The sequence below is a fragment of the Mycobacterium sp. NGS57 genome (assembly GCF_059812405.1).
In genome coordinates this window covers 1-55233 of record NZ_JCALCP010000018.1, presented here as the reverse complement: position 1 = coordinate 55233, position 55233 = coordinate 1, and the positions used below count along the sequence as shown (strand labels likewise).

Here is a 55233-nt window from a genome sequence, read left to right as displayed (position 1 = left end):
GCGGATGCGCGTCTTGAGGTCCTCGCGGTCGTAGTCGACGGTGGCGTCGGCGCCGCGCTGCCGGCACAGCTCGAGCTTCTCGGGGCTGGACGCCGCGGCCAGCACCCGGGCCCTCATGGTCACCGCCAGATCGACTGCGGCCAACCCCACGCCGCCGGCGGCACCGAGCACGACCACCCAATCGCCCTGCGCCACTTCGGCAATCGACCGAAGCGCGTGATACGCGGTGCGGTACGTGACGCCGAAGGCCGCGGCCGACGCGAAGTCCGCGCCGTCGGGGATGGGCGCCACCGCTCCCGCGTCGAGCAGCGCCTGCTCGGCGAACGCCCCGGTCGGAGTGGTCGCGACCACCCGCCGGCCGGGGGTGAGGTCAACGCCGTCGCCGACGGCCATCACCTCGCCGGCCAGCTCGCTGCCCGGGGTGAACGGCACCGGAATCTTGACCTGGTACTTGCCGGCGATCAGCAGCACATCGGGGAAGTTGACGGCCGCGGCGCGCACCCGGACCACCAGCTGGCCGGGGCCGGGCACGGGATCGGGGACGTCCTCGACGACGAGGTCGTCGGGGGTTCCGTAGGCGCGGCAGACGACGGCGCGCATCACCCGATCCCCAACCCGCGCAGGCAGAAACCCACCAGGTGCGCGATGTCGTCGGGCCCCGGCCGGTCGGCGGATCCCACGTAGCGCCGCATGGCCGCGGCCGTGCAGCAGAACACGGCCTCGACGTCGCGGTCGACGTCGGCACTGCCCAGCTCCGCGACGGGCGCGATCAGCAGATCCCGCAGCGGTCGCATCATCTCCTGGTCGGCCGCACGCCAATCGGTGGCCGCCGACATCTGCCCGGCCGCAGCGCGGCTCATGCTGATCAGGTGCGGGTCGGCGACCTGCGCCAGCGTGCCCTCGATCCATCGTGCGACCTTGTCCTGCGCCCGGGATTCCTTGGCCATCTGGTGCTGCAGGTAGGACACGACGATGCCGACGCCGCGCTCCATGACCGCCAGGATGAGGTCGTCCTTGCCGGCGAAATACCGGTAGAACGCCTTGTTCGACGAGCCGGCCTCCGCGACGATGTCGCTGACCCGGGGCGCCTCGGGCGCCACGCGTTCCATCACCCGCACCGCTGCGGCCAGGATCCGTTCGACCTCTTCGGTCGCTTCCCGCTGCCGGTCGTCGAGCGCCCGCTCGACGGCCGCGGCGACCCGGCTAGAAGTCAACGAGCTCACCGTATTTGGCGCGGGCCGCCTCGCGCCGGACGTCGAGCATCTCGCTGGGCCAGTCCCCGTCCTCGGCCTCGTAGCCCTTGAGCAGCATCCGCGCCAGGTTGACCTTGTGCGCCTCGGTCGGCCCGTCGGCCAGGCCCAGCGCGATGCCGCCCAGCAGCACGTTGACCAAGGGAAGCTGATCCGTCAGCCCGAGTGCGCCGTGGACCTGAATCGCCCGCAGCGCAATTGATTTGAGCACCTGGGACGCCAGGATCTTGCAAGCGGCGATCTCGGTGCGGGCGGCACGCTCGTCGCCGCCGTCGATCAGCCACGCGGCGTGCAGGACGGTCAGGCGGAACGGTATCAGCTCAGTGTAGGAGTCGGCGACGAACTCCTGCACCAGCTGCTTGTCCGCCAGCGAGCTGCCCTGTGTAAAACGGCTTTTCGCGCGCCGCGACATCATTTCGACGGCGCGCTGCGCCATCCCGATCGAGCGCATCGCGTGATGCAATCGCCCACCGGCCAGCCGGGTCTGCAGAATCAGGAAGCCCTGGCCGGGCTCGCCGAGCAGGGCGTCGGAGGGCACTCGCATCCCGTCGTAGCGCACCAGCGAGTGCCCGGGTTCGTGCGCGTCCGCGCCGACGAGGTGGTGGTTGGCCTCCAGGATCAGCCCGGGGGTCCCGGCCGGGATCAGGAACGTAGAGGCGCCCTGGTGGACGGGCACGTCGGGATCCGTGATGGCCACGACGATGAAGAACGATGCGACCGAGGCGTTGGAGGAGAAGTACTTTCGGCCGGTGATGACCCAGTCGTCACCCTCGCGAACCGCGCGGGTGGTGAAGACGCGCGGATCGGCACCTCCCTGCGGCTCCGTCATCGAGAAGCACGAAAAGATCTCTCCGGACAGCAGCCCGGCCAGGTAGCGGTCCTTCTGATCCCGGGTCCCGAACCGGGCGATGATCTCCGCGTTGCCGGTGTCGGGCGCCTGCGTCCCGAACACGATCGGCGCCCAGGGGCTGCGGCCCAGGATCTCGTTGATCAGTGTCAGCTTGACCGCACCGAAGCCCTGCCCGCCCAGTTCCGGTCCCAAATGCGGTGCCCACAAGCCATTGTCGCGAACCCGCTGCTTGAGCGGGTCGACGATCCGGCGGCGCTCGTCGTCGAGCGGCAGGAACTCGCAGCCGCCGAAGAGCACCTCGAGGGGCTCCACCTCCTCGCGCACGAACTCGCGGACCCACGCCAGCTTCTCTTCGAACTCCGGTTCGGTGGAAAAGTCCCAAGACATTCGAATGCTCCTACTCGCTCATAATCAGGGGATGCCGCCGTCGGCGCGCACGATCGAGCCGGTGGTGAAGCTCGAGGCGTCGGAGGCGAGAAACAGTGCGGCGCCGACGATCTCGCGCGGGGCGCCCGCGCGCTCCAACGCGAGATGCCTGAAGGGTTTCTCTGCCGCCTGGTCGAGATTCCACGCCTTGCTGACGTCGGTCAGAAAGGGCCCCGCCATGAGCGTGTTGACCCGCACGGCCGGCCCGAGCCCCTTGGCCAGCGCCTCGGTCATGGCGTTGAGCCCGGCCTTGGCCGCGGCGTAGGGAATGATGTCGGGGGTCGGCCGCAGCGAGCCCGCGGTGCTCACATTGATGATGGACCCCCGCCCGGCGGCGACCATCCGCTCGCCCACCAAGGCCGATAATCGGAAGGGACCCTTGAGGTTCAGGTTGAGCACCGCGTCGAACAGCTTCTCGGTGACGTCGGTCAGCTTGTCGTACAGGGGCGACATGCCGGCGTTGTTGATCAGCGTGTCGACCCTGCCGAACCGGGCGTAGGTCGCCTCGACCAGCCCGTCGAGCTGATCCCAGCGCCCCACGTGCACCTGATAGGGCATGGCCGAGCGGCCGGTCTCGGCCTCGATTTCCTTGGCCGTGGCCACACAGTTGTCCATGTTGCGGCTGGCGACCACCACGTCGGCCCCGCACCGCGCGACGCCGAACGCCATCTCGCGCCCCAGTCCGCGACTGCCGCCGGTGATCAGCACCACGTGATCGGTGAGGTCGAAAAGCCCGTCGGCGTAACCCATCTCAGTTTCCCAGCCTGCGGGCCAGCTCGGCCGCCGTGGCGATGAGCTGTGGGATCATCGCGCCGAAAGCGTCCTTGATCTTGGGATCGACGTTCCCCGTGCGCACCCCGGCCGCATACGTCTTCTCCAGCACGATGCCCAGCTTGAAGTTGGCCAGGACCAGGTAGTAGTCGATGTTCTCGGTGGACAGCCCGCTGATTTTCTCGTAATGCTCGAGCAATTCGCTGCGCGTCGGCATGCCTCGCATGTCCAGATAAAACCCGTCGGTGCGGGGCTCCTCGCCGTCGTAGCCCAGCAGCGCCCACGCGAGGTCCAGCAGCGGATCGCCGACCGTCGTCATCTCCCAGTCCACGATTGCGGCCAGGCGCGCCGGTTCCCCGTGCGCGAACATCACATTGGCGAACTGATAGTCGCCATGCATGATGCCCGGCCGGTAGCGAGCGGGCCGGTGGTTGCGCAGCCAGTCGGCCGCCTCGTCCAGCCCGGGCAGCTCGCGCACCCTGTAGGCGTCGAGGAACTTCAGCCAGCGATCGACCTGGCGTTCGTGGAATCCGTCCGGGCGGCCGAAGCCCTCGAGCCGCTGGGCGCGCCAATCCACCCGGCCGAGCTTGGCCGCGCCCTCGACGAGTTGGAACGCCAGCCCGCGACGGCTCGTCAGGTCGGTGTCGAACGGCGCCTGCCAGCCTCCGTCCATCGGGCTCCACCCGTCGATCGCCTGCATCACGTAGAACGGCATGCCCAGCGCGTCGCCGCTGTCGTCGGCGGCGATCAGCGCCGCGTGCGGCACGTCGGTCCCCGACAGCGCCCGGACCAGCCGGATCTCCCGCAGCAGGCCGTCGATGCGGGCGGCGTCGGCGCGCGCCCCTGGCATCCGCAGCACCATGCGCTCGCAGCCGCGCTGGATCAGGTAGAGCGTGTTCTGCGACCCGCCCTTGAGCTGCTCGAGGACCGGTTGTTCGCCGCCGCCCGGCGCGCCGTTGGCATCGAGCCAACGAGCCAGGACGCCGGCGTCCAGCTGGGTTTCGCTGACACTCGTCATAGACTGCACACCCCGCTCTCCGTGCAGAGAATAGCATTCTCCGTGGGTTTGGGGAGTGTCACGGTTTGTGCGCGCTGAGCAAAAAGCCCGGCGCCACGAAGTGGCCCTCCTCGTCGAGTTCGGTATTCGGCGGCGCCCCGCCGCGGGCGCTGCCGTACACCTTCGCCGCCCGGATCTCGTCGACCCGCCACAGCTCTCCGACGGCGTCGCGCAACTCGGTTTCGGTGAAGCCTTGCGGGCCGGGCCGATCGCCATGAGGGCCCATGGCGCCGGCGGCGAATGCCAGGATGTAGAGCGCGGCCCCCGGCGCGGCGGCCCGCAGGATCGACCGCAGGTAGTCCTGTCGTCTCTCGGGCGGCAGCGCGTGGAATAGCCCGCTGTCCAGGATCGTGGCGAAGCGGCCATCGTAACCGCGAAAGTTCGTGACGTCGGCCTGCGCGAAAGTCGCTGTGGTCAAACCTTGTTCGGCGGCCGCCGCCGCGGCGGCCGCGACCGCGGTGACGCTGGCGTCCAGGCCGACGACCGTGTGTCCGCGCGCGGCGAGGGTCAGCGACAGGGCGGCGTGGCCGCAGCCGGCGTCCAGGACCTCGCTGCGGATCGTGCCCTGCTCGATCAGCGCCGCCAGCTCGGGCTGCGGCCGGCCGATGCTCCACGGCGGCGGCGTCGCTTCCCGATACGCGGCGTCCCAATCCCTGCTCGGCTGGGTCATCTCTGCTCCTGTGGGACGCGATGAGAAACTGGCCAAGCTCACCCTCTGACGACGGGAACAAACATGCAAGTGCTCCTGGTCCGCCATGCGCTACCGCGGCGCAGCGAACCCGGTCAGGGCTCCGACCCCGACCTGTCGGAGGAGGGCCGGGCGCAGATCGAACGGCTGCCCGGGGCGCTGGCCAGGTTTCCGATCGCGCGGGTGGTCAGCAGCCCGCAGCGGCGCGCCATCCAGACCGCCGAACCGGTCGCCGCCGCGCGGGGGCTGGCTGTCGAGGTCGACGAGCGGTTCGCCGAATACGACCGAGACCTGCCGGTGTACATCCCCGTCGAGCAGATCAAGGCGGAAAGGCCCGAGGAGTGGGCGCGCCTGGCCCAGGGGCATCTGCCCAGCGCGGTCGACGAGGACGCGTTTCGCGCGCGCGTGCGCGCGGCCGTCGACGACGTCGCCACCGCCGCCGATCCCGAGGACACCGTCGCGGTCTTCAGCCACGGCGGCGTGATCAACGTCCTGCTGCACGAGATCCTGGGCACCAAGCGGTTGTTGTCCTTTCCCGTCGACTACGCGTCGGTGACCCGGCTGCTGTTCTCGCGGTCGGGCGAGGCGACGGTGGCCGGGGTCAACGGGGTCGAGCACGTGTGGGATTTGTTGCCGCGAAATCAGCGGTGGTGATCATTGCCGGCGACGACGGTGGTAAATAAGTTCGGGTGACATCAGTTGACCGCCTCGACGGGCTCGACCTGGCCTCGCTGGACCGGTATCTGCGTTCGCTCGGCATTGAACGCGACGGTGAGCTGCGGGGCGAGTTCATCTCCGGTGGCCGCTCGAACCTGACGTTCCGGGTGTACGACGACGCCTCCAGCTGGCTGGTGCGCCGCCCGCCGCTGCACGGGCTGACGCCGTCGGCGCACGACATGGCCCGCGAATACAAGGTGGTCGCCGCCCTGCGCGACACGCCGGTCCCGGTGGCGCGCGCGATCGCGTTGTGCGAGGACGACGCCGTGCTGGGCGCGCCGTTTCAGGTCGTCGAATTCGTTGCCGGACAGGTGGTACGCCGGCGTGCCCAGCTCGAGTCGTTCAGCCACACCGTCATCGACGGTTGCGTCGACTCCCTGATCCGGGTGCTGGTCGATCTGCACAGCGTCGACCCGAAGGCCGTGGGGCTGGCCGACTTTGGCAAGCCCAGCGGTTATCTGGAGCGCCAGGTGCGGCGTTGGGGCTCCCAGTGGGAGTTGGTGCGGCTGGCCGACGATCACCGCGACGCCGACGTCGAACGGCTGCATTCGGGCCTGCGCCAGTCGATTCCGGAGCAGAGCCGGACCTCGATCGTGCACGGTGACTACCGCATCGACAACACCATCCTGGACGCCGACGACCCGACGCGGGTGCGCGCCGTCGTGGACTGGGAGCTGTCGACGCTGGGCGACCCGCTGTCCGACGCGGCCCTGATGTGCGTCTACCGCGACCCCGCGCTGGACCTGATCGTCAACGCGCAGGCCGCCTGGACGTCGCCGCTGCTGCCGACGGCCGACGAGCTGGCCGACCGCTACTCCCTGGTGGCCGGGCTGCCGCTGGCGCACTGGGAGTTCTACATGGCGCTGGCGTATTTCAAGCTCGCCATCATCGCCGCCGGCATCGACTTCCGCCGGCGGATGTCGGAGTTGGCGCAGGGCAAGGGCGACATATCGGAGCATCAGCCCGAGGTCGTGGCGCCGTTGATCTCTCGCGGACTGGCGGAGCTCGCCAAGCTGCCGGGCTGACGCTTTGAGTGTGAATCCAGGGCTTTGAGTGTGAGCCAGTGGCGGCGATCCGGCGATTTTTCCGCCCAGGATGCACACCGGAAGCCAACGATTCACACTCGATATAGGAAAGCCTTCAGCGGGTAGCCGCCGCGTGACTCTTCTTCGCCGCCCGGCGCAGCTGCAGAATCCGCGCGGTGCCCGCCGCCACGGTGATCAGGCCGCCGACCACCGCCGCGAGCAGGATCGCCACGCCCAGCGGCAGGGTCCAATGCCAGCCGAAGAACGCAAAGCGCGCCGAATCCGTGTTCTGAGCGATGAAGATCAGCAACAGGATCAGGATCAGGAAGCCGGCGATCAGGGATGTCCACAGGGCGCCGGCGCGGGTGAACCCGACGGCCGGGTCCTTGGCCGTCGCACGGGAAGCCGGGGAATGCGGGTTGGGCGAGGCAGGTGATTGGCCGCTCATAGTGTCATCTTTGTCCGATCCTGCGCAGATTGAAACAATTCCGCCCAAAACGGCGCCCGCAACCTGCCGCGCCGACGGCGACGCAACCCCGGTTGTGCCGTTAGTGTCGGCGAGTATGAGGATGCCGCCGTGCGTGCATCGCGCGACCGTCCGCTCGGCTGTGTGGCTGGCGACGCTCTGCCTGGTCGTATCCTGCAGCAATGCCGATCCGCTGGGGGCGGAGATCCGCAGCCCGAAATCCATCGTGGTCGGTTCCGGCGACTTCCCCGAATCGGAGATCGTCGCCGAAATCTACGCACAAGCGTTGCAGGCCAACGGCTTTGAGGTTGGGCGACGGATGGGAGTGGGCAGCAGGGAGACGTATATCCCTGCGCTCAAAGACCATTCCATCGATCTGGTGCCCGAGTACATCGGTAACCTGCTGTTGTATTTCGCCCCCGACGCCACCGCGACCATGCTCGACACCGTCGAGTTGGAGTTGCACAAGAAGCTGCCCGGGGACCTGTCGATCCTGACGCCGTCGCCGGCTTCGGACACCGATACCGTCACCGTGACCAGCAACATCGCCGACGACTGGAAGCTGAAAACAATCGCCGATCTGGCGGCGCACTCACCGGACGTACGCTTCGGCGCCCCGTCGGCGTTCGAGAGCCGCCCGTCGGGGCTGCCCGGTCTGCGGCAGAAGTACGGCCTCGACATCAGCCCGGGCAACTTCGTCGTCATCAACGACGGCGGCGGCGCGGTGACGGTGCGCGCGTTGGTGGAGGGCAGGGTGACGGCTGCCAACGTCTTCAGCACCTCGCCGGCCATCCCGCAGAACCATCTGGTTTCCCTCGAAGACCCGGAGCACAATTTCCTGGCCGGCAACATCGTGCCACTGGTGAATTCACAGAAGAAGTCCGACCGTCTCAAGGTAGTGCTGGACGCGGTGTCGGCCAAGTTGACAACGGCGGGCCTGGCCGGACTCAACGCCGCGGTGTCGGGAAACTCCGGCGTCGATCCCGACGAGGCCGCACGAGACTGGGTGCGGAACCACGGCTTCAATCACCCGATCGGCCAACCGCATTGATCGCCTTCGACAACGTCAGCAAAGTCTTCGCCGACGGCACCGCCGCGGTGGACCGGCTGAGCCTGGAGGTGCCCACCGGCGAGCTGACGGTCTTCGTGGGGTCGTCGGGCAGCGGCAAGACGACGGCGCTGCGGATGATCAACCGGATGATCGAGCCGACCTCCGGCACCATCACCGTCGACGGTGCCGACGTCGCCGGCGTCAACCCGGTGCGGCTGCGCCTCGGGATCGGCTATGTCATCCAGCAGGCCGGGCTGATGCCGCATCAACGCGTGATCGACAACGTCGCGACGGTTCCGGTGCTAAAAGGGCAGTCCCGCAAGGCCGCCCGTAAGGCCGCCTACCAGGTGCTCGAACGCGTCGGGCTGGACGCCAAGATCGCCACCCGCTACCCGGTCCAGCTCTCCGGCGGAGAACAGCAACGCGTCGGCGTGGCGCGCGCGCTGGCCGCCGACCCGCCGATCCTGTTGATGGACGAGCCGTTCTCCGCCGTCGACCCCGTGGTGCGCGTCGAGCTGCAGAACGAAATCTTGCGTCTGCAAAGCGAATTGCACAAAACCACGGTCTTCGTCACGCACGACATCGACGAGGCGCTCAAGCTCGCCGACCGGGTCGCGGTGTTCCGGGGCGGCGTGTTGCAGCAGTACGACGAACCCGCGCAGCTGCTGTCGCGCCCGGCCAACGATTTCGTGGCCAGGTTCATCGGGCTGGGCCGCGGCTATCGATGGCTGCAGCTCATGGACGCCGCGGACCTGCCGCGCCACGAGGTCGAGCGGATCGCCCGGGACAAGTTGCGCGACGACGGGGTTCCGGAAGGCTGGGCGGTGGTGGTCGACGACGCCGGCGCCCCGCTGGGGTGGGTCGACGCCGACGGCCTGCGCCGGTACCGGGCGGGCGCGTCGCTGTCCGACAGCATGAGCGGTGTGGGCTCGCTGTTCCGTCCGGACGGCAACCTCAGTCACGCGCTCGACGCCGCGCTGTCGTCGCCGTCGGGGGTGGGCGTCGCCGTCGACGAGGGGGGCAAGTTCGTCGGCGGCGTGCTGGCCGAAGACGTGCTGGCCGCCGCGGAAGCCCGACGGCGGACCTGACGCGTGCACTACCTGCTCACCCACCTCGACGACGCCTGGCCCCTGATCGTGGTGCACCTGCGGCTGTCGCTGCTGCCGGTGCTGATCGGCCTGGCGATCGCGGTCCCGCTGGGCGTGCTGGTGCGGCGGGCGCCGGTTGCGCGGCGGTTGACGACGGCAACGGCCAGCGTGGTGTTCACCATCCCGTCGCTGGCGCTGTTCGTGGTGTTGCCGATGATCATCGGAACGCGGATCCTCGACGAGGCCAACGTCATCGTCGCGCTGACCGCCTACACCGCCGCCCTGCTGGTGCGGGCGGTGCTCGAGTCGCTGGACGCGGTGCCCACCCAGGTGCGTGACGCCGCCACCGCGGTGGGCTATCCGGCGATCAAAAGGATGCTGAAAGTCGAACTGCCGCTGGCGGTCCCGGTGCTGATCGCCGGGTTGCGCGTGGTCGTGGTGACCAACATCGCGATGGTCTCGGTCGGGTCGGTGATCGGCATCGGCGGCCTGGGCACCTGGTTCACCGAGGGCTACCAGACCGACAAGAGCGATCAGATCGTGGCCGGCATCATCGCGCTGTTCGTCCTCGCGGTGCTGATCGACGCCATCATCGTGCTGGCCGGCGGGCTGGCCACGCCCTGGGAGCGCGCCGGGCGCAGCACCGCTCGCCGCTCGGTGGTGGCCCCGACTGTGGGCGGAGTGGGGGGCGCGCGATGAACTTCGTGCAACAGGCGCTGTCCTACCTGCTGACCGCGGACAACTGGACCGGACCGGTCGGGTTGGCCGCGCGCGTCCTCGAACACCTCGAGTACACCGTCGTCGCGGTGGGCGCCTCGGCGCTGATCGCGGTTCCCCTCGGGCTGCTGATCGGGCACACCGGTCGCGGTGCGCTGCTGGTGGTCGGCGCGGTCAACGGGCTGCGGGCCCTGCCGACGCTGGGCGTCCTGCTGCTGGGGGTGCTGCTGTTCGGGCTGGGGGTGGGGCCGCCGCTGGTCGCGCTGATGCTGCTGGGGGTGCCGTCGCTGCTGGCCGGCACCTACGCGGGCATCGCCAATGTGCAGCCGTCGGTCGTCGACGCCGCGCGGGCGATGGGCATGACCGAGACCCAGGTGCTGCTGCGCGTGGAGCTGCCCAACGCGCTCCCGCTGCTGCTCGGCGGCCTGCGCGGCGCGACGCTGCAGGTGGTCGCCACCGCGACGGTGGCCGCCTACGCAAGCCTCGGCGGGCTGGGCCGCTACCTGATCGACGGGATCAAAGAGCGCCAATTCCAGCTGGCACTGGTCGGGGCCCTGATGGTGGCGGCCCTGGCGCTGATCCTCGATGGCCTGCTGGCGCTGGCGGTGTGGGCGTCGGTGCCGGGCACCGGACGGTTGCGGGGCCCCGCACGCGGCCCGATCGGGGGGCTGATCGGGCGCCGCGACCACGTGATGACCGCCGCACTTCCGGACAACCCCACCGCCACCGACGGCCACGTCCTACGGTAGATACGTGAACGCAGCCCCCTCCGATCCCGCCCGCCGCGTGTGGCAGGCGATGCTGACCTGGCGCGCACCAGACATCTCCCGCATGGAATCGGTACGAATCCAGTTGTCGGGCAAGCGAATCAGGGCCAACGGGCGCATCGTGGCCGCGGCCACCGAAACCCACCCGGCCTTCGGCGCCTACTACGACGTGCAGACCGACGAGACCGGCGCCACCAAGCGGCTGGGGTTGACGGTGACGCTGGCCGAGCGCGAGCGCGTGCTGTCCATCGCGCGCGACGAGGAAAACATGTGGCTGGTCACCGACCACCAGGGCGAGCGGCGCGCCGGGTACAACGGCGCGCTCGACGTCGACGTCGTGTTCAGCCCGTTCTTCAATGCGCTGCCCGTCCGGCGCCTCGGGCTGCACGAGCGGGCGGACATGGTCACGCTGCCGGTGGTCTATGTGAACGTGCCCGACATGGCCGTCACCGCGGCCACCGTGAGCTACACCAGCGAGGGCCGCCTCGACGGCATCAAGCTGCGCTCACCCGTCGCCGACACCACGGTCAGCGTCGACGACGACGGGTTCATCGTGGACTATCCAAGCTTGGCAGAGCGGATCTGATCACCCCGCCCGCGCGGCCCGCGGCGGCCAGCTCGTCGCGCCAGTTCTGCGCGCCGATGACGACGGCGACGATGTCGGAGCGCGGGAAGCTGTCGTAACGCGTTCGCGCCGCGTGGCCCGCGTCGACGAGGTCGGCCAGCGAGTTGTGGGAGGCCAGCGATTCGCGGGCGCGACCGAGCAGCCCGACCACCTGGTCGACCGCGGGCAGCAGCTGTCGCGCGTTGCCTTCGCACATCGCGCGCACCAGATCCGGGGCGGTGCCGGCGACCCGGGTGCCGTCGCGGAACGACCCCGCGGCCAGCGCGAAGGCCAGCGGGACCTCCGCGGCGGTGACGGCCAGCGCCTCGGCGAGCAGGTGCGGCAGGTGCGAGATGGCGGCGGCGGCCGCGTCGTGCTCGTCGGATTTGGCCGGCACCACCAGCGCGCCGCACTCCAGCGCCAGCGTCATCACCATCGACCACACCGCGGGGTCGACGTGGTCGTCCACGCTGACCACCCACGGCGCCCGGGTGAACAGCCCGGCATAGCCCGCGGCCCATCCCGAGTCCGCGGTGCCCGTCATCGGGTGGCCGCCGACGAAGCGCCGCAGCAGCCCGGCGGCGGCGACCTCGTCGAGCACCGCGCATTTGACGCTGGTGACGTCGGTTAGCGGGCAGTTGGGGGCCAGCTCGGCGACGTGGGCGAGCATGCCCGCCAGCGCCGGCATCGGCACGGCCAGCACGATCAGCGCGCCGGTGTCGGCGGCCCGGGTCAGGGTCTGGGTGAGGTCGATGCTGGCGTCGAAGCCGTCAGCGGTGGCGCCGTTGGCGCCCTCGACCGATCGGTTGTAGCCGAACACCTCACGCCCGGCCGCCTTGGCGGCCCGCATGATCGACCCCCCGATGAGGCCCAGCCCGAGCACGCAAACGGGCATTTGAGAAACGGGACGAGCCACAGTCCAAGGTTGGCACAGTCTCGGTTCGGCGGCGCCTTCAGGTGCCCCGCTCTGGGCGCGTTCGTCTGGTCAAGATGCCAGGTCAGCGACTAGCGTAGGCGCCCATGGGAGCACAGCGGGCGCCAGCGCAAGGCCCGTCCGCGGACACACCGGACGGCTTCGGCGTCGCGGTCGTGCGAGAAGAGGGCAAATGGCGCTGCTACGCCATGTCCCCCAAGGCGCTGACGAGTCTGGGCACCGCGGAAACGGAACTGCGCGAACTGCGCAGCTCGGGTGCGGTGTTCGGGCTTCTCGACGTCGACGACGAGTTCTTCGTCATCGTGCGCCCGGCGCCGTCGGGCACCCGGCTGCTGCTCTCGGACGCCACGGCGGCGCTGGACTACGACATCGCCGCCGAGGTGCTGGACAACTTGGACGCCGACATCGATCCGGAGGATCTCGAGGACGCGGACCCCTTCGAGGAGGGCGACCTGGGGTTGCTGTCGGACGTCGGGCTGTCCGAGGCGGTGCTGGGCGTCATCGTCGACGAGTCCGACCTGTACGCCGACGAGCAGTTGGGCCGCATCGCCCGCGAGATGGGCTTCGCCGATCAGCTGTCGGCGGTGATCGACCGCCTCGGTCGGTGATCGACGAAGATCTGATTCGTACCGCGCTGTCGGTCGCCGCGACGGCGGGCCCCCGCGACGTCCCGATCGGGGCGGTGGTCATCGGCGCCGACGGGACGGAACTGGCCCGGGCGGTCAATGCCCGTGAGGCCCTAGGGGATCCGACCGCGCACGCCGAAATCGTGGCCATGCGGGCGGCGGCCGGCGTCCTCGGCGACGGGTGGCGGCTGGAGGGCGCGACGCTGGCCGTGACCGTCGAGCCGTGCACGATGTGCGCGGGCGCGCTGGTCCTGGCCCGCGTCGCGCGGCTGGTGTTCGGCGCCTGGGAACCGAAGACGGGCGCGGTCGGATCGCTGTGGGACGTGGTGCGCGACCGTCGGCTCAACCACCGCCCGCAGGTGCGCGGCGGGGTGCTCGCGGCGGAGTGCGCCGCGCCGCTGGAGGCGTTCTTCGCGCGCCAGCGATTGGGGTGAGTGGCCACCGGTTCGGTAAGCTGCGTGGCGGTGGCGTGTCCGAGCGGCCTAAGGAGCACGCCTCGAAAGCGTGTGACGGCTAAAACCGTCCGAGGGTTCAAATCCCTCCGCCACCGCCAAAAAATTTCCTGCGGTCAATGCGGGTCAGCGTTCGAAGTGCTGGTAGTCGACGGGATTGGCCCAGTCGCCGCCCCACCGCCAGCCCCGGTCGGTGAAGGCGCGCACGGCCGCGTCGCCGCGGTGGAAGAGCCCGGGATCAGTGCGGTCGCGATCCAGGTAGGCCGCCGCGTTGTGCGGTTCGAAGGCGCCGCGGGCGTAGACGCACGGGTTGCGAAGCGGATTGACATCGATGGCCCGGCCGTAGGCGTGTGGGGACCATTCGGCGCTTCCCGGCAGGCGCCGGCAATTGAACGCCGACGTGTTGTCGTCCGCCATGGACAGCTCGTCATCGGCGGCCGGATACGTGTCGACGGCGCGGATCTTCTCGACGGGAACGCCCAGCCGGTTTAGCTGCTCGAAGATCGCCACGACCTCGGCCGCCACGTCTTCGTGCACGATCAGCTCGCCGTGGTGCATCCGGCCGTCGAAACCGAGGTACTCGACGGCCACCCGTCGTAATTGCGCCGGTTCGACCGGGCAGCCCGGCCGCCAGCTTTCGCCGAGGTCCGCGGCGGTGACGGGCTGCACGGCCGCGGTGGCCGGTGCCGCTGCCGCGCTGACGGGCGACGACACGGTCGTCGACGGCGATGATTCGATCGCATGCGGTGGCGGCGCGCACGAGCACTGCAGCAGCGCGACACCGGTCGCGAGCACGGAAAGAACGGGCCTCAGGGACATCGAATGTCGACGCTATCTCAGCCCCGCTGGCCGACCTACCCTTGCGCTATGCCCGTCGCCGTCGCGGCCGTCCTGCTGGCTCTGCTGACCTTCTTCTCGGCGGCCTGCGCGACCAAGAACCCACCCGTCATCAGCAGCACCACGCAGCGACCGCCGCCCACGCAACCAACGCGGGCGCGGCCGGCTCTGCCGCCCAGTGCCGATTTCCCGACAATCGCCAAGCTGATGAACGATGCGGTCGCCGCGCGGCGGCTGCCCGGTGCGGTGGTGCTGATCGGCCACGCCGGCAACATCGTGTTCCACCGGGCGTACGGCTCGCGCAGGCTCGCCGGCGAACCGGGACTCGACGGATCGCCGGCACCGGCGGAGCCGATGACCGAAGACACCATCTTCGACATGGCGTCGCTGACGAAGAACCTCGCCACGGCGACGGCCGTCATGCAGCTTTACGATCAGGGCCGCGTTTCGTTCGACGATCCCGTGCAGAAGTATCTGCCGGAGTTCAACGCGGACAACGATCCTCAGCGCGCGACGGTGACGGTGCGGATGCTGTTGACGAACACCTCCGGCGAAGGGATCGACGTCAGCCTCGCCGACCCGTGGGGACTGGACGCACCCGACAAGGCGGAAGGCATACGCCGTGCCCTGTCCACACCGTTGCAGTCGGGCCCCGATCAGGTTTTCCGCTACTCCGACATCAACTACATCCTGCTCGGCGCGCTGCTCGAGAAAGTCGCCGGCGAGGCGGAAGACGTCTACGCCCAGCGACACGTGTTCGCACCGCTGGGAATGGACGAAACCCGCTTCCTGCCGGTGGCGAAAGCCTGTGGGCCCCACACGATCAGAGGCGCCGCCGTCGCCTGGGCGCCGGCGCCGCAAGTCGCCTGCCCCCCGGACTCATGGAGCACCGACCTTTTGGCGCGCGTCGCTCCCACCGCACGCGACGAGGAAAGCAGGGCCGATCCGGGCAAGAACCCCGATTACGACCGCCTGCTGCGCGGAACCGTGCACGACCCGACGGCACGCCGGATGGGAGGAGTGGCCGGCAACGCCGGCGTGTTCTCTACGGCGCGCGATGTCGCCGTCTACGCGCAGGCGCTGCTGGATCGACTGGCGGGCCGCCCGAGCGAATTTCCGCTGGCGCAATCGACTCTCGAGTTGATGACGACGCCGCAGCAGCCAGGACATACGCCCCAACAGCTCGAGGCGGCGAAAGATGCTGCCGCACAAGCCATTCGGAAAGCGCCCAGGGTGGGGCCGCACTACCCGGCGATCCCCGGGCAAAATCTGTTCGGCTTCGGCTGGGACATCGATACCGGGTTCTCCAGGCCGCGGGGCTTGGTCTTTCCCGTCGGCAGTTTCGGCAACACGGGCTTTACCGGGACGTCGCTGTGGCTGGACCCGGGCTCGGACACGTATGTCGTCTTGCTGTCCAACTCGATCCAGGTGCGCGGCAGCCCCCCGATCTCGGACCTGCGGGGCGACGTGGCGACCGCCGCGGCCCAAGCCCTGGGCCTGTACGGCCGGTAGGCCTCAGGTGGGCTGGCCGCCGGTCAGGGCGCGGGTCGCCTGAAATTCGCTGTCCCGGTAAGGCCGCCCGTCGGGCTGCAGCAGGTCGTGGAACCACACCTTCGGGGGCGCCGCGTACGGGTGATCCCAAGAGTCCCACGGGAAATAGGTCTGGGTCTTTCCGGCGACAAATCCCCAGTTGTAGGCGCCGACGTTGTGACGCTTGGCCACCGGCAGGATCGACTCGATGGTGCTGCCCTGGGGCCGCGCCATGTACTCCGTGCACAGGATCGGCCGGCCCATCGGCGCCAGCTCGGCGATCCGCGACTCGAAGCCCCCGGGCTCGGCATAGGAATGGAACGTGACCACGTCGGAGTTGTTGAGCTGGATCGCGCTGATGGTGCTGCGGCCCGCGGGCTCGCCCCAGTCGCCGCGCCACACCCCGCTTGTCAGCGGCTGGCCGGGATCGACCGCGCGGGCCCACCGGAACACCTGGGGCAGCAGCTCGGCCACTCGCTCCAGCTTGTCCTTGCGCTCCACCTTCTGATACACGCGCGCGGGATTGTCGGGCTCGTTCCACAGGTCCCAACCCAAAACGCGGGTGTCATTGCGGAATTGGGACAACACGCTCGTGACATAGCCCTGCAGGACGCGGACGTAACGAGGATCGCCGAGGCGTTCGGCGCCGGGGCTCTGCACCCAACCCGAGTTGTGCACACCCGGCCGGGGCGCGCGTTGCGGGCCCAGTTTGGGCAGCGGATCCCAACAGGAGTCGAAAAAGACGAACAGTGGCTTGATGCCGTGGTTCGCGGCGATGCCGACAAACTGCGCGAGGCGGCTTTGAAAGCCGCGGGGGTCCTGCGCCCAGAGCTGGTCGTGCAAAAAGACCCGCACGCTGTTGAAGCCGTATGCGCGCGCCCAGCCCAGCTCGGTGTTGATGCGCCGAGGATCGTAGGTGCCGGGCTGAAACATCTCGAGTTGGTTGATGGCATTGGCCGGAATGTAGTTGGCGCCGACGAGCCAGCCCTGCGCCTGATACCAACGGTTGGCGCGGTCGGTCGACCACCGCGTCACCTCCCCGGAGGACCGCGGCGCCGGTTCCGCGGACGCGCGGGGTGCGTGGGCCAAAGCCGTGCCCGCCGCCAGCAGCAAGGGGAGCTTCAGGGCCGTTCGACGGTGCACGAACTGACGATAAATTTCGCGGGCCCGTGTCCCCGGTATTTGGCCAGCGAGTCGCGCCGGCTAATCGACGGTTCGGAAATTGTTATCTTGTTGTGACCTACCGGCATTCGCGCCGGCAGTCGCGGTGAGGACCGCGCCGGTTATCGTAGTGTCGTTGCGTCCCTTGGGATGCGGTCCGGGGCTGGGGGTTCAGAACCGTTTCAGAACCCGAAAGCCCTTGTGTGCGTGGCGAAAACGGGCCCGCTCAGATTTCGAATGACGGCGGCGTCCAGCCTCCCACCAGAAGGGGTAGCGAAACCGCCGAATCGCCGCTCGTGACGTCGATCAGCCAGCGGCCGTCCTCGGGCAGCCGCGCGTCGATTTCGAAGAAGGCGAATCCCGGGAAGTCGCCGAGGGAGGCGTCTGGCGCCTCGAACCATTTGTATTGCGGCGCGCCGTCGTCGGGGCTCGGCGGCTTGATCTCCACGTCGACCCGCCGCTCCGGATCGTCGCCGCCCGGCTGGGTCAGCACCACGAGGACGAACCGGGCGTTCCGGTCGGGCCCGACCGTGAATTTGGAAAGCACGCCACCCTGGACGTTCAATTTGTTGTCGACCGTCGCGGCCGCTTCCGCCAAAAAGGCACCGGTAACTTTCACACGCAGAATTTACCGCGCGGCGCCGCCGATTGGGGACCGAACGACTAACGCAGCTTGCGGCCGTAATTGTCGGTCACGCTGCCGGTGAACATCATGATGGCGTCGACGACGGCCCATACGGCGGAGCCGAGCAGAACGGGAAAGCCGAATAAGCAAAAGACGGTGAAGACGAGCCCGAACAGACCCACGCACAACTGCGCGACCGCGATCTGCGTCGAGTCGATGTAGAAGCGGCCGATACCGAACACTCCCAGGAAGAGCTGCAGCAGCCCGGCCGTCGTCGCGGACTTATCCGACAGCGGCAGCCCCGTGGCCGGATCGCGGCCGAACGGCGCATAAGGGTCGGCCGCATATCCCGGATAACCGGGATGGGGAGGCGGGGCCGGATAACCGGGATAGGGAGGCGGCGCCGGATAGCCGGGCGGGGGCGGATTTCCCCACCCATGGCCCTGCGGCGGCCAGCCCCAGGGCGGCTCGCCCGGCTCACCGGGCTCGTTCGGTGTCGACATTGGCTTCGAGTTAACACGCGCCGCGGCCGGCCGTCCACCACATTTGCTGATGGTGCGGTTGGATGCGATGGGAAAAGCATCTTCCCTTCGCGCGGGGGAGGACGATACTGAACCCGTGCCTGATCGCAATGTGCTCGGCGGCCCGCTGGAACCGTGTGGCACGGAACCACTCACCGGTTACTACCGCGACGGCTGTTGCTCGACGGGTTCGGAAGACCTCGGCCGGCACACCATCTGCGCGGTGATGACCGCCGAGTTCCTGGAGCATCAGCGTTCCATCGGCAACGATCTGCTGACCCCGGTCCCCGAGCACCGGTTCCCCGGCCTGCTGCCCGGCGACCGGTGGTGCGTCACCGCGCTGAACTGGCTGCGGGCCCACCACGACGGGTGCGCCGCGCCGGTGGTGCTGGCATCCACCCACGAGCGCACGCTCGAGGTGGTGCCGCTGGAGGTGCTTCAGGAGCACAAGGTCGACGTGCCCGACGACCTGGCGAACCTGTAGAGCCCGCGGCGTGGATCTCGACTTCGACGATCTGACGTCGCCCAGGCTCACCGATGTCCAGCGCCAGATCCTCGACTTCACCGAGGCCAGGCCAGTCGAGTTCGACATCGACCGGATGCTGGCCGAAGCGGTCGAGCAGGCCGGCGGGGCGGCCGACCTGGACGACACGGACGGGTTCGGCGACCGGTTGGCTGCGCACGTCGCCGCGATCCAAGGCGACGACGGCCTGACCCAGCTCATTCGCTCGACGCTGCGCCAACGGGTGGTTCGCCTGCTGCGCAACCGGCTGTCGCTGACCGAGCTCGTCAAGCGGTATCCCGAGATCGAGTCGATCCCGATCGAAAAGCCCTTCATCGTGGTCGGCATGCCGCGATCGGGCACCACACATCTGGTGAACCTCATCGCCGCCGACCCGCGCCGGCGCGCCCTTCCGTACTGGGAGAGCCAGGAACCAATACCCGCGCCCGGCGAAGGCCCCGGCATCTATGGCGTCGACCCCCGCTACGCGCGGGCCAAGTCCGAGCACGACGCGCTCATGGTCAGCGCGCCGGTGGTGGCCGCCATGCACGACCGGTTTCCCGAGGCGATCGAGGAGGAGGTCGAGCTCCTCGACCTCGACCTGGCCGGCTATGTCCTGGAATGGCATGCGCGCGTGCCGGATTGGCGCGACTACTACCTGGGTCTCGACCAGAACCGGCACTACGGGTATATGAAGAAAGTGCTGCAGACGCTGACCTTTCTCCGCGGCCCGCGGACCTGGGTCCTCAAAAGCCCGCAACACTGCGAGCAACTCCGCGCGCTGATGGCGACGTTCCCCGACGCGACGGTGGCTTTCACCCACCGCGACCCCGTCGCGGTGGTGCAGTCCGCGATCACGATGATGGCGTACTCGGATCGGTTGCGCCGGAACAGCATCGACCCCGGCTGGCTGCTGGACTACTGGAGCGACCGGGTGCACCGGTTGCTCGCCGCCTGCGTGCGGGACCGCGACCTGGTGCCGGCCGAGCGCAGCGTCGACATCAGCTTCCACCACCTGGGCGGCAACGAAATGCCGGTGCTGGAAGGGCTTTACCGGTGCGGTGGAGTCGAATTGACACCGAAGGTGCGCGAGTGCTTCCGGCGCTACCTGGACGGCAACCCGCGCGGCAAGCACGGCCACATCCGCTACGACCTGCAGCGGCACTTCGGCGTGTCGCCCGAGGAGCTGCGCGGGCGCTTCGGCTTCTATTTCGACAGATTCGACGTTCGCCCCGAATGAGGAGCAGCCATGGGCACCCAGCACTTTGACCCCATCTATCGCGACCGCCCGGGAGCCGACGCGATGCGCCCCGCGGCCGCCGAGCGGGCCGAACAGGTGGCCCCCGGGCTGTGGTGCTCGCCGGGACTGTCGAACTCCTACCTGCTGACCACCGGCGACGGCCGGGTGATCGTCAACACGGGGATGGGGTTCGAGGGGCCGGTGCACCGGGCCAACTTCGACGCTATCGACGCCTCACCGGTGCGCTACATCATCTTCACGCAGGGCCACGTCGACCACGTCGGCGGCCTGGACAGCGTGCGCGACCCCGACACAACGGTTGTGGCGCAAGCGAACTGGACCGCCTGGCGCGACGACAACGAACGCCTGATCCCGTACCGCGCCGCGCGCAGCGCGTTCGCCTTCCACGACACCCTCGGTGAGGGTATCCAGGCCATTCAGCGGCGCCTGGGTACCACGCGGCTGGCCGGCCAGAGCGTTCCCGTCGTCGACCTCGACTTCGAGGACACCCTGATGTTGGAGGTCGGCGGCCGCCGGATGGAGCTGATCTCGGTGCCCGGCGGGGAAACCACCGACTCGCTGGTGGTGTGGCTGCCCGATGAGCGGATTTGCCTGTGCGGAAACACCTTCGGTCCGGTATTCGGCCACATCCCGAACCTGGTCACCATGCGCGGTGACCGCTACCGGGATGCCCTGACGGCCATCGCGTCCGTCGAGCGGGTGCGCGACCTACAGCCGGAGCTCCTGGTGACCGGCCATTTCGACCCGATTGCCGGCGCCGCCCGCATCGAGGCCGAACTGACCAGGCTGCGCGACGCGATTCAGTACCTCCACGACCAGACCGTGGCGGGCATGAACGCGGGCAAGGACGTCCAAACGCTGATGCGCGAGATCACGTTGCCGCCGGAATGCGAAGTGGGCCAGGGCTACGGCAAGGTCGACTGGGACGTGCGCGCCGTCTGGGAGAACTACTCGGGCTGGTTCCACCACCGCTCGACCACCGAGCTGTATCCCGTCGGATTCGACGCCGTCGCCGCCGACGTGGTGGAGCTGGCCGGCGCCGACAAGCTGGTGGAACGGGCGCAAGCCCACCTCGACGCGGGCCGGCCCCTGCACGCCATCCATCTCGCCGAGCTCGTGCCCCCAGAGCATGCGGGGGCGCGCGAAGTGTTGAGGAAGGCCCATGAAACGCTGTTGGCCGACAGCACCAACTTCTGGGAAAGCGCCTGGCTGCGAAACCAACTGGCGGGAAAGTAAGGACACCGGATATGGGATTCGCCCTACGGCCCGAGGACTTTTACCACACCGGCATCATCGTGCCCGACCTCGACGCCGCGATGGCCCGTCTCGGCGAGCTGGCCGGCTATGAGTGGATCAACCCGCTGACGTACACGCTGCCGTTCCGCACGGCGAACGGAACCCGAGAACTCACGTCGCGGTTCGTCTATTCCCTGCAGGCCCCGCACCTCGAACTCATCCAGGAGGTCCCGGACAGCCCGTGGATCGCGGCGCCCGGGAACGCCATTCACCACCTCGGCTACTTCACCGACAACCTCGCCGAGGCCGCCCGAGCGTTGGAGGACAACGGCTTCACCTTCGAAGCCACTGCCGACATCAACCCTCCGGATCTGGCCCTGTTCGCCTACTACATCGACGCGGCCGGCACCCGCATCGAGATCGTCGACCGCGCGCTGTTCCCCGACTTCCCCGCGTTCCTGCGTGAGGCCGCCGCCCCACCGGAGGCCTGACGTGCTGCTGACCGTGCTGCGATTCAACTTCGCTTCGCCACAAGGGAATCCGCGGAAGCAAAGCGAGCTGGTCGGTGCCGCACTCGAACTGGCCCAGTGGGGCGAGTCGCACGGCATCACCTCGATCAGCGTCGACGAGCACCACGCGACCGGGCACGGCTGGAGCTGCAACCCGATCATGGCCGCGGCGATGTTTCTGGCCCGCACCACGACGCTGGTCGCCAGCGTCGACTGCGCGCTCGGGCCGCTGTGGAATCCGGTCCGGCTCGCCGAGGACATCGCATTGGTCGACAACATGAGCCGCGGCCGGCTGCATACCACCATCGGCCTGGGCTACCGCGCGGTCGAATACGACTCGCTCGGTGTCGATTTCGGCCGGCGCGGCGGGGTGATGGACGCCCTGATCCAGAACATGCTGTCGGTCTGGTCCGACACCGGGACGTGGACCCGGCCCCATCCGCCGCTCTATGTCGGCGGCGGGGTGCGCGCCACGGCGCGGCGCGCGGCCCGCTTCGCGTTGCCGCTGAGCCTGGCCGATCACCTGCCCGACATCGCCGCCTACTACCGCGAGTTGTGTTCCGAGGCCGGCATCAAGCCGCTCATCCTGATGCCCGGGCCGGTCAATCGCGGCATGGTCTACCTTCATGAGGACCCCGACCGGGCGTGGGCCGAACTCGGCGACCACATCCTTTGGGAGGCGGTCACTTACGGGCAATGGTCAACCGACCAGCGCTCGCTGATGCATCTGCCCGGCGTCGCGACGCTGGACGAGGTCAGGGCGTCGGGCCGATACCGGTTCCTGACGCCGGAACAGCTCATCGCCGAGGTCCGGGGCGCCGAGTCCTACGGGCCGCTCGTCATGCACCCGCTGGTCGGCGGCATGCCCGTCGAGGCAGCGTGGAAGTCGGTCCAACTCCTTACCGACAAGGTGCTTCCCGCGCTCAATGCCCGGCATTGAATGCGACGGGCAGAGTCACGGGGCCGCTGATCCCGGCCGGAGGTTTCCACGGGGCGGGGCCGCAACGCCGTAGGTGAGGCATTCGCGAGGCGATGACCTTCAGCGCTTCGGCGAGTTCGACCGTTATCGGTGCGGATATTCCCCGCCGCAGGAGCGTTATCCGCTCTCGAATTCCTGTAGCAGGGCCGCGAGTTGGTCGCGGCTGCTCACGCCGACACGGGATGATGCCCGATGCAGGTGGCCCTCGATGGTCCTGACGGAGAGGCTTAGCACGCTGGCGATCTGTCGGTTCGACAGCCCCTGCGCGACCAGAGCGATGACTTCGCGTTCGCGGCCTGACAGGGGAAGTGGTTGCTCCGCTTCGCGTAACGCTGGGCTTCGCGCTCCACCGCCATCGTGGGCCAGACGTTGCGCGCGGCCCGCGGCCGTGAGTGCCGATCCGCGGCGCCCGCGACTTCGATAGGCCACGGCGGCGTGCGCCGACGCGTCCGCGGCCGCTAGTAGGTCGCCCATCTCATGCAGTTGGTCCGATGCCTTGCACAGCAAGTCACCGTCGCCTTCGGCGAGTCCCACGGCAAAGGTTGCCGCAGCACCGACGCGCGGACCTTCCACCACATCACTCAATTCCAGAAGCCGTGTCGTAAAACGCTTGTCACCGAACTGCGTAGCCGTTTGCAGGCACAAAACTTCGCGGGCGTATTGGTCGTGATCGCGGGCGTACGCCGCAGCGGCCCGAGCGGAGGCGATCGCCGGACTGACCGCGCCTCGAGCTGCGGCGAGCCAGGCCATCGCGAGCAGTCGGTCAGGTTCGAGATAGGCGAACGACGGATGTTTCAGTCGCATCATGGCGGCCGATTCTGTGGTTGCCGCGTGCAGATCGCCCGAGCGGGCGAACATCTCCACTGTGACCATCGAGAACCGGTAGCACAACGTCGAGGGCTCACCCAGTTGACCGAAAACCGCTTTCGCAGCGGTCATCTCGGCTCTGGCCGCTTGAAGATCGCCCCGACCTAATGCGGCCAGACCGTTGATCGCCGTCGCGACCGTACTGGCGATGCCCGGCATGTCGGCACAACGCTGCCGCGTCTCGGCCGCGACCGCTTCCGCCTCTTGGACGCGGCCGGCTAGCAGCAGGGCGGTCACGTGGTGGTCGGCCAGCCCGACGCCCGGGTACGTCGCCTCCAGTGATGTGGCTGCGCGGGCGTATCCGTCGGCGGCTGCGCGTGTCGCCTCCGAGATTGCACCGAGATCACCGAGCGCGATGACCAGCGCCCAGACGGCCACCAGCCCGGCCACGGCGGGCAGCCGCTCAAGGTCCACCGGCCGCGCTGCCGCCACTGCTTCGCGCGGTCGCGCCGCGGACGCCAATTGGACGGACCGGATCGCGTGCAGGGTTTGTTGCATGGACGGGCTGGTTGGGTTCCCCTTCAACGCATCATCGACCAGCTTCCACGACATCTCGGGTTTGGCCATCGGCCACAGACAATTGGCGGCGCGGACCGTCGTCACGCTGCAGCGCTGGGCTTCGTCCAGCGCTGCCAGATCCAGCGATGCGAAAACAGCCTCCGCCTCGTCGGCTCTGCTCATCAGGTTGAACGCGTAGGCGCAGAGGATCGAGGCCTCCACGCGGCCGTCTTGTTTGGCTGGCTCGGCCAACCGTTCCACCAGTGGCAGATCCAATCGCTGAAACGCCGCACGCGTGGCGCGCAGCGACAGTTCCGGGTTCGGCGGCAAATCGGATTCTGCCCACATGACCCCCGCGCGGATCGCGGTGTCGATATCGGGATCCGGAAGGTCCACCAGAGCTTTGGCGACGCGTCCACGCAGGCGCTGCATCCGCCAACGGCCGGCCTGGTTGCGGCGCATCTCCCCGTACAGTGGGTGCCCGATACGAACGGTGGCGCGACCTTTCGGCGTCACAGTGATCAGCCCACGTAGTTCGGCCTCTTCTATCGCAGTGCCATCGACGAGCGTGGCGAGCAGTGTCAGGTCAACCGGCTCTGAGACGGCGACCAGATCTACGACATCGAGGAGGCGGTCGGGGACCGACCCGATGTGAGATTCGATCAAACTCATAAGGCTGGCCGTCGCGGCCGGCGCTCCGCTCCAGCGCCATACGCCGTCGTTGGCGGCCAGCCGTCCCGCGGCCTGTTCCTGATCGACCAGATGCCGCAGGTACAACACGTTTCCGCGAGTGAGCTCCCACATCCGGCGCACACACTCGGGGTCGACGGAGCCGTCCAGTCCGCCTTCCAGCAGCAGCTCCGATTCGCGACGCGACAGGGGCTGCAATTCCAGCAGCAGGAGCCGTCGGTCCTTCCACAACGCAGTGACCGGGTCAGGGACCTCTGTTCCGCTGCGGATGGTGACTACGACTCGCGCTGTGCGGCGCAGCACTAGTTGGTGCACAACGAAAGCCGACAGTGGATCCAGACGGTGTGCGTCGTCGACAACGACGACAACCGGGCCGCCATCGGGGGGGACCGTAGTCAAGGCGTCGATGATGTCGCTGACTACCTGCACCGGGTTGCCCTCGAGCTCGTTGGTCCATGCGGCGAAGGCTGCCAGCGGGATACCTTGTGTGGTTTCGGTACCCACCACCCACCGCACCGTGGCACCGGTGACGCTCGCGGCCGAAGCCGCCTCGGCGGCCAGGCGACTCTTGCCTACCCCTGCCGGCCCGAGAATGGCGGCGCCGACGGACTCGTCGTCGCCAGTTGTCAAGGCCTTGGTAAGCAGATTCAACTCGGCGTCACGGCCGGTCAGTGGCCAACCAGATGTTGCGGGCGCCAATCTCATGCGCCGTCCCGACGCGATCGCATCCGCATGGAGGTCAATGTCAGGAGACTAGCGATTGATCGGCAACATGTCACTGAATTTGCGGGGTCCGAAACCGTTCAGTCCAGAGCCGTTGCGAAGCGAAAAGCAGAGATGGAGTGGCGTCCTACCGCATCTGTTAGTCCACTACAGCCGGACCCTGAATATGTGGAGCGGGACCAGCCCTTGAATGATGCCGTTGATCAGCTGCCGGTGTTGTACGCGAATGCGCTGCGACTGCGTGCCTGCGGCACGCCTCACGATGAAATCGCCGAACGGATCGGCGTTCACCCAGAGGCTATTGACACGGTTCTTCGCCTAGCCGACGAGAAAATCCACCTGCTCCGCGCGGGCACCGCGAGCGAAAAAGCGGGAGAGGCACAAACCGAACGGTTGCCCCGCGCCGATTGAAAAATTGCGACAAACCCCTATGCACGGAAAGTAACGGAAATCTAAGAACGATTGGGGTAGTCGGCTACCCACGCCAACAGGGAAGCCAGCGCAGACACTCGTCGTGACGAAGATCGGCGGAACTTCCGCCTCCGATGAAGAGGGGAAGCGCGATGAAGTGTCAGGCGGCGGTGCTGCGGGGGGTCGGCCGTGATTGGGAGGTCCGCGAGGTAACACTTGATCCGCCGCAAGCCGGTGAGGTGCTGGTGCGGATGGCCGTTGCCGGCATATGCCACTCCGACGACCACTTCGCCACCGGTGACCTGGTGCCGACTGCTGAGATGGAAGAGCTGCTACGCATCGGCGGGATGCCGGTGCCGGACAATTTTCCGTTGCTCGGCGGTCACGAGGCCGCATCGCTCGTTTCCTGCGGGGTTAGTACCGGCTGGGGATCGGGGACAACCGCGGTGGGAACCGAACCTGGCGACACCGTGGTCGTGATCGGCCCCGGCGGCGTCGGGGTCAACGCCGTGCAGGGTGCGCGAGCGGCTGGTGCCAAGCATGTGGTCGGTGTGGATCCGGGTGATTTCAAACGAGATTCGGCCAAAATCTTCGGTGCAACGCATACTAGCGCCACGGCCGAGGAGGCAATCGGTCTGGTTCGTGAGATCACGTCCGGCGTCATGGCCGACCGCGTCGTCGTGACCGCAGGGGTGGTGCACGGCGACCTCATACCGCTGGCGATGATGCTGACGCGCAAGGGTGGGACATGCTTGCTCACCGGCATCACCCCGATGAGCGAATCGACGGTGCCGCTTGCGCTTCTTGACCTGGTCAATTCGTGTAAGCACCTGAAGGGCGTCCTTTTCGGCGGGATGAATCCGCGCACCAGCATCCCGATGCTGCTGTCGATGTATCAGGTGGGCGCCCTCGAACTCGACGAGCTGGTCACGCGGCGCTATCGGTTAGAACAGATCAACACTGCGATCGCCGACCTTCGTGACGGCCGAAACATCCGCGGCATGATCGAATTCGCATCCTGACCGCACCGACGAACTGGAGACTGAGATGGCACGAATCATTGTCACCGGCGGCAACAGCGGCGTCGGAATGGCCACCGCCGCGGCGCTGGCTGCCGCCGGGCACCACGTGATGATCGCTTGTCGGACCGTTCCCAAGGCGCAACGGGCTGCCGCGGAGATGACCGGCGACGTCGACGTTCGCCATCTCGATCTGGCCGACCTGACCAGCGTGCGCGCATTCGTCGATTCGGTGGACACCGTTGATGTGCTGGTGAACAACGCCGGCGTATTCGGTCTACCGCTCACCCGCACCGTCGACGGCTTCGAGGCACACATCGGCACCGACCACCTCGGCCATTTCGCGTTGACCTGTCTGCTCGGCGACAAGATCACCGATCGGGTGATTTCGGTGGGTAGCGCGTTATACGCCGCGGGGCGCCTCGATCTCGACGATCTGAACTGGCACACCCGCAGGTACTCGAAGTGGGCTGCCTACGCCCAGTCCAAGCTGGCCAACATGCTCTTCGTCAACGAACTCGCCCGCCGCGGTGTGCGCGCCTACGCATCCGATCCCGGCGCTGCCGACACCGATATCACCAGGGACAGCACAGGATTGACGCATTGGCTGGGCGAGCACAAGTTCACGACGTTCCACATGCAGAGCCCACCCGACGCGGCGCGAGCCAGCATCGAGGCAGTGACAACAGACCTACCCACAGGAACCTACCTCGCGCCGCGGTTCAACCAATGGGGCAGGCCCAAAGCAACCGCGCCGCGCAGGAAGGGCCGCGACCCGGCGATGGCGGCCCGGCTCTGGGAATTGTCCGCCGAGCTGACCGGATGCGACTGGCGGCCCACCGGGCGCAAGGTCACAAGTCGCAGCGGCCACGACGAAAGGCAGATTGTGTCATGAAGCTTGCGATATCGCTGCCGAATTCGGTGCGCGTGAAAGCGCTGGTACAGCCGTGGGAATTCGGTGTCACCGGCGCGGACCAGACTGTCATCGCCAAACGCGCCGACGAACTCGGCTACGAAATGATCGTCGTGCCCGAACACTTCATCGTCCCCAATTCGCACGTCGAGTTGTCCGGACCGCACTACTTCCACTCCACGGTCGCGCAGGCTCACATTGCCGGTGCCACTCAACACATCCGGGTGAACTCCTTCGTCACAATACTGCCGCTGCAGCATCCCCTGATCATGGCCAAGGCGCTTTCGACCGCCGATTGGCTGAGCAGCGGTCGGATAACCGTTACCTTCGGAGTTGGTTGGGACGCCGAAGAATTCAAGCTTCTGGGCGTGCCGTTTTCCGAGCGTGGGCGCATGGCCGACGAATACCTCGCTGCCATCCTTGAGCTGTGGGCCAGTGATAGGCCCAGCTTCGAGGGGAAGTACGTCTCGTTTGACGACGTGGCTTTCGAGCCGAAGCCGTTCCAAAAGCCGCACATACCAATCTGGATCGGCGGCGACGCCGAACCCGTACTCAAGCGCGCCGCCCGCTTCGCATCTGGGTGGGGTCCCTTCCTGACCCAGCCTGCAGACATTCCCGCCAAGCTCGACTTCATCAAGTCCCAACCGACCTACGACGGGCGGCCATTCGACGTGTTGTACGGGATTGGCACCTCCCGTGTCGGCGAGGGGCACGTCGTCGTCGACGATCCCACCCAACGGCCGGGGATGAGCGCAGAGGAAATCATCGACCAGCTCGGTTGGTTCGCGGAATTGGGTGTAACGATGAGCGGACTCTCCGTTCCACCGGTGACAGACCTCAACGCCTACCTCGATTACATCCAGTGGGTCATCGAAGACATCAAACCTAAGGTGCAGTAGCAGCGGTGGCCGAGATCGAGCCGCCGTGTAGCGCGAGCACGGCACGACACATCCCGGAGCGCATGATGCCTAACGCAATCGATATCGGCGGCGTCGATCTCAGTGATCCGCAGACCTACCGCGCGGGTGTCCCGCACGAAGCGTTCCAAAGGCTCCGAGAGCAGGCGCCGGTCGTGTGGCATCCGGGCCAGGACGGGTCGGGGTTTTACGCCCTCACCGGATACGACGAGATTCGCGAGGTATCTCGCGACAGCACGACCTGGTCATCCGAGGTCGGCGGGGTGACTCTGGATGCCCCAGGCGATGAAGGGGTCGATGCCCGCGGCGTCATGATGCTCACGATGGATCCGCCGCGGCACACGGCGCTGCGTGCCCTGGTCAGCCGCGGATTCACGCCTCGGCAGTTGGCCACGCTCCATGAACACATCGCCGATATGGCCCGGGACGTGGTCGATATCGTCATCGAGCGGGGGCACTGCGACTTCGCCAACGATGTCGCAGGGGCCCTACCCGCCCACGTCATCGCCGAAATGCTGGGCACCCCCCTGGACGATGGGCGGCGGCTCTATGCGCTGATAGAACGAATGAATCGGGGATCGGCCACCGATCCGGATGTGGTGGGTGCGGCGATGGAGATGTTCGCCTACGCGAGTGAACTCGCCATCCGTAAGCGCGAGCAACCAGGCGACGACATTGCCACATCGCTGCTCAACGCCGAGGTCGACGGCCAACGCTTGACCGATATCGAGTTCAACTACTTCGTGCTATTGCTCATCAACGCCGGCGGCGACACCACCCGTAACCTGGTGGCGGGTGGCATGTGTGTGCTGCTGGACCATCCGCAGGATCTGGCGATGTTGGCGGCGGACCCATCGATGTTGCCAACCGCGGTGGAGGAGCTGCTGCGATACGTCACCCCCGTCAATACGTTCGCGCGCATCGCAACCAGAGACGCCGAATTGCATGGGGTTCCAATACGCAAAGGTGACCGAGTGGCCATGTTTTATCCGTCGGCCAACCGCGATGAAACCCGATTCGCCGAACCCGACCGCTTCGATCCGAGAAGGACACCCAACCCGCACCTGGGGTTTGGCGGTGGCGGTACACATTTCTGCCTGGGTGCGAACCTGGCCCGCGTGGAGGCCGCTGCGCTGCTGCGTGAAGTCCTGGTCCGGATGAAGAATCTGGAGCTCGCGGGACCGGTCGAGCGGACACCGTCCACCACGATGAATTGTCTGCACACCATGCCGGTCCGGTTCACTCCGGCGGCCGCGCCGCGGGTGTCCTCTTCCAATGGGGGCTCTTGACCGCTTCGAGGGCTTCGGTGATGTAACGATCCAGCGGCCAGCGGTTGCGGGATTGGCGCACCCATTGTTGAAAGCCGAAATCGGCCGCCGCAAAGGCGATCTGGACGAGCAGCCCGGGGCGGATGTCGACCTCCGGGTTGGCGCCCATGCGCCCGGCGATCAGCTTCGTTGCCCGCTCCTTGTCGGCGGGGCGGTGCAGCGTCACCTTGTCGAGCAGGCCGGGAGCAACCAGCAGGGCCTTGCGCCACTCCTCGCAGTCGGCGCGGTCGAACGAGCGGGTCCGCGTGACGATGGCGCTGATCAGCGCGACGTCGGGCGACTCGCCGGCCGGCCGGTCCTCGAGAAGACCGACGATCGCGGCCCCACCGTAGCGGACCGGCGCCAGCAGCAGCTCCTCCTTCGCCGGCACATGCCGGAACAGGGTACGCGCCGAAACGCCTGCGGCCGCGGCGATTTCCTCGGTGGTGACGGCGTCGTATCCGCGCTCGACGAACAGCCGGAACGCGGCGCGCCGGATGTCGGCCCGGATCTGTGCGCGCTGCCGGTCGCGCAGCGACTCCGTCATCGGAACGAGCCGATTCCGCCGTCGACGTGAATGGTCTGCCCGGTGATGAACGTCGCGTCGGTGCCGAGCAGGAACGCGACCAGCGCGCCCACGTCGGTGCGCACGTCGCCGATGCGTTTCATCGGGACGCGCCGCACCGCCTTCGCGTAGTCGTCCGGCGCGAACTGCTTCCACAGTTTGACGCCGTCGGACTCGGCGAACGGGCAGACGATGTTGACGCGGATGTTGTCGCGCCCCCATTCCAGCGCCGCGACCTTCGACAACCCGCGGATGCCTTCCTTGGCGGCGGCGTACCCACCCCACTTGGGTTCGCCGCCGGTGCCCGTCCCCGAGCCGAGGTTGACGATCGACCCGCCGCCGGCGGCGACCAGCACCGGATGCACGGCCTGCATGAGCAGGAACGTCGCCCGCGGGCCGACGTCGTAGCCGAGCGCCAGGTCCTCGGTGGTGATGTCGACGAACGCCTTGGGCTCGTTGGTGGCGATGGCGTTGTTCACCAGGCCGTGCACCGCGCCGAAGGCGTCGACGGCGGCCGCGACGATCCGCCGGGCGCTGCTCGGGTCGCGCAGGTCGGCGACCAGATTGGCGACGGGTCCCGCCGCGGCGAGTTCGGCGGTCGTCGTCGCGAGCAGCTCGTCCTGGATGTCGACCAGCAGCACCGACGCCCCGCGTTCGAGCAGCGCCGCGGCGATGCCCTTGCCCACTCCCTGCGCGGCGCCGGTGACGATCGCGACGTGGCCGCGCATCGAGTCCGGGTGCGTGTAGGTCATGGCGTCGCGGCGAGATTCGGGGCGGGGCGCCCCGCGAACAGCGGCAGGTCGAGGTAGGTCTTGATGCCGGGCTCGGCGGCGCAGACGTCCGGGATGGCATTGACGCAGTGGTTGGCGGTGGCCACCACGCCGGGATTGCGTTGCAGCCCTTCGGCGATGGACGGCGGCTGCAGGCCCTTGAAGGTGAGGCTGACGGTGGGGTCGCCGGTGATCTCGACCTCGAAGCGTTCGCCGAGCCCCGCGAAATTCCAGTCCGGGTCCAGGTTCTCCTCACCCATCAGCCAGTTGACGGCCGCGGTGATCACCGGCTCGCCGTCGGCGAGGGCTTGCCAGCGGAAGCGGCGCGCGGCCACGGTGCCCGCGGTGATGGGGAAGGGGTCGTAGTCGATGTCGGAGGTCGCCACGGCGATATCCTGAATGGTCCTGATGTTCGGGTCGATGCGAAAACCCATGTGGTCGGCGATCATTCGCACCGACATCTTGAAGCCCGATTCGAGCAGGCTGGCCATCGGCCCCTGCATGGCCTCGTCGGGGGTGCCGCCGAAGCCCATGATGTGGCGCACCACGTCCGGGGCGTTGTAGGTGCGGATATCGGAGAACTCCTCGGCGCGCACGTGGGTGACCGCCGACGACAGCGAGGACACCATGAGCGGGAAGCGTTCGGTGATGCCGCCCGGGTGGATCCCCGAGCCGTGCAGGGTCACCCCGGCCTCCAGCGCGGCGTCGGCGATGGCCTGGTGACGCGGGTTGTCAAGGTCGGGATAGACCCACCCGACCGGGGTCACCACGTTCTTGCCGGAGCGCAGGATCGCAAGCACCTCTTTGTCGTTGGGCACCAGCGGGCTGTAGACGACGCAGTCCGCGTCCAGCGCGAGCACCGCGTCGACGTCGGTGGTGGCCGCGACGCCCAGGGGAGCGGTCCCGACGATGTCCCCGACGTCGACGCCGTCCTTGCTCGAGCTGTGCACCCAGCACCCGGCGAGCTCGAGCCGAGGATGGTTCAGCACGCATTCGATGGCCGCCTTGCCGACACCGCCTGTGGCCCATTGGATGACACGAAGCTTGCTCATGGCCGACCTCCCGCGCGCCTTTACAACCCACCAGTGAGATGGCACGGTATGACTACCTGGCAGTGACTGTCAACAACGGAGGGTCGATGGGCGTCCTGGACGGCAAGGTCGCGATCGTCACCGGAACCAGCCGCGGGGTGGGCGTCGGCATCGCCCACGAACTGCTGCGCGCCGGCGCCACGGTCATCGGCTGCTCACGCTCGCCGCTGGAGACCATCCCCGGCATCGCATCCGACTGGGCGGCCCGAGCGTCGCAACGCGTCTGCGATCAAGGCGACTACCGCTCGATCGATTCGTTCGTCGCCGACGTCGTCGCCGCCCACGGCCGCATCGACATTCTCGTGAACAACGCCGGCGGCACGGTGCCCGCACCGCACGCCGAAGCCATTCCCGAACTCGTGCAACGCATTCAGGGTGCACCGGAAAACGACGACGACTATGCGCGCACGGCGCTGTTTCACGCCTTCGCCGTGCAGATGAACCTCATCAGTCCGCTCTGGTTCGCGATCCGCGCGTATCGGGAGATGGCCACCCAGGACGGCGTGGGCTGCATCGTCAACATCTCCAGCGGCGCCGGGCACCCCGCGGGGTCGCCGACCCTGGTGTCCTACGGCGCGGCCAAGAGCGGCCTCAACCACCTCACCCGCTCGCTGGCCGAGGAGTGGGGACCCAGGGTGCGGGTCAACTGCGTCGCGCTGGGCCCGACGATGACCGAGAACTTCCGCTCGTTCGTGCTGCCCAAGGACGACCCGACCGGCGAAAAGTACTTCGCCGCCGTGCCGTTGCGCCGGGCGGGGGAGCCCGCGGAGGTGGGGCGTGTCTGCGTCTTCCTCGCGAGCGGCGACGCGGACTTCGTCAACGGCACCACGATCGAGTGCGACGGCGGCATGCTGCCCGGGGTCCTCTACGACGCGGGGCTGAAGACCATCACGGATCTGCTGTAACCGTTTGCTCGCCCTAGGCGTCTAATTAGCGGATGGAACTGATGACGCCCACCGACGCGGTCTTCCTGCTGGGGGAATCGCGCGAGCACCCCATGCACGTCGGGGGCCTGCAGTTGTACGAACCACCGCCCGGAGCCGGCCCCGAGTTCGTCCGGGAGTTCACCGAAGCCCTGGTGGCCAACAACGAGTTCCAGCCCACCTTTCGTAAGCACCCCGCGGCGATCATGGGTGGAATCGCGCCTCTGGCGTGGTCCTACGACGACGAGGTCGACGTCGACTACCACGTGCGGCGCTCGGCGCTGGCGTCGCCGGGCCGGGTCCGCGAACTTCTCGAGCTGACGTCCAGGCTGCACACCAGCCTGCTCGACCGCCACCGCCCGCTGTGGGAGCTGTACGTGGTGGAGGGCCTGAGCGACGGCCGGTTCGCCATCTACAGCAAGATGCACCACGCGCTGATCGACGGTGTCTCCGCGCTCAAGCTGATGCAGCGCACATTGTCTTACGACGCCGACGACCGCGAGGTCCGCGCGGTCTGGAACCTGCCGAAGCCCTCGCGTCCATTCAACCCGGTGTCCCGCCTGAGTTCGCTGGCGAAGACGGCGGGATCCGTTGCGGCGCTTGGCCCGTCGACGGTGTCGCTGGCCCGCGCCGCGCTGTTCGAGCAGCAGGTGACGTTGCCCTTCGCAGCGCCGCGAACCATGCTGAACGTCAAAATCGGCGGCGCCCGCCGATGTGCCGCGCAGTCGTGGTCGGTGGACCGCATCAAGGCCGTCAAGAAGGCTGCGGGGGTGACCCTCAACGACGTCGTCCTGGCGATGTGCGCCGGAGCCCTGCGCTACTACCTGCTCGAGCAGGACGCGCTGCCCGACACCCCGCTGATCGCGATGGTCCCGGTGAGTCTGCGCAGGGAGGACGAGGCCGACTCCGGTGGCAACCGCGTCGGCGCGATCCTGTGCAACCTGGCCACCGACACCGACGATCCCGCGCAGCGGCTGCAGACCGTCAGCGAGTCGATGCACAAGAACAAGAAGGTGTTCTCCCAACTGCCCCGCGTGCAGGCGCTGGCGCTTTCGGCGCTGAACATGAGCTCGTTGGCGCTGGCGGCGGTTCCGGGTTGGGTGTCGTCCACGTCGCCGCCGTTCAACATCGTCATCTCCAACGTGCCGGGGCCGCAGGAGCAGATGTATTACGGGGGAGCGCGGCTCGACGGCAACTACCCGCTGTCCATCGCGATGGACGGGCAGGCGCTCAACATCACGCTGGTCAGCAACGCCGGCAATCTGGAGTTCGGTCTGGTCGGCTGCCGCCGCAGCGTTCCGCACCTGCAGCGCCTGCTCGCGCACCTGGAGTCATCGCTGAAGGACCTGGAACGCGCCGCAGGAGTCTGAAAGTCCATGCCCAGGCTCAGCGCCGGTGTGTTGTTGTACCGGGCCCGTGACGGCGTTGTCGAAGTTTTGATCGCGCATCCGGGTGGCCCATTCTGGGCGCGCAAAGACGAAGGCGCCTGGTCGATTCCCAAGGGCGAGTATGTCGAGGGCGAGGACCCGTGGACGGTCGCGCAGCGTGAATTTCACGAGGAGCTCGGGCTGCCGGTGCCGGCGGGGCCGCGCGCCGGCCTGGGGGCGCTGAAGCAACCTGGCGGCAAGGTGGTCACCGCGTTCGCCGTCGGGGCCGACCTCGACGTCACCGACACGCACAGCAATACCTTCGAACTGGAGTGGCCGAAGGGCTCGGGCACGATGCGCGAGTTCCCCGAAGTCGACCGCGTCGACTGGTTCGCGGTGGCGCAGGCGCATACGCGGCTGCTCAAGGGCCAGCGCCCGTTCCTGGATCGACTGATGGCCCACCCCGCGCTGGCGGAACTGCACGAAGGGATCTGACATGCAAACACTGCGCACCCCCGACGAACGATTCGACGCCGTGCGCGACTTTCCTTATGCCCCAAGGTATTGCGACATCCCCGACGGCGACGGCGGTTCGCTGCGCGTCGCCTGGGTCCAGGACGGTCCGGAAGGCGCGGACCCGGTTCTCATGCTGCACGGCGAGCCGTCGTGGTCGTACCTGTACCGCAAGATGATCCCGATTCTGGCCGCCGCCGGGCACCGGGTCGTCTGCCCCGACCTGGTCGGGTTCGGCCGTTCGGACAAGCCCGTCCGCCGCGAAGATCACAGCTACGCACGCCATGTCGAATGGATGCGGGCCGTCGCCTTCGACGTCCTCGACCTGCACGACGTGACCCTCGTCGGCCAGGACTGGGGCGGGCTGATCGGCCTGCGCCTGGCGGCCGAGCATCCCGAGCGGTTCGCCCGGCTGGTGGTCGCCAACACCGGGCTGCCCAACGGGGAGCAGCCGATGGCCGACGTCTGGTGGCGCTTCCGGGAGGCCATCACGACGGCCCCGGAGCTGAACATCGGCTGGTTCGTGCAGGGCGGTTGTCGCCAGCAACTGAGCGACGAGGTGCGCGCCGGCTACGACGCCCCGTTCCCGGACGACGAGCACTGTGCGGGCCCCCGGGCCATGCCCGGCCTGGTGCCGACCGCACCCGACGACACCGCCGCCGCGGCCAACAAGACCGCCTGGGCCGCGCTGTCGGCGAGCCCGACGCCCATGCTGGTCGCTTTCAGCGACAGCGACCCCATCACCGGGCCGATGGCCGCGATCTTCCGGCGTGAGATGCGCGGCGCGCAGGGCATCGAGCACCCGACGATCCGCGGCGCCGGGCACTTTCTGCAGGAGGACGCGGGCGAGGAACTGGCCAACCACATCGTGGAGTTCCTGCGCCGCTGAGCGCACCGGGCGGTGCAGGCACAATGTCGGCATGACGACCGCGCCCCCTGAGGCCGAATCGCAGGGCCTGCTGCTGCAGTTGCTCGATCCGGCCAATCGGGCCGACCCGTATCCGCTGTTCGCGCAGTTTCGCGAGCTCGGACCGCTCCAGCTGCCGGAGTCCAACTTCGTGGTCTTCTCGGCCTACCGGGACTGCGACGACGTCCTGCGGCACCCGTCGTCGAGCAGCGAGAGCGCAAAGTCGACCGTCACCAGGCGGCAGCTGGCGGCCGGTGTGGTCCAGCCCCGGCAATTTCCGACGGGATTTTTGTTCCTCGACCCGCCCGACCACACGCGGTTGCGCAAGTTGGTCAGCAAGGCGTTTTCGCCGAAGGTGGTGACCGCGCTGCACCCCGAAATCAGCGCTCTGGTAAGCGAATTGCTCGACCCGATCGCCGAGCGGGGCGCGTTCGACGTCGTCGCGGACTTCGCCCACCCGCTGCCGGTCGCGGTGATCTGCAAACTGCTCGGCGTGCCCCTCGACGATCAGTCGCAGTTCAGCCACTCGTCGGCGGTGCTGGCGCAGTCGCTGGATCCGTTCTCGACGATCACCGGCGTGCCGGGCGAGATCGCGGCCGAGCGGCAGCGGGCCGGGGCCTGGCTGCGCGAATACTTCCACGGCCTGATCGACCGGCGCCGGTCACGGCCCGGCGAGGATCTGCTGTCGGGCCTGATCGCGGTGGAGGAATCCGGCGACCAGCTGACCGAGGAGGAGATCGTCTCCACGTGCATCCTGCTGCTGATCGCCGGGCACGAGACCACCGTGAACCTCATCGGGAACGCCATCCTGACCATGTTGCGCGACCCGGCGCACTGGGCGGCGTTGGCCGCCGACTCGGGTCGCGCGCCGCTGATCGTGGAGGAGACACTGCGTTACGACCCGCCCGTGCAGCTGGTTGGGCGAGTTGCCGCCGCCGACATGACGATTGGGGACGTCGAGGTGCCGGCCGGCGACGTGATCATGTTGTTGTTGGGCGGTGCGCAGCGTGATCCGGCCGAATTCGACCGGCCAGATACCTTCGACCCGGACCGGGGGACGTTGCGGCACTTGGGCTTTGGCCGGGGGGTGCACTATTGTCTGGGCGCTCCGCTGGCACGTTTGGAGGCGGGCGTCGCGCTGGCGGCCGTGGCGGCACGCTTCCCGAATGCCCGGCTGGGCGGCGAGCCGCAGTACAAGCCCAACGTCACGCTGCGCGGTTTGGCGGAGTTGGCCGTCGCTGTCTGACTAGGTGCGTTCCCACGGTGCGCTTTCGCCCATCTTCGCGTAGTACCTCGCCAGGTGACGTTTGACGCGGTCGACGTCGGCCTTGGGCAAATCGATGCCGCCGCGTGCGCCGTCCATGATCGCGCCGGCGATCATCACGCCCCGCGGCACGGCTTTGAGCTCGCCGCCGATCACATCGGCGAACAACAGCTTGTAGGCGCTGAAGTTGTCCTTCTTGGCGTTGTCGTACCAGATATGTGCGTCGCGGTATTTCTGGTTCGGTTGCTCCTGCGCACCCGCCCACTTGCGGACGCGCTTTTCGGCGGCGCCGCCGTCCCACTTGCGGGCGCGATCGGCCAACGGCAGGTCCCTAAACGCTGTTACAGACATCTTTTCCGCGTGCCCGCCTCGGGCCGCAGATAAACGCGGGATCTAATCCTGGCCGTAGGCGCCAGGGTCCGCTTTGTCGGTATCGGTGCTGTCGTCGACATCTTCGGCCTCGTTCACCTCGCTCGGGGCCGCCAACACGATCGAAATCGGTATGGGTGTGGCCATTTCGATTCCGCCGAACGTGTCGTAATAGGCACCGATGGTGTACTCGCCTTCGGATTCGACTTCGAACGCCAGGTCTTGGGTGAAGCACCGGTACTTGGAGGGCCTGTCGGGTTCGTCCGGCCAATGCCATCCCCCCTTGAGGGTTCCGCACGGTTTCCCGGCCGGGTCCTTGCACACGATATGAAGCTCCGGGTCGTAGTCCCCACCGGCCTGCGCGTGCACCACGAGGACGAGCGGAATCCGTGCCATCAAGGGGATTCTCGCGATCTGAAACCAGGTCGTGGGAATGCGCGTGGCATAGATCGCGCCGCTTTCGTCGAGCCCGGCGGTGCCTGCCACGAACAGTGCGGCGATGTGCAGCATCACGACAGCTTAAAGGTGCCCGGCCGCAAAACGAGGACTAGGTGACGGGCGTATGGACCAATCTCGGCCGCTTTCCGTGTCTAGCGCCCACGCTCGGCGTGCAAAACTTGGGACCGGTAGCCGCGAATAGGACGTCCACTTGCAACGCGATTGAATCCAACCCTCACAACGGAGAAACAACCATGACACGACGCATCGCGCGGCTGGCGACGACCGCGGTTGTGGCCGCCGGTCTGGGTTTAGGCCTGGCCACGGGCACTGCCGGCGCCCAGCCCGGTCCGCTGCCGCTGGACGCCTGGCCCGGCTGCCCCAACGACCACCCCCAGGGCCCGTGCCACTGGTGCCCCGGACAACCGCTGCCGCCCACCGGAAACCACGTCACCAACCCGGTGCGATGGGACAACAACGTCTGCCACACCTACTACTACGTCTACTTCGGGCAGGGCAACGTCGCCCAAAACATCTGGGACGGAGAGGATCCCCCGCCGCCGCCCCCGCCGGCGCCGCCGGGCCTCATCAACAAGGACAACTGCCAGCAGATTCTCGGGATCTTCTGCCCTCACGCCTGAGGCCCCAGACCCGGCAGGATGTCGCCGAGGCTGAAGGTGACCGGCTGCTCGAGTTGCGCGTACGTGCACGAGCGCGGATCGCGGTCGGGACGCCACCGGCTGAACTGGGCGGTGTGACGGAACCGCGCGCCTTCCATGTGGTCGTAGCGCACCTCGACGACGCGCTCGGGTCGCAGCGGCACGAACGAGAGATCCTTGCCGGCGTTCCAGCGCGAGAACTCGTTCTTGCGCGGTGTGCGCTCGCCGGCCTCGTGCGCGGCCCAGTTCCACGGGTGATCCTCGAAAGTGGTGACCAGCCGCTGCATTTCGGTGAACAGCCGCCGTCGCTCGGCCATCGGGAAGGCGCCGATAACCCCGACCGAGGCGAGCTGGCCGTCATCCTGGTACAGCCCCAGTAGCAGCGAGCCGATCGCCTCGCCGCCCGATTTGTGCACGCGATAGCCGGCGACCACGCAGTCGGCGGTGCGCTCGTGTTTGGTCTTGAACATGACGCGCTTGTCCGGCTGGTAGGTGACGGTCAGCGGTTTGGCGATGACGCCGTCGAGGCCGGCGCCCTCGAACTCCTCGAACCAGCGCTGCGCGGTCGCCATGTCGGTGGTGGCCGGCGTGACATGGATCGAGGGCCCGCAGTCCTTCAAGGCGTCGACGAGCGCTGCGCGCCGCTCGCTGAACGGGCGACCGGTGCAGTCGTCGTCGCCCAACGCGAGGAGGTCGAAGGCGATGAAGGACGCCGGCGTCTTCTCGGCCAGCATCCGCACCCGCGAGTCGGCCGGGTGGATCCGCTGTTGCAGCGCCTCGAAGTCCAGGCCGTGTTCGGTCGCGACGACGATCTCCCCGTCGATCACGCAGCGTTGCGGCAGCTCGGCCCGCACCGCCGCGACCAGCTCGGGAAAATACCGCGTCATCGGGCGCTCGTTGCGGCTGCCCAGCTCCACGTCGTCGCTGTCGCGGAAGCAGATCGACCGGAATCCATCCCATTTGGGCTCATAGGACGCGTCGGGTGGGATCGACCGCACCGGCTTGGCGAGCATGGGCGAAACGGGCGGCATGACAGGCAAGTCCATAGCCTGATTGTGCTGGAATCGACGTATGACCGCTGCAGCAGAAGAGATCGACGTCGACGGCATCGCGGTGCGGCTGACCAACCCCGACAAGGTGTACTTCCCCGCGCTGGGCGCCCAGGGCACCAAGCGGCGGCTCGTGGAGTACTACCGTGCGGTGGCCGGTGGCCCAATGCTGACCGCGCTGCGCGACCGGCCCACCCACCTGCAGCGCTTCCCCGACGGCATCGACGGCGAGGAGATCTACCAGAAGCGGGTACCGCAGCACCACCCCGACTACCTGCAGACCTGCCGGGTGACGTTCCCGTCGGGACGCACCGCCGACACGCTGAAGGTGACCCACCCGTCGGCCATCGTGTGGGCGGCGCAGATGGGCACGGTCACGCTGCACCCCTGGCAGGTCCGCTGCCCGGACACCGACCACCCCGACGAGCTACGCATCGACCTCGACCCCCAACCCGGCACCGGCTTCGAGCAGGCCCGGGCGGTCGCCGTCGACGTGCTGCGGCCGCTGCTCGACGAACTCGGTCTGGTCGGCTACCCCAAGACGTCCGGGGGCCGCGGGGTCCACGTGTTCTTGCGCATCGCCACCGACTGGGACTTCATCGAGGTGCGCCGGGCGGGCATCGCGCTGGCCCGCGAGGTCGAGCGCCGCGCCCCCGACGCCGTGACCACGTCGTGGTGGAAGGAAGAACGCGGCGAGCGCATCTTCATCGACTTCAACCAGAACGCGCGCGACCGCACCATGGCGTCGCCGTATTCGGTGCGGCGCACGCCGATCGCGACCGTGTCGATGCCGCTGGCGTGGGGCGAGTTGGCGGGAGCCGATCCCGACGACTACACGATGGCAACCGTGCCCGAGTTGGTGGCACGCCGGGACGATCCGTGGGCCGGCATCGACGACGTGGCCCAGTCGATTTCGCCCTTGCTGCAGATGGCGGCGGCCGACGACGAGCGCGGCCTCGGCGACCTGCCCTACCCGCCGAACTACCCCAAGATGCCGGGCGAGCCCAAGCGCGTGCAGCCCAGCAAGGACAGGGACTTGAAGAGGTGAACCAACGTAGGTAGCTAGCCGTTTTAAGGCGCTAACCTTTGTCATCAAGTATGATACTAAATATGTCTACTGCGACGACTACGATCCGGGTTCCGGTCCAGACGCGTGATCGCTTGGCCGCCCAGGCCCGCGAACGGGGAGTGTCGATCGCCGCGCTCCTTGGGGAGCTGGCCGCCGGCGCCGAACGCGAGGCGATCTTCCGTGCGGAGCGTGAGGCCACCCGAGCCGAGGCATCGCTGCGTCCCATTCGCGACGAGAACCGCGACTGGGATACCGCGGCCGGCGACGGCCTTGCCTGAACCGCAGCGCGGCGAACTCTGGCTCGTCGCACTTGGCGCCGCGCGCAGCGGTGAACCCGGCAAACACCGCCCCGCCGTCGTCGTCTCCGTCGACGACATACTCACCGGCGTCGACGACGAACTGATCGTCGTGGTACCGGTGTCGAGTTCGCTGATGCACAACCCCTTGCGGCCGAACATATCCCCCGGCGAGGGCGTGGAGGCCACCAGCGTCGCCGTCTGCCGGGGCGTTCGTGCAGTCGCTCGCAGCCGCCTGCTGGAGCGACTGGGCGCCGCGAGCCCCGACAGCATGCGCCAAATTGAACGCGGCCTCGCGCTGATTCTGGGCATCGAGATCGCCTGACTGACTTCTGACTGACCGCGGCCTTCAGCGCAAGGGGCCCAAGGGATTCGAGTTGGCCACTAGGCCTTGTCATGCCGCGGGGTAGGGTCGGACCGTGGCCGAAATCCTGAACACCCAGGTGTGTGTCGCCGGAGGCGGTCCCGCCGGCCTGGTTCACGCCTTGTTGCTTGCCCGCGCCGGGATCAAGGTCGTTGTCCTGGAGAAGCACAACGACTTCCTGCGCGACTTCCGCGGCGACACCGTGCATCCGAGCACCCTGCGGATCATGGACGAGCTGGGCCTCGTCGACGAACTCCTGCGTCTGCCGCATACGAAGGTCAACCGTGTCGCCTTCGACACCGACGGCTCCATCCGCACCTTCGGCACCTTCGGCGTGCTCAGACGGCTCGGCTTCAAACAGCCCTACATCGCGTTGATGCCGCAATGGGACTTCCTCGACTTCCTCGCCGAAAAGGCTTCTGCCTACCCCGAATTCACGCTGATTCGCAATGCCGAGGTGAAAGACCTGATCTTCGACGGCGATCGGGTGGCCGGGGCGCGCACGCCCGAACTCGAGGTCCGCGCCGACTTGGTGGTCGGCGCGGACGGGCGCAAATCCGCGGTGCGGGCGGCCGCCGGGTTGGAGGTCGCCGCGGCGCACTCGCCGATGGACGTGCTCTGGTTTCGGCTGAAATGGCGCCCCGGCGACCCGCGAGAGCTCTACGGGGTCATCCGCCGGGGCTTCACGATGGCGATGATCTACCGCGGCGACTATTGGCAGATCGCGTACCTCATGCCGAAGGGGTCGAACCCCCGCGACGAGTCGCTGGAGACGTTCAAGCAGCGCATCGTGTCGGTGCGGCCGCAGTTGCGCGACCACGTCGGCGACCTCGGCTCCTGGGACGAGACCAGTCAGCTCGACGTGCGGGTGGACCGGCTCAAGACGTGGTGGCGCACCGGCCTGCTCTGCATCGGCGATGCGGCCCATGCCATGTCACCGATCGGCGGGGTCGGCATCAACCTGGCCGTCGCCGACGCGGTGGCCGCGGCCAACATCCTGTGCGATCCGCTGCGCGAAGGCCGCCTGCACGACGCCGATCTCGCCAAAGTGCAACGCCGTCGAGAGCTGCCCACCCGCGCCATTCAGGCCATCCAGGTGTTCGCCCAGGACAGGGCGATCGCGCCCAATTTGAGCGGCGACCTGTCCCCGATCCCCATCCCGGGAATCGTCGGCCGCGGCCCGCTGCAATTCATCCCGCCGATCGCATTCGGGCGGGGCCTCCGGCCCGAGCATGTCCGCACCCCGGACGTGCACACGACCTAGCAATATTTGACTAATCCCTCGTGGGTTGCGGAAGGGTTCCATATATTCCCATTCATCACGTACACAAGGAGTTGCGGATGTTTGCTTGCGACCCCGTCGATCTTGACTTCCTCGCTAAGGCCCCCAGCAGTCTTCGTGCCACCGTCAAAGTGGGCAGACCGCCGAGCGAGGTCTTCGCCGCGCTTGCTCGCGACCCGGCCAATTGGGGCGAGTTTTCCCGGGATTTGACAAGTCGGGCCGTCGGCAGACACCGGGTCCGCATGGCGTTGGGTCTTGCTACACAAAGCGGCTCATCGGCATAACGATTGAAGAATCGGTCCTCATCTGGGAGGAAGGAGCTCGCCTTGCGTTCCGTGTCAACGGCACAAGCGCACCGGCGTTTCACGCTTGGGTTGAGGACTACAAGTTTGAGTCGGACGGCAACGACGGCACTCTGTTGCGGATTGCAATCGGCGGCATGGGGCGAATTGCCTTCAAACTGGTCACACCTTTACTGCCCCGCGTCTTCACTCTCCTGATGACTCGCATGGGTCAAAACATTGAACGTGGCCGTTGATATTCCAACACCACATGACATTCGAAGGGCTAACCGCCCCGCCGTCGCGATGAAGTGTTCTTTAGCCAATCGGTGCCAGCCTCGCCGGAGCGCTCTCCACTGAACGCGGCGCGGTTGCCAAGGAGCGGCGGGACAATGACGCCGGCACCTTGACGGGATCGTCGACCTGCTGCTAGACATGGCGTGCGCGGTAATATTGGGCGATCGCCCAAAACCGAAACGAGGTGGGCTATGGCGGGCCGGACCGTCACCAACGACACCGACGTCTACTACGACCCCTACGACGTAGGTATCAACGCCGACCCGTACCCGACCTACGCGCGGCTGCGCGAGGAAGCCCCGATTTACTACAACGAGCGCTACGACTTCTGGGCGCTGTCGCGGCATGCCGACGTCGAGCACGGACTGGCCAACTGGGAGACGTTCTCCAACAAGCGAAGCGACATCCTCGAGTTGGTGCAGTCGAAGTTCGACATGCCCGGCGGGGTGATGATGTTCCAGGACCCGCCCGAACACACCCGGCTGCGCGGGCTGATGTCGCGCGTGTTCACCCCCCGGCGGATGGCCGCCCTCGAAGACCAGATCCGCCGGTACTGCGTGCGGTGCCTGGACCCCCTCGTCGGATCCGGGGGATTCGACATCATCGCCGAACTCGCCTCGATGATGCCCATGCGGGTGATCGGGATGCTGCTGGGAATCCCGGAGTCCGAGCAGGTTTCGGTGCGCGACGCCAACGACGCCAACCTGCGCACCAAGCCGGGCGCACCCCTGAAGGTCGCCAACGCCGACTCCATCGCCGACGGCCGGATCTACGCCGACTACGTCGAATGGCGATCCAAGAACCCCTCCGACGACCTGATGACGACCCTGCTCAACGTCGAGTTCGACGACGACCGGGGCGTGCACCGCAAGCTGACCCGCAAGGAAGTGCTGCACTACACCCAGGTGGTCGCCGGCGCGGGCAACGAGACGACCGGCCGGCTGATCGGGTGGCTGGCCAAGGTGCTCGCCGAGCATCCCGACCAACGCCGCAAGGTCTACGAGGATCGCTCGCTGCTGACCCGCACCGTCGACGAGACCCTGCGCTTCGAGCCGACCGGTCCGCACGTTGCGCGTTGGATGGCAAAAGATTTCGAGTGCCACGGCACCACGGTTCCGGCCGGCAGCGCCATGCTGCTGTTGTTCGGCGCCGCCAACCGCGATCACCGCCGCTACACCGACCCGGACACCTACAACATCCAGCGCGACAACATCTCGCACATCACCTTCGGCAAGGGCGTGCACTACTGCCTCGGGGCGAATCTGGCGCGCCTCGAGGGCCGCGTCGCGCTGGACGAGATACTCAACCGCTGGCCGGAGTGGGACATCGACTACGACACAGCGCAATTGGCGTCGACCTCGACCGTCCGTGGTTGGGAGCGCCTGCGGGTCGTGCTGCCCTGAACGAGACTAGCCGCGCCGCTTCTTCGGGGCCGGCATCTCGAACCGATCGAGGAACCGGTTGACCAGCGCGACGGCCGCGTCGTGTCCACCCTTGGTGCCGAGCCCCTGCTCGAGGATGAGGGTGCGGCCGATAGCCGCGATGACCACCGCGAGGCCAGCGGGCGGGAATTCGCCTGTGTCCAGGCCGTGTTCGCGGACGATGAAGTTCAGCGCGGTGATCTGCTGCTCGCGCCAGCGCTCCGACCAGGCCGCGATCTCGGCCCGGATCTCCTTGCGGTGGTTGGCAAGTCCCATGAACTCCAGCAGCAGCCGGGTGTCCTTGGGCGCGGTCAGGGTGTCCCAGAAGGCGTGCAGCGGCCGGTCGGACGCCAACGCCTGCTGCTGGCGCTCCAGGTAGACCGCGGCGCCGCGGCGAAACACGTCCAGGTACAGCTCGTCCATCGTGGGGAAGTAGTAGTGCACCAACGCCGGTTTCACGCCGGCCTCGGCGGCTACCCGCCGCGACGTGGCCGCGGCGTAGCCCTCGTCGATCATGATGCGAATCGTCGCGTCGATCAACATGTCCCGCGTGGTGGAGTCCCGGGCCTTGGGTCGCTGGGATGCGGTCATGACGTCTGGTCCTCCAGCCCGGCCCTGCGCAGCACGTTGTGTGCGTGGCGCATGAGCGCCGCGTCGACGAGCTTGCCGTCCCTGCCCACTGCGCCCACCCCGCTCGCCTCCGCGCGACGGTAGTCGTCGATGATCGACCGCGCCGCGGCGACCTCCTCGGGCGCCGGCGCGAACACCGCGTTGGCGACGGGCACCTGGTCCGGGTGGATCGCCCACTTGCCGTCGTATCCGAGCAGGGCCGCCTGCTGGGCGCGGCGCCGATAACCGTCGATGTCGCGGTAGGCGGGATACGGTGCGTCGATCGCGTCGATGCCTGCGGCGCGCGCCGCGGCCAGCACCTGGACCCGCACAGCGTGCCAGAAATCGCCGGGATAGTCGCCGGCGGGATCGAAGTTGCCGTCGACGCGCGACCGCAGCGACGCCGACAGGTCGCCCGCACCGAAGATCAGCGCCTCCAGGCGGGGGCTGGCCCGCGCGATCTCGGCCGCGTTCAGCAGCCCCTCTGCCTCCTCGATGAGCGCCTCCAGCGCGATCGGCCGGGCCAACCGCAGTTCGGTCTCGAGCTGGGTGAGCAGGACGTCGACCCACCAGACGTCGCGCGCCGCGCGCACTTTGGGCACGATGATGACGTCCAGGTTGTCGCGGGCGCCGGTGACCACCTCGACGATATCCCCGTGACACCACGCGGTTTCCAGGCCGTTGATGCGCACGGCGCGAAGCGTCGTGCCCCAGTCGAGTTCGTTGAGCGCGCTCACCGCGACGCCGCGGGCGGATTCCTTGGCCGGGGGCGCGCAGGCGTCTTCCAGGTCGAGAAATACCAGACCGGCGCCGGCCTGTGTGGCCTTTTCGCACATGCGCTCGTTGCTGGCCGGGGTGGCCAACTCCGAGTGCCGCATCCGTGGTTTCGTCACCGTGTCTCTCCCGTGCGTCTCAGATCGTGCCCGCGGCCCGCAGGGCGCCGCGACGCTCGGTGTCGATGCCCAGCAGCCCGCCGTAGACGGCGTCGTTGTCGGCGCCGAGGCCGGTGCCCAGATGCACTATGCGACCGGGTGTTTCGCTGAGCAGGGCGACGGGCGCCTGCACGGTCATCGCGCCCAGCTCCGGGTCGTCGACCGCGGCGAATGTGCCGCGGGCGAGCAAGTGCTCGTCGGCCAGGAGTTGTCGGGCATCGTAGACCGGCGCCGCCGCCACACCCGCATCGAGAAACACCGCCATCGCGTCGTCAAGGGAGTGCGTGCCGATCCACGTCGCCACCAAGGCGTCGATCTCGGCGGCCCGCTCCTGGCGCGCCACGTGTTCCACGTACTCCGAACGCGTTGCCAGGTCTGGTCTTTCGATCGCCCGGTACACCCGCGCCGCGGTGCTGTCGGATGCGCTGGACAGCGCGAGCCACCGGTCGTCGGACGTGCGGTAGACGTTGCGGGGCGCGCTGGCGTCGGCGCGGTTGCCGGCCCGCGTGTCGATCACGCCGAGCTGGTCGTAGGCCAGGGTCGACTGCTCGATCAGCCGGGCAAGCGGTTCGATGAGGCTGACGTCGACGAGTTGGCCCGACGCGTCGTGCACATCGCGGTGGTACAGGGCCATCATGACCGCATACGTCGCGGCCATCGACGCGACACCGTCGGCCAGCATGAACGGGGGCAGCGTCGGCGGGCCCTCCGGCTGGCCCGTGACGTGGGCGAATCCGCTCATCGCCTCGGCCAGCGTCCCGTAACCGGGCCGGTCGCTTTTGGGACCGCCGCCGCCGTAGCCGGTGACGTGCAGCATGACGAGCTGCGGGTGGCGCGCGTGCAGCGACTCGTAGTCCAGTTGCCAGCGCCTCAGCGTGCTGGGCCGGGTGTTGGATACCAGCACGTCGCTGACGGCCAGAAGCCGGTGCAGCACATCGCGGCCCTCTGCGCAGCGCAGGTCGAGGGTGACGCATTTCTTGTTGCGGCTCACGCTCTTCCAGACCAGGCCCACGCCGTCGCGACGCGGACCCCAGGTGCGCAGTGGGTCCCCGGATCGGGGCTCCTCGACTTTGATCACCTCCGCGCCGAATTCACCCAGCGCGGTGGCGACCAGCGGCCCCGCGGCCAGCGTCGCGGTGTCGATCACCCGCAGGCCGGTCAGCGGCAAAGCGGCGGCCACCGGCGCACTCGCCCGGTTCACACGGCCGGCTCGGCGACCATGTCGAAGAACGCGGCACCGGAGTCCGGGATGCGGTTCTGCTTGAACACGTTGACCGCGTAGGAGACCAGGATCATCGAGTAGAGCAGGTGCAGCAGCCTCGTCGCGTCGTCGGGCAGGGCGTCGATGTCGAGCCCGTTCAGGTACGCGATCGCCTCCTCCGCCCGCGGGGCGACGGCGTCGTAGAACCGGACGAGTTCGTCGTAAGGCTGCGAAAGCCGCGCCTCGTAGCGCTCGGCGCGCGTCGGCAATGCCCAATCGGCGACGAAGGGCTCGAGATCGGCAAATCCTTCGGGCAGTGTTGATTCGGTCATGACGACTCCCCGGCCCGGTAGGCGTCCACCGTGTCGCGGATGACCGTGTGGAACTGCCGGATAAGCAGTTCCTGGTCGCTGAGGTGAAAGGTGTTCTGCGCCCGCGTCTTCAGTGCCGAATGCGTGGCCTCGATCGTGTTCACGTCCTGCATGGCGAACTCGATCGTGCTGTCGACCACCAATTCTTGCGCGAGCCGCTCGGTGGCGTTCGCCGGCGGCACGAAATACATGTCGATCTCGTAGATGTGCGAATCGACGGTCTCGGGCCAGTAGGTGTAGGTGATGTAGTACCCGCGCGCCCAGATCTGGATCGAGATGTTCGGGAAGAGCCAGAATTGGTCATTGCCCCACGACGCGATGTCGCCGCGGTTGAGGAATTCAGGTTGTGGTCCTTCAAAGCCCAAGTCGGGGACGTCGTCGGGTCCGAACAGGCCGGCGCGGAACAGCTTGTAGACCCAGCGCTGGTCCCGGCGCGCCGAGCCCGCGGTCCCGGGTTCGCGGGGCGGCAACGGCGGCGGCCCGGGAACCGACGTGAGCATGTGCGGCCGGAACAGCTCGTAGTGGTAGGCGTCGACGGGCGGCACCATCTTCTCGGCCTTGGCCACGTCGGGGTCGATGAAGCGGCCGTGCACATAGGGCGGGTGATACCACTCGCACACCGAGTCGACCGCAAGCTTCCAGTTGCCGTTGATCCGGGTGGAAAACCCGTAGCGCTGCGTCATCTTGTGGAACGGGTAGGCCTCGACGGGCGCGAGCCCGTCGCCGAGGAAGCTCCGCAACGGCACGGGGTTGTCGGCGAGGTTGACGAAGATGAAGCCCGCCCACACCTCGCAGTGCACCGGCGGCATCCGCAGCTGGCTCTTGTCGAGGTCGAAGAACTCGCCTTCGTTGGTGATGTGGTTGACCCGGCCGTCCAGGCCGTAACGCCAGCCGTGGTACTTGCAGGCGAACGCGCGACAGCTGCCCGAGGACTCCCGCGACGGGTGCTCCTGCCACACCACCTTGTTGCCGCGGTGCGCGCACACGTTGTGAAAGGCATGCACGGTGTCGTCGAGGTCGCGGGCGACGACGATCGACGCGAGCCGGCCGGGCAGGTCGCGGGTGAAGTACGAGCCCTTGCGCGGCAGCCGCTCGATTCGCCCGACGCACAGCCAGTTTCGTGCGAACACGGCCTTGCGCTCGTCGGCGAAGAAGTCCTCGGAGATGGAATCCTCGTAGCTGACCGGGCCCGTCCCGAGTTCGGGGTAATCGGTGGTGAACTTGCCCCGTCCCGTCGAGAGGCGCTGCTGGGTGCCGGTCACGACGGGACTCCTTCATTGTGCTGGCCGCCGTTCGGCTCGGATTGCGTCCAGGGCCGCGCGTCCCAGGCCCGGTCCAGCGGCGCCATCTCCCCGCCGAACGGGAAGAAGGCCCGCTGCGCGTAGGTTTCGCGGGCCAGGCCGTGGCCCAACTCGTCGATGAAGGCCCGCTTGAGTGGGTTGGTGAACAGCTGGCGCGAGTAGCGCAGCGTCAGCGGCGGCCGCTTGACCAGCTCCCGCGCGAGTTCCCAAGCCCTGTCCAGCAATTGGCCCTTGGGCAGCACCTCGTTGACCACGCCCCACTCCTTGGCCTCGTGCGCGCCGAGCTTCATGCCGGTCAACAGGAAATAACGGGCGCGGGTGTGGCCGGCCAGGAAACTCCAGATGACGTGCTGGCCGTCACCGGGCACCTGGCCGCGCGGAAAATGCGACGCATCCTGGAAATAGGCGTCATCGGAGGCCAGGACGATGTCGCCGAGCAGCGGCACCTCGGAATGCATGTTGCACGGGCCGTTGACGGCGCTGATCATCGGGACGTCGACGTCGAGCACGTTGGTGATGAGATGCCGCGCGTACCAGGCTTTTTCGTCGAGCTTGAGCAGACCGCGGGTGCCCGGCATCAACAGGTACTCGGGCTTCTCGACGGGGTCGCCGTTGGGCATGCGCCCCCAGGTGGCGTTGTAGGTGTCGCCGGTGCCGGTATGGATCAGCACCTTGATCTCGCGGTCCCCGGCGACATCGGCGAACGCGTCGGACATGTCGTCGTGCGCCCGCCAGTCCCACACCAGGGGGCCGCCGTGGGTGTGGCACTGCATGAGCAGGATTCCGTCGTCGGAGAGTTCGAACCGATAGTTGGCGTAGCGATCGTGGTATTCGCTGTATCGGGTCCGCTTTGCCATGGGATATCCATTCCTTGAGCGATCGCCCAAATAGTCCCATCTCCAATGGTGGCGGTCAAGGTTTACCGGCCGTGCAGCATCCGGACCACGGGCGCGAAGGATTCGATTTGGGACTGCTGCACCGTGACGTAGTTGACGCCGAGCGTTTCGCGGCGCGAACACAGCAACTCCGCAACGGTTTCCGGCGAGCCGATCAGCACGTTGGGATGGTCGCGCAACAGGTCTTCGGAAATACCCGTCGACTTCGCCAGCCCCGCCAGCACGGTCCCGGGATCGTCGGTGATCTCGGCGAAGAAGGGCGAGCTTTCGACGTCGAGACGGCCGTAGCGCTCCCCGGCCGCGGCGCGCACGAAGCCGATCCGGCGCTGCGCGACCGCCTGCGGATCCAGGCCGTCGGCGTCGTGGGCGACGAAGGGCACGGTGGACATGCTGACGATGTCGGCCTCGCGCCCGGCGAACGACAGAATCCGCTGCCCGCCCCCGCCGACCATGATCGGCGGATGGGGACGTTGTGCCGGTCGCGGCCGGCCCGCGTATCCGTGCACCTGAACGAACTCGCCCGCACAGTCCAGTTCCTCGCCGTCCCAGTGCGCCTTGATGAGCGAGACGACCTCCGCGAGTTTGGCGATTCGCCGGCCTGGGCGGTCGAATTCGAGCCCCATCGCGGTGTATTCGACTTCGCTCCAGCCGGCACCGATGCCCATCTCCAGACGGCCATCGGACAACAGGTCAAGCGTCGCGGCCTCCTTGGCCAGCACCGCCGGCACGTGGTAGTCGATGCAGAACACCCGGCACCCGATGCGCAGCGTCTCGCTGTGGGCTGCCGCCGCCGCCATCGCCGCGATGGGCGCCAGATCCTGACGCGGAGTCCGCGCGGCTCGCTGCGCCGGACCCGGGCCCAGGTAGTGATCCGCCAGGAAAAGCGTTGTGTATCCGAGCTCTTCGACTCGGCGCACGGTATCGCGCCACTCGCGCGCCCCGGCGGCGTTGGTCGCCTGCACTCCGAAGCGAAACGGGGGCCTGTCCATCACCGGACCCTAAGTTCGGCGGTCCTGCGGAAGCAACAGCTTGACCCTGGCGAACGCCGGGTGATAGGCATGGGGAGCCCATGGGGTTGGGCGGTCGCTCAGGAAAGGGGCGCGCGTGAAGACGGCGGTCGTGACCGGCGGTGCCTCGGGGATCGGCCGTGCCGTCGCCGAGCGATTGCGCAGCGACGGAATGCGGGTCGCCGTCATCGATCTGTCCCCCACCGACGACGGGTCCGGTTACGTCGCCGACGTCACCGACCGCGCGCAGGTCGACGCCGCGATGTCGGCGATCCGCGACGCCATGGGCCCGATCCTGGTGCTGGTCAACGCCGCCGGAGTCGAAGGCTTCAAGAAATTCCTGGGCATGTCCTTCGAGGAATGGTCCAAGGTGGTCGACGTCAACCTCTACGGCGTCTTCCACACCATCCAGGCCGTGCTGCCCGACATGGTCGAAGCCGGATGGGGGCGCATCGTCAACATCTCCTCGTCCAGCACGCACTCCGGGCAGCCGTTCATGTCCCACTACGTGGCCGCCAAATCCGCGGTGAATGGGCTGACCAAGTCGCTCGCGCTCGAATACGGACCCAGCGGAATCACCGTCAACGCGGTCCCGCCGGGATTCATCGACACCCCGATGCTGCGCAGCGCCGAGAGCAGGCACCTGCTCGGGGGAACCGTCGAGGACCACATCAATCGCACGCCGGTGCGCCGGGTGGGCAGACCCGAGGACATCGCCGCGGCGTGCGCGTTCTTCGCGTCCGAGGAAGCCGGCTACATCACCGGCCAGATCCTCGGCGTCAACGGCGGCCGCAACACCTGAGGACATCGGATGTACGACAGGGACCAACTGTTCATCGACGGCGCGTGGACTCGTCCGCAGTCCGACTCCGTCATCTCGGTGGTGTCGCCGCACACCGAGGCGGTCATCGGCCGGGCGGCGTGCGCGGGACCCACGGACGTCAACCGCGCCGTGGACGCCGCCCGGGCCGCCTTCGACACCGGACCGTGGCCGCTCATGCAACCCGCCGAGCGGATCGAGGCGCTCACCCGGCTGGCCGGCATCTACAAGGAGCGGCGCGCAGACATGGCCGCGTTGATCTCCGCCGAGATCGGCGCGCCCATCAGCTTCGCCAAGATGGCGCAGGTCCGCCTTCCGCTGACCATGATCTCCGCGTTCTGCGGCATGGCGGCGAGCTACCCGTGGCAGCAGGACCGTCCGGGCTTGTACGGCAACGACATTCGGATCGCGCGGCGGCCGGTGGGGGTCGTGGCCGCGGTGGTGCCGTGGAACATGCCGCAATTCCTCACCGTCACCAAGGTCGTGCCCGCGCTGCTGGCCGGGTGCTCGGTGGTGCTCAAGCCCGCGCCCGAGGCGGTGCTCGACGCGCAGCTGCTCGCGGATATGGTCGCCGCGGCCGAGCTTCCGCCCGGCGTGCTGAACGTGGTGCCGGGCGACCGCGAAGTCGGCGAGCTTTTGGTCGGCCACCCGGGCGTCGACAAGGTCTCGTTCACCGGATCCACGGCCGCCGGCCGGCAGGTGGCGCGCGCGTGCGCCGACGGGCTCAAGCAGGCGAGCCTCGAACTGGGCGGCAAGTCGGCGGCGATCGTGCTCGACGACGCCGACCCCGCGGCGGTCGCCGCCGCCATCCAGATGGCCAGCCTCGCCAACAGCGGCCAGGTCTGCAACGCGCTCAGCCGGATTCTGGTCCCGCAGGCCCGCAAGGACGACTTCGTCGACGCGCTGGCCGCGGGCATGGAGTCGATGACGGTGGGCGACCCCTCGGATCCCAACACGCAGATCGGTCCGCTGGTGGCGCAGCGCCAGCAGGAGCGGGTCCGCGGCTACATCGAGTCCGGCACCAGCCAGGGCGCGCGCCTGGTGACCGGTGGCACCGAGATGCCCGACGGCCTCGAAACCGGTTGGTACGTGCGCCCGACGCTGTTCAGCGACGCCGACAACGACATGCGCATCGCGCGCGAGGAAATCTTCGGCCCGGTGCTGACCGTCATCTCCTACCGGGACGAGGAGGAGGCGATCCGCATCGCCAACGACTCCGAATACGGGCTGGCCGGCTCGGTGTTCACCGCCGACGTCGAGCGCGGGTACGGCGTGGCGGCGGGCGTGCGGTCCGGCACTTTCGGCGTCAACGAGGGCTACGTCATGGACCCGGCCGCGCCGTTCGGTGGGGTCAAGAACAGCGGCTACGGCCGCGAACTGGGAACCGAGGGCATCGACGGTTACACGGTGAGCCAGTCGATTTCGGTTGCGGCGCACTGACCTTCACGCGCGGCGATTACAAAACCGCATCAGCGGGCAACCGTTCTGGCGTGGCAACCAGCTTCCAGGACGTGATCCGGTCCAAGTACCTGCTCTTGACGACGTTCACCAAAGACGGGCGCGCCAAGCCGACACCGATCTGGGGCGTGCCCGACGGCGACAAGCTCCTGGTCATCACCGACGACGGGTCGTGGAAGATGCGGCGGATCCGCAACACCCCGCGGGTGACCGTCGCCCGCAGCGCGGCGCTGGGCAAGCCGAAGAGCGAGGCCGTCGAAGCGACCGCCCGGGTCCTGCCCAAGTCCGAGACGCGGCGCGTCTACCACGCCGTGCTCAAGCGGTACTGGTACCACGCCTGGTGGTTCTACGCGCATTCGATCATGCGCGGCGGCATCGACAAAGTGCACGTCGGTCTCGAGATCGAGCCGGCCTGAGGGCATCGAACCTGCGCTCAGATCGCGAATTCGGCCCTTACTTAAGGCGCGCTGGTCGCAGTCTCGGTGGAAGGGATATCGCTAGGCAGGGGTTGTCGCCTCGCTCTTGGGGTCGATCAGGATCTTCGCGTGGGCCTCGGGATCACCGAGCGCGTCGAACGCGGCCGCCACGCCGGGCAGCCCCACCGTCCCGGTGATCAGCGGCCCGACGTTGACCTTGCCGTCGGCGAGCATGTGCAGCGTGTCGCGGAACTCCAGCGGGGTGTAGCCGAGCACGAACCGCAGGTCGATCTCCTTGTTGATCGCCATCGCCGGCCGGATGTGGTCCGAGCCCATGCACACGCCGACCACGACCACGCGCGAGAACAGCGGTGCGCTGGCGATGATGCCGTCGATAATGCCCGGCACACCGACACATTCGAAGACGATGGGATGCTTGGGCGTCGCGGCTCCGGCCACTTCGGCGGCGCGCCAGACATGCCACCACGGCAGCCGCAGCTTCTGCAGCTTCTCGATCGTGCCGACCGCCAGGTCGAACGCCTCGAGGATGCCCTGCAGGTGTTTGCGGCTCGCGTCGGTCGTGTAGGGCGAGTCCTGCCCGGGATCGACGACGATGTCGGCCCCACACGCGGTCGCCAGCGCGCGCCGGCCCGCCGAGAAGTCGCTGGCGATCACGGTGCGCACCCCGTGCGCCTTGAGCATGCAGATCACCGCGAGCCCGATCGGACCGCAGCCGATCACGATCGCGACGTCGCCCTTGCCGACCTCGCCGCGGCGCACGGCGTGCCAGCCGACGGCCATCGGCTCGGTCAGGGCGGCGACGTCGGCGGACAGCCCGTTGGGCACGGGGACCGTCAGCGACTGCTCGACGAGCAGCTGCTCGGCGTAGGCGCCCGGCGCCCGCGTCGACAGCCCGATCCCGTGCACCTCCTTGCCGCGGCGCAGCAGTGGCAGCGCGACGACCCGGGCGCCGCGGCGCGGGGCCTTGCGGGTGCCGGGCCCGTAATCGAGCACCTCGCCGCAGAATTCGTGGCCGAACACCACCCGCTGATCCGACCGCATGAACGCGTCGTAGCCCGACTCGGCCATAACGTCGGCCAATTCGTCGCAGTGGTGGCGGGCGTGCAGGTCCGATCCGCAGATGCCGCAGCGCAGGACCTCGATCAGCAACTGCCCCTTGGCCGGCGTCGGCGTCGGCAGGTCGACGACCTCGAGCTCTGCGTTGGTGCAGGTGACGCTCTTCATCCGTCGATCCTCCTATGCCGCCGCCCCGCGCGAAAGTGCAACTGGCAACGCGTTTCT

The 55233-nt window shown here is 67.9% G+C and carries 61 protein-coding genes and 1 tRNA gene (1 of these 62 only partly in view); 35 read left to right on the top strand and 27 right to left on the bottom strand.

Annotated elements, in window-relative coordinates:
• The 6 genes in view from AC5Y43_RS24095 to AC5Y43_RS24070 are tightly spaced (at most 58 nt apart) and all read right to left on the bottom strand, a layout consistent with a single transcriptional unit that may run on beyond the window.
• On the bottom strand, positions 1-600 hold the 5' portion of the coding sequence (locus AC5Y43_RS24095; protein ID WP_499976865.1) for an NADPH:quinone oxidoreductase family protein. 372 nt of this gene lie to the left of the window's left edge; the window shows 600 of its 972 coding nt (coding positions 1-600); its start codon is at positions 598-600; its stop codon lies off the left edge, out of view.
• Positions 600-1223 carry a TetR/AcrR family transcriptional regulator gene (locus AC5Y43_RS24090; RefSeq protein WP_499976863.1) on the bottom strand — a complete coding sequence of 208 codons (624 nt, stop codon included), beginning with the start codon at positions 1221-1223 and terminating at the stop codon, positions 600-602. Before AC5Y43_RS24090 ends, AC5Y43_RS24095 begins: the two co-directional genes overlap by 1 nt.
• Positions 1204-2487, bottom strand: a complete 1284-nt coding sequence (locus tag AC5Y43_RS24085) for an acyl-CoA dehydrogenase family protein (RefSeq protein WP_499976860.1) — start codon at positions 2485-2487, stop codon at positions 1204-1206. Before AC5Y43_RS24085 ends, AC5Y43_RS24090 begins: the two co-directional genes overlap by 20 nt.
• A gap of 24 nt (positions 2488-2511) precedes the next feature.
• Complete coding sequence (locus AC5Y43_RS24080) at positions 2512-3276, bottom strand: SDR family NAD(P)-dependent oxidoreductase (protein ID WP_499976858.1); 765 nt, start codon at positions 3274-3276, stop codon at positions 2512-2514.
• Between the two features lies 1 nt (position 3277).
• Positions 3278-4315: a phosphotransferase family protein gene (locus tag AC5Y43_RS24075; RefSeq protein ID WP_499976856.1), complete on the bottom strand. Its 1038-nt coding sequence runs from the start codon at positions 4313-4315 to the stop codon at positions 3278-3280.
• 58 nt (positions 4316-4373) lie between these two features.
• Entirely contained in the window at positions 4374-5024 is a 651-nt protein-coding gene (locus tag AC5Y43_RS24070) for a class I SAM-dependent methyltransferase (protein WP_499976854.1), read from the bottom strand.
• Between the two features lie 63 nt (positions 5025-5087).
• Between AC5Y43_RS24070 and AC5Y43_RS24065 the strand changes: the two genes are divergently transcribed.
• Positions 5088-5696: a histidine phosphatase family protein gene (locus AC5Y43_RS24065; protein ID WP_499976852.1), complete on the top strand. Its 609-nt coding sequence runs from the start codon at positions 5088-5090 to the stop codon at positions 5694-5696.
• Between the two features lie 35 nt (positions 5697-5731).
• The gene (locus AC5Y43_RS24060; RefSeq protein ID WP_499976848.1) at positions 5732-6784 is read left to right on the top strand and encodes a phosphotransferase family protein; all 1053 of its coding nucleotides are present in this window, start codon (positions 5732-5734) and stop codon (positions 6782-6784) included.
• A 115-nt stretch (positions 6785-6899) separates the two neighbouring features.
• Here AC5Y43_RS24060 and AC5Y43_RS24055 read toward each other — a convergent pair whose 3' ends face one another.
• A complete protein-coding gene (locus AC5Y43_RS24055; protein ID WP_499976845.1) occupies positions 6900-7232 on the bottom strand; it encodes a LapA family protein in 333 nt (110 codons plus the stop codon).
• 115 nt (positions 7233-7347) lie between these two features.
• Between AC5Y43_RS24055 and AC5Y43_RS24050 the strand changes: the two genes are divergently transcribed.
• Genes AC5Y43_RS24050 through AC5Y43_RS24030 form a run of 5 tightly spaced genes read left to right on the top strand, consistent with a single transcriptional unit; the run spans position 7348 to position 11459 of the window.
• Positions 7348-8301, top strand: coding sequence for an ABC transporter substrate-binding protein (locus AC5Y43_RS24050; protein WP_499976843.1), 954 nt, complete (start codon positions 7348-7350; stop codon positions 8299-8301).
• Entirely contained in the window at positions 8298-9389 is a 1092-nt protein-coding gene (locus AC5Y43_RS24045) for an ABC transporter ATP-binding protein (RefSeq protein WP_499976840.1), read from the top strand. The genes AC5Y43_RS24050 and AC5Y43_RS24045 overlap by 4 nt, the downstream gene beginning before the upstream one ends.
• A gap of 3 nt (positions 9390-9392) precedes the next feature.
• Positions 9393-10088, top strand: coding sequence for an ABC transporter permease (locus AC5Y43_RS24040; RefSeq protein WP_499976838.1), 696 nt, complete (start codon positions 9393-9395; stop codon positions 10086-10088).
• The gene (locus AC5Y43_RS24035; RefSeq protein WP_499976836.1) at positions 10085-10855 is read left to right on the top strand and encodes an ABC transporter permease; all 771 of its coding nucleotides are present in this window, start codon (positions 10085-10087) and stop codon (positions 10853-10855) included. Before AC5Y43_RS24040 ends, AC5Y43_RS24035 begins: the two co-directional genes overlap by 4 nt.
• Before the next feature lie 4 nt (positions 10856-10859).
• Positions 10860-11459: a putative glycolipid-binding domain-containing protein gene (locus tag AC5Y43_RS24030; protein ID WP_499976833.1), complete on the top strand. Its 600-nt coding sequence runs from the start codon at positions 10860-10862 to the stop codon at positions 11457-11459.
• Here AC5Y43_RS24030 and AC5Y43_RS24025 read toward each other — a convergent pair.
• A complete protein-coding gene (locus AC5Y43_RS24025) occupies positions 11422-12372 on the bottom strand; it encodes a prephenate dehydrogenase (protein ID WP_499976830.1) in 951 nt (316 codons plus the stop codon). The genes AC5Y43_RS24030 and AC5Y43_RS24025 overlap by 38 nt on opposite strands.
• A 125-nt stretch (positions 12373-12497) precedes the next feature.
• On the opposite strand from AC5Y43_RS24025, the gene AC5Y43_RS24020 reads away from it, so the two are divergent.
• From AC5Y43_RS24020 to AC5Y43_RS24010, 3 genes are all read left to right on the top strand, one after another.
• Positions 12498-13019 carry a tRNA adenosine deaminase-associated protein gene (locus AC5Y43_RS24020; protein WP_499976828.1) on the top strand — a complete coding sequence of 174 codons (522 nt, stop codon included), beginning with the start codon at positions 12498-12500 and terminating at the stop codon, positions 13017-13019.
• On the top strand, positions 13016-13471 hold the full coding sequence (locus tag AC5Y43_RS24015) for a nucleoside deaminase (RefSeq protein ID WP_499976826.1): 456 nt from the start codon (positions 13016-13018) through the stop codon (positions 13469-13471). The genes AC5Y43_RS24020 and AC5Y43_RS24015 overlap by 4 nt, the downstream gene beginning before the upstream one ends.
• Before the next feature lie 29 nt (positions 13472-13500).
• Positions 13501-13590: transfer RNA gene (locus tag AC5Y43_RS24010), tRNA-Ser, on the top strand.
• Positions 13591-13615: 25 nt separating this feature from the next.
• Here the strand turns inward: AC5Y43_RS24010 and AC5Y43_RS24005 are convergent.
• Positions 13616-14308, bottom strand: a complete 693-nt coding sequence (locus tag AC5Y43_RS24005; protein ID WP_499976824.1) for a M15 family metallopeptidase — start codon at positions 14306-14308, stop codon at positions 13616-13618.
• Positions 14309-14356: 48 nt separating this feature from the next.
• On the opposite strand from AC5Y43_RS24005, the gene AC5Y43_RS24000 reads away from it, so the two are divergent.
• The gene (locus tag AC5Y43_RS24000) at positions 14357-15838 is read left to right on the top strand and encodes a serine hydrolase domain-containing protein (protein WP_499976822.1); all 1482 of its coding nucleotides are present in this window, start codon (positions 14357-14359) and stop codon (positions 15836-15838) included.
• A gap of 3 nt (positions 15839-15841) precedes the next feature.
• On the opposite strand, the gene AC5Y43_RS23995 is transcribed toward AC5Y43_RS24000, so the two are convergent.
• The 3 genes from AC5Y43_RS23995 to AC5Y43_RS23985 form a co-directional block, all read right to left on the bottom strand.
• Positions 15842-16999, bottom strand: coding sequence for a glycoside hydrolase 5 family protein (locus AC5Y43_RS23995; protein WP_499976818.1), 1158 nt, complete (start codon positions 16997-16999; stop codon positions 15842-15844).
• Between the two features lie 244 nt (positions 17000-17243).
• Positions 17244-17636 carry a hypothetical protein gene (locus AC5Y43_RS23990; protein WP_499976813.1) on the bottom strand — a complete coding sequence of 131 codons (393 nt, stop codon included), beginning with the start codon at positions 17634-17636 and terminating at the stop codon, positions 17244-17246.
• A gap of 44 nt (positions 17637-17680) precedes the next feature.
• Complete coding sequence (locus AC5Y43_RS23985; RefSeq protein ID WP_499976811.1) at positions 17681-18145, bottom strand: TM2 domain-containing protein; 465 nt, start codon at positions 18143-18145, stop codon at positions 17681-17683.
• A gap of 115 nt (positions 18146-18260) precedes the next feature.
• Between AC5Y43_RS23985 and AC5Y43_RS23980 the strand changes: the two genes are divergently transcribed.
• Genes AC5Y43_RS23980 through AC5Y43_RS23960 form a run of 5 tightly spaced genes read left to right on the top strand, consistent with a single transcriptional unit; the run spans position 18261 to position 22611 of the window.
• A complete protein-coding gene (locus AC5Y43_RS23980) occupies positions 18261-18647 on the top strand; it encodes a DUF2237 family protein (RefSeq protein ID WP_499976809.1) in 387 nt (128 codons plus the stop codon).
• Positions 18648-18657: 10 nt separating this feature from the next.
• Complete coding sequence (locus AC5Y43_RS23975; protein WP_499976807.1) at positions 18658-19905, top strand: sulfotransferase family protein; 1248 nt, start codon at positions 18658-18660, stop codon at positions 19903-19905.
• Positions 19906-19914: 9 nt separating this feature from the next.
• Complete coding sequence (locus AC5Y43_RS23970) at positions 19915-21162, top strand: MBL fold metallo-hydrolase (RefSeq protein WP_499976803.1); 1248 nt, start codon at positions 19915-19917, stop codon at positions 21160-21162.
• An 11-nt stretch (positions 21163-21173) separates the two neighbouring features.
• Complete coding sequence (locus tag AC5Y43_RS23965) at positions 21174-21653, top strand: VOC family protein (RefSeq protein WP_499976800.1); 480 nt, start codon at positions 21174-21176, stop codon at positions 21651-21653.
• Position 21654: 1 nt separating this feature from the next.
• Positions 21655-22611: an LLM class flavin-dependent oxidoreductase gene (locus AC5Y43_RS23960; RefSeq protein WP_499976797.1), complete on the top strand. Its 957-nt coding sequence runs from the start codon at positions 21655-21657 to the stop codon at positions 22609-22611.
• A gap of 156 nt (positions 22612-22767) precedes the next feature.
• Here AC5Y43_RS23960 and AC5Y43_RS23955 read toward each other — a convergent pair whose 3' ends face one another.
• Complete coding sequence (locus AC5Y43_RS23955; protein ID WP_499976796.1) at positions 22768-25410, bottom strand: helix-turn-helix transcriptional regulator; 2643 nt, start codon at positions 25408-25410, stop codon at positions 22768-22770.
• 186 nt (positions 25411-25596) lie between these two features.
• On the opposite strand from AC5Y43_RS23955, the gene AC5Y43_RS23950 reads away from it, so the two are divergent.
• The 5 genes from AC5Y43_RS23950 (at position 25597) to AC5Y43_RS23930 (ending at position 29977) form a co-directional block, all read left to right on the top strand.
• Positions 25597-25839 (top strand): sigma factor-like helix-turn-helix DNA-binding protein, encoded by a 243-nt coding sequence (locus tag AC5Y43_RS23950; protein WP_499976795.1) that lies wholly within the window; start codon positions 25597-25599, stop codon positions 25837-25839.
• A 152-nt stretch (positions 25840-25991) separates the two neighbouring features.
• Positions 25992-26861, top strand: coding sequence for a zinc-binding dehydrogenase (locus AC5Y43_RS23945; RefSeq protein ID WP_499976794.1), 870 nt, complete (start codon positions 25992-25994; stop codon positions 26859-26861).
• A gap of 25 nt (positions 26862-26886) precedes the next feature.
• Positions 26887-27753, top strand: coding sequence for an SDR family NAD(P)-dependent oxidoreductase (locus AC5Y43_RS23940; protein WP_499976792.1), 867 nt, complete (start codon positions 26887-26889; stop codon positions 27751-27753).
• On the top strand, positions 27750-28670 hold the full coding sequence (locus AC5Y43_RS23935) for a TIGR03619 family F420-dependent LLM class oxidoreductase (protein ID WP_499976789.1): 921 nt from the start codon (positions 27750-27752) through the stop codon (positions 28668-28670). The genes AC5Y43_RS23940 and AC5Y43_RS23935 overlap by 4 nt, the downstream gene beginning before the upstream one ends.
• Positions 28671-28675: 5 nt before the next feature.
• Complete coding sequence (locus tag AC5Y43_RS23930; protein ID WP_499976787.1) at positions 28676-29977, top strand: cytochrome P450; 1302 nt, start codon at positions 28676-28678, stop codon at positions 29975-29977.
• Here the strand turns inward: AC5Y43_RS23930 and AC5Y43_RS23925 are convergent.
• Genes AC5Y43_RS23925 through AC5Y43_RS23915 form a run of 3 tightly spaced genes read right to left on the bottom strand, consistent with a single transcriptional unit; the run spans position 29928 to position 32382 of the window.
• Positions 29928-30542, bottom strand: coding sequence for a TetR/AcrR family transcriptional regulator (locus tag AC5Y43_RS23925; protein ID WP_499976785.1), 615 nt, complete (start codon positions 30540-30542; stop codon positions 29928-29930). The two genes, AC5Y43_RS23930 and AC5Y43_RS23925, sit on opposite strands and share 50 nt — an antisense overlap.
• Entirely contained in the window at positions 30539-31312 is a 774-nt protein-coding gene (locus AC5Y43_RS23920) for an SDR family NAD(P)-dependent oxidoreductase (RefSeq protein ID WP_499976783.1), read from the bottom strand. Before AC5Y43_RS23920 ends, AC5Y43_RS23925 begins: the two co-directional genes overlap by 4 nt.
• A complete protein-coding gene (locus AC5Y43_RS23915) occupies positions 31309-32382 on the bottom strand; it encodes an NAD(P)H-dependent amine dehydrogenase family protein (protein WP_499976780.1) in 1074 nt (357 codons plus the stop codon). The genes AC5Y43_RS23920 and AC5Y43_RS23915 overlap by 4 nt, the downstream gene beginning before the upstream one ends.
• Positions 32383-32468: 86 nt before the next feature.
• Here AC5Y43_RS23915 and AC5Y43_RS23910 point away from each other — a divergent pair, with 86 nt between their 5' ends.
• From AC5Y43_RS23910 to AC5Y43_RS23890, 5 genes are read left to right on the top strand one after another with little or no spacing between them, the layout of a single operon-like run.
• Complete coding sequence (locus tag AC5Y43_RS23910; protein WP_499976778.1) at positions 32469-33326, top strand: SDR family oxidoreductase; 858 nt, start codon at positions 32469-32471, stop codon at positions 33324-33326.
• A 32-nt stretch (positions 33327-33358) separates the two neighbouring features.
• Positions 33359-34714: a WS/DGAT/MGAT family O-acyltransferase gene (locus AC5Y43_RS23905; protein ID WP_499976776.1), complete on the top strand. Its 1356-nt coding sequence runs from the start codon at positions 33359-33361 to the stop codon at positions 34712-34714.
• Between the two features lie 6 nt (positions 34715-34720).
• Positions 34721-35206: an NUDIX hydrolase gene (locus AC5Y43_RS23900; protein ID WP_499976772.1), complete on the top strand. Its 486-nt coding sequence runs from the start codon at positions 34721-34723 to the stop codon at positions 35204-35206.
• 1 nt (position 35207) lies between these two features.
• Positions 35208-36113: a haloalkane dehalogenase gene (locus AC5Y43_RS23895; protein ID WP_499976769.1), complete on the top strand. Its 906-nt coding sequence runs from the start codon at positions 35208-35210 to the stop codon at positions 36111-36113.
• A 31-nt stretch (positions 36114-36144) separates the two neighbouring features.
• Positions 36145-37377 (top strand): cytochrome P450, encoded by a 1233-nt coding sequence (locus tag AC5Y43_RS23890; protein ID WP_499976766.1) that lies wholly within the window; start codon positions 36145-36147, stop codon positions 37375-37377.
• Here AC5Y43_RS23890 and AC5Y43_RS23885 read toward each other — a convergent pair whose 3' ends face one another.
• Positions 37378-37746 (bottom strand): hypothetical protein, encoded by a 369-nt coding sequence (locus AC5Y43_RS23885; RefSeq protein ID WP_499976763.1) that lies wholly within the window; start codon positions 37744-37746, stop codon positions 37378-37380.
• Between the two features lie 42 nt (positions 37747-37788).
• The gene (locus tag AC5Y43_RS23880) at positions 37789-38274 is read right to left on the bottom strand and encodes a hypothetical protein (protein WP_499976761.1); all 486 of its coding nucleotides are present in this window, start codon (positions 38272-38274) and stop codon (positions 37789-37791) included.
• Between the two features lie 182 nt (positions 38275-38456).
• On the opposite strand from AC5Y43_RS23880, the gene AC5Y43_RS23875 reads away from it, so the two are divergent.
• Positions 38457-38843 carry a hypothetical protein gene (locus AC5Y43_RS23875; RefSeq protein WP_499976759.1) on the top strand — a complete coding sequence of 129 codons (387 nt, stop codon included), beginning with the start codon at positions 38457-38459 and terminating at the stop codon, positions 38841-38843.
• On the opposite strand, the gene AC5Y43_RS23870 is transcribed toward AC5Y43_RS23875, so the two are convergent.
• Positions 38834-39907 (bottom strand): ATP-dependent DNA ligase, encoded by a 1074-nt coding sequence (locus tag AC5Y43_RS23870; RefSeq protein ID WP_499976757.1) that lies wholly within the window; start codon positions 39905-39907, stop codon positions 38834-38836. The two genes, AC5Y43_RS23875 and AC5Y43_RS23870, sit on opposite strands and share 10 nt — an antisense overlap.
• A gap of 25 nt (positions 39908-39932) precedes the next feature.
• Here AC5Y43_RS23870 and ligD point away from each other — a divergent pair, with 25 nt between their 5' ends.
• The 5 genes from ligD (at position 39933) to AC5Y43_RS23845 (ending at position 44902) form a co-directional block, all read left to right on the top strand.
• Positions 39933-40958, top strand: coding sequence for a non-homologous end-joining DNA ligase (gene ligD, locus AC5Y43_RS23865; RefSeq protein WP_499976755.1), 1026 nt, complete (start codon positions 39933-39935; stop codon positions 40956-40958).
• 62 nt (positions 40959-41020) lie between these two features.
• Positions 41021-41257, top strand: coding sequence for a type II toxin-antitoxin system antitoxin MazE7 (locus AC5Y43_RS23860; protein WP_499976753.1), 237 nt, complete (start codon positions 41021-41023; stop codon positions 41255-41257).
• Positions 41250-41600 carry a type II toxin-antitoxin system PemK/MazF family toxin gene (locus tag AC5Y43_RS23855; RefSeq protein WP_499976749.1) on the top strand — a complete coding sequence of 117 codons (351 nt, stop codon included), beginning with the start codon at positions 41250-41252 and terminating at the stop codon, positions 41598-41600. The genes AC5Y43_RS23860 and AC5Y43_RS23855 overlap by 8 nt, the downstream gene beginning before the upstream one ends.
• Positions 41601-41694: 94 nt before the next feature.
• Positions 41695-42903: an FAD-dependent oxidoreductase gene (locus AC5Y43_RS23850; RefSeq protein WP_499976745.1), complete on the top strand. Its 1209-nt coding sequence runs from the start codon at positions 41695-41697 to the stop codon at positions 42901-42903.
• Positions 42904-43690: 787 nt separating this feature from the next.
• Positions 43691-44902: a cytochrome P450 gene (locus AC5Y43_RS23845; protein WP_499976743.1), complete on the top strand. Its 1212-nt coding sequence runs from the start codon at positions 43691-43693 to the stop codon at positions 44900-44902.
• A gap of 6 nt (positions 44903-44908) precedes the next feature.
• On the opposite strand, the gene AC5Y43_RS23840 is transcribed toward AC5Y43_RS23845, so the two are convergent.
• From AC5Y43_RS23840 to AC5Y43_RS23810, 7 genes are all read right to left on the bottom strand, one after another.
• Positions 44909-45511, bottom strand: a complete 603-nt coding sequence (locus tag AC5Y43_RS23840) for a TetR/AcrR family transcriptional regulator (protein ID WP_499976740.1) — start codon at positions 45509-45511, stop codon at positions 44909-44911.
• Positions 45508-46407, bottom strand: a complete 900-nt coding sequence (locus AC5Y43_RS23835) for an HpcH/HpaI aldolase/citrate lyase family protein (RefSeq protein WP_499976901.1) — start codon at positions 46405-46407, stop codon at positions 45508-45510. Before AC5Y43_RS23835 ends, AC5Y43_RS23840 begins: the two co-directional genes overlap by 4 nt.
• 34 nt (positions 46408-46441) lie before the next feature.
• Entirely contained in the window at positions 46442-47662 is a 1221-nt protein-coding gene (locus AC5Y43_RS23830) for a CaiB/BaiF CoA transferase family protein (protein WP_499976737.1), read from the bottom strand.
• Positions 47659-47994, bottom strand: a complete 336-nt coding sequence (locus AC5Y43_RS23825) for a hypothetical protein (protein ID WP_499976735.1) — start codon at positions 47992-47994, stop codon at positions 47659-47661. The genes AC5Y43_RS23830 and AC5Y43_RS23825 overlap by 4 nt, the downstream gene beginning before the upstream one ends.
• Positions 47991-49295 carry an aromatic ring-hydroxylating oxygenase subunit alpha gene (locus AC5Y43_RS23820; protein ID WP_499976732.1) on the bottom strand — a complete coding sequence of 435 codons (1305 nt, stop codon included), beginning with the start codon at positions 49293-49295 and terminating at the stop codon, positions 47991-47993. Before AC5Y43_RS23820 ends, AC5Y43_RS23825 begins: the two co-directional genes overlap by 4 nt.
• On the bottom strand, positions 49292-50191 hold the full coding sequence (locus AC5Y43_RS23815) for an enoyl-CoA hydratase/isomerase family protein (protein ID WP_499976728.1): 900 nt from the start codon (positions 50189-50191) through the stop codon (positions 49292-49294). The genes AC5Y43_RS23820 and AC5Y43_RS23815 overlap by 4 nt, the downstream gene beginning before the upstream one ends.
• Positions 50192-50253: 62 nt before the next feature.
• A complete protein-coding gene (locus AC5Y43_RS23810) occupies positions 50254-51219 on the bottom strand; it encodes a TIGR03621 family F420-dependent LLM class oxidoreductase (RefSeq protein WP_499976725.1) in 966 nt (321 codons plus the stop codon).
• A gap of 115 nt (positions 51220-51334) precedes the next feature.
• Here AC5Y43_RS23810 and AC5Y43_RS23805 point away from each other — a divergent pair, with 115 nt between their 5' ends.
• The 3 genes from AC5Y43_RS23805 to AC5Y43_RS23795 are packed head-to-tail and all read left to right on the top strand — an operon-like array spanning position 51335 to position 53931.
• A complete protein-coding gene (locus tag AC5Y43_RS23805; RefSeq protein ID WP_499976723.1) occupies positions 51335-52039 on the top strand; it encodes an SDR family NAD(P)-dependent oxidoreductase in 705 nt (234 codons plus the stop codon).
• Between the two features lie 9 nt (positions 52040-52048).
• Positions 52049-53497, top strand: a complete 1449-nt coding sequence (locus AC5Y43_RS23800; RefSeq protein WP_499976721.1) for an aldehyde dehydrogenase — start codon at positions 52049-52051, stop codon at positions 53495-53497.
• Between the two features lie 50 nt (positions 53498-53547).
• Positions 53548-53931: a PPOX class F420-dependent oxidoreductase gene (locus tag AC5Y43_RS23795; protein WP_499976719.1), complete on the top strand. Its 384-nt coding sequence runs from the start codon at positions 53548-53550 to the stop codon at positions 53929-53931.
• Between the two features lie 81 nt (positions 53932-54012).
• Here the strand turns inward: AC5Y43_RS23795 and AC5Y43_RS23790 are convergent, their stop codons facing one another.
• Positions 54013-55176 (bottom strand): zinc-binding dehydrogenase, encoded by a 1164-nt coding sequence (locus AC5Y43_RS23790; protein WP_499976717.1) that lies wholly within the window; start codon positions 55174-55176, stop codon positions 54013-54015.
• Between the last annotated feature and the right edge of the window lie 57 nt (positions 55177-55233).

Coding starts and splice junctions, on each gene's coding strand:
- AC5Y43_RS24085 (WP_499976860.1), bottom strand. CDS start 2,487: ATGTCTTGGGACTTTTCCACCGAACCGGAGTTCGAAGAGAAGCTGGCG.
- AC5Y43_RS23825 (WP_499976735.1), bottom strand. CDS start 47,994: ATGACCGAATCAACACTGCCCGAAGGATTTGCCGATCTCGAGCCCTTC.
- AC5Y43_RS24035 (WP_499976836.1), top strand. CDS start 10,085: ATGAACTTCGTGCAACAGGCGCTGTCCTACCTGCTGACCGCGGACAAC.
- AC5Y43_RS23875 (WP_499976759.1), top strand. CDS start 38,457: ATGACACGACGCATCGCGCGGCTGGCGACGACCGCGGTTGTGGCCGCC.
- AC5Y43_RS23790 (WP_499976717.1), bottom strand. CDS start 55,176: ATGAAGAGCGTCACCTGCACCAACGCAGAGCTCGAGGTCGTCGACCTG.
- AC5Y43_RS23915 (WP_499976780.1), bottom strand. CDS start 32,382: ATGAGCAAGCTTCGTGTCATCCAATGGGCCACAGGCGGTGTCGGCAAG.
- AC5Y43_RS24050 (WP_499976843.1), top strand. CDS start 7,348: ATGAGGATGCCGCCGTGCGTGCATCGCGCGACCGTCCGCTCGGCTGTG.
- AC5Y43_RS24065 (WP_499976852.1), top strand. CDS start 5,088: ATGCAAGTGCTCCTGGTCCGCCATGCGCTACCGCGGCGCAGCGAACCC.
- ligD (WP_499976755.1), top strand. CDS start 39,933: ATGACCGCTGCAGCAGAAGAGATCGACGTCGACGGCATCGCGGTGCGG.
- AC5Y43_RS23905 (WP_499976776.1), top strand. CDS start 33,359: ATGGAACTGATGACGCCCACCGACGCGGTCTTCCTGCTGGGGGAATCG.
- AC5Y43_RS23900 (WP_499976772.1), top strand. CDS start 34,721: ATGCCCAGGCTCAGCGCCGGTGTGTTGTTGTACCGGGCCCGTGACGGC.
- AC5Y43_RS24000 (WP_499976822.1), top strand. CDS start 14,357: ATGCCCGTCGCCGTCGCGGCCGTCCTGCTGGCTCTGCTGACCTTCTTC.
- AC5Y43_RS24020 (WP_499976828.1), top strand. CDS start 12,498: ATGGGAGCACAGCGGGCGCCAGCGCAAGGCCCGTCCGCGGACACACCG.
- AC5Y43_RS24080 (WP_499976858.1), bottom strand. CDS start 3,276: ATGGGTTACGCCGACGGGCTTTTCGACCTCACCGATCACGTGGTGCTG.
- AC5Y43_RS23815 (WP_499976728.1), bottom strand. CDS start 50,191: ATGGCAAAGCGGACCCGATACAGCGAATACCACGATCGCTACGCCAAC.
- AC5Y43_RS23835 (WP_499976901.1), bottom strand. CDS start 46,407: ATGCGGCACTCGGAGTTGGCCACCCCGGCCAGCAACGAGCGCATGTGC.
- AC5Y43_RS23880 (WP_499976761.1), bottom strand. CDS start 38,274: ATGCTGCACATCGCCGCACTGTTCGTGGCAGGCACCGCCGGGCTCGAC.
- AC5Y43_RS23810 (WP_499976725.1), bottom strand. CDS start 51,219: ATGGACAGGCCCCCGTTTCGCTTCGGAGTGCAGGCGACCAACGCCGCC.
- AC5Y43_RS24055 (WP_499976845.1), bottom strand. CDS start 7,232: ATGAGCGGCCAATCACCTGCCTCGCCCAACCCGCATTCCCCGGCTTCC.
- AC5Y43_RS24070 (WP_499976854.1), bottom strand. CDS start 5,024: ATGACCCAGCCGAGCAGGGATTGGGACGCCGCGTATCGGGAAGCGACG.
- AC5Y43_RS23860 (WP_499976753.1), top strand. CDS start 41,021: ATGTCTACTGCGACGACTACGATCCGGGTTCCGGTCCAGACGCGTGAT.
- AC5Y43_RS23965 (WP_499976800.1), top strand. CDS start 21,174: ATGGGATTCGCCCTACGGCCCGAGGACTTTTACCACACCGGCATCATC.
- AC5Y43_RS24075 (WP_499976856.1), bottom strand. CDS start 4,315: ATGACGAGTGTCAGCGAAACCCAGCTGGACGCCGGCGTCCTGGCTCGT.
- AC5Y43_RS23845 (WP_499976743.1), top strand. CDS start 43,691: ATGGCGGGCCGGACCGTCACCAACGACACCGACGTCTACTACGACCCC.
- AC5Y43_RS23925 (WP_499976785.1), bottom strand. CDS start 30,542: ATGACGGAGTCGCTGCGCGACCGGCAGCGCGCACAGATCCGGGCCGAC.
- AC5Y43_RS23955 (WP_499976796.1), bottom strand. CDS start 25,410: ATGAGATTGGCGCCCGCAACATCTGGTTGGCCACTGACCGGCCGTGAC.
- AC5Y43_RS24025 (WP_499976830.1), bottom strand. CDS start 12,372: ATGCCCGTTTGCGTGCTCGGGCTGGGCCTCATCGGGGGGTCGATCATG.
- AC5Y43_RS23945 (WP_499976794.1), top strand. CDS start 25,992: ATGAAGTGTCAGGCGGCGGTGCTGCGGGGGGTCGGCCGTGATTGGGAG.
- AC5Y43_RS23940 (WP_499976792.1), top strand. CDS start 26,887: ATGGCACGAATCATTGTCACCGGCGGCAACAGCGGCGTCGGAATGGCC.
- AC5Y43_RS23890 (WP_499976766.1), top strand. CDS start 36,145: ATGACGACCGCGCCCCCTGAGGCCGAATCGCAGGGCCTGCTGCTGCAG.
- AC5Y43_RS23895 (WP_499976769.1), top strand. CDS start 35,208: ATGCAAACACTGCGCACCCCCGACGAACGATTCGACGCCGTGCGCGAC.
- AC5Y43_RS24005 (WP_499976824.1), bottom strand. CDS start 14,308: ATGTCCCTGAGGCCCGTTCTTTCCGTGCTCGCGACCGGTGTCGCGCTG.
- AC5Y43_RS23910 (WP_499976778.1), top strand. CDS start 32,469: ATGGGCGTCCTGGACGGCAAGGTCGCGATCGTCACCGGAACCAGCCGC.
- AC5Y43_RS23870 (WP_499976757.1), bottom strand. CDS start 39,907: ATGGACTTGCCTGTCATGCCGCCCGTTTCGCCCATGCTCGCCAAGCCG.
- AC5Y43_RS23800 (WP_499976721.1), top strand. CDS start 52,049: ATGTACGACAGGGACCAACTGTTCATCGACGGCGCGTGGACTCGTCCG.
- AC5Y43_RS23985 (WP_499976811.1), bottom strand. CDS start 18,145: ATGTCGACACCGAACGAGCCCGGTGAGCCGGGCGAGCCGCCCTGGGGC.
- AC5Y43_RS23970 (WP_499976803.1), top strand. CDS start 19,915: ATGGGCACCCAGCACTTTGACCCCATCTATCGCGACCGCCCGGGAGCC.
- AC5Y43_RS23920 (WP_499976783.1), bottom strand. CDS start 31,312: ATGACCTACACGCACCCGGACTCGATGCGCGGCCACGTCGCGATCGTC.
- AC5Y43_RS23840 (WP_499976740.1), bottom strand. CDS start 45,511: ATGACCGCATCCCAGCGACCCAAGGCCCGGGACTCCACCACGCGGGAC.
- AC5Y43_RS23885 (WP_499976763.1), bottom strand. CDS start 37,746: ATGTCTGTAACAGCGTTTAGGGACCTGCCGTTGGCCGATCGCGCCCGC.
- AC5Y43_RS23935 (WP_499976789.1), top strand. CDS start 27,750: ATGAAGCTTGCGATATCGCTGCCGAATTCGGTGCGCGTGAAAGCGCTG.